Origin of the sequence: Streptomyces bicolor (assembly GCF_000719285.1) — a bacterium.
GTDB lineage: Bacteria > Actinomycetota > Actinomycetes > Streptomycetales > Streptomycetaceae > Streptomyces > Streptomyces bicolor.
In genome coordinates this window covers 1-57,026 of sequence record NZ_JOFS01000018.1, presented here as the reverse complement: position 1 = coordinate 57,026, position 57,026 = coordinate 1, and the positions used below count along the sequence as shown (strand labels likewise).

48 protein-coding genes, 2 tRNA genes and 3 pseudogenes (1 of these 53 running past the window's edge) are annotated in these 57,026 nt (G+C 69.6%); 22 read left to right on the top strand and 31 right to left on the bottom strand.

Annotated features, from left to right (window positions below; translation table 11 throughout):
- The 3 genes from IF78_RS0123675 to IF78_RS0123665 form a co-directional block, all read left to right on the top strand.
- Positions 1-801: the 3' portion of an RNA polymerase sigma factor SigF gene (locus IF78_RS0123675; RefSeq protein ID WP_199921421.1), read on the top strand. It extends 84 nt beyond the left edge of the window; 801 of the gene's 885 nt are visible here — the last part of the coding sequence; the start codon falls outside the window, past its left edge; the stop codon is at positions 799-801.
- Positions 802-1,069: 268 nt separating this feature from the next.
- A complete protein-coding gene (locus IF78_RS0123670) occupies positions 1,070-1,990 on the top strand; it encodes an RNA polymerase sigma factor SigF (protein ID WP_031484301.1) in 921 nt (306 codons plus the stop codon).
- 39 nt (positions 1,991-2,029) lie between these two features.
- On the top strand, positions 2,030-2,743 hold the full coding sequence (locus IF78_RS0123665; RefSeq protein ID WP_031484300.1) for a hypothetical protein: 714 nt from the start codon (positions 2,030-2,032) through the stop codon (positions 2,741-2,743).
- A 12-nt stretch (positions 2,744-2,755) separates the two neighbouring features.
- Here the strand turns inward: IF78_RS0123665 and IF78_RS0123660 are convergent, their stop codons facing one another.
- A complete protein-coding gene (locus tag IF78_RS0123660) occupies positions 2,756-2,956 on the bottom strand; it encodes a hypothetical protein (protein WP_031484297.1) in 201 nt (66 codons plus the stop codon).
- Positions 2,957-3,161: 205 nt separating this feature from the next.
- On the opposite strand from IF78_RS0123660, the gene IF78_RS0123655 reads away from it, so the two are divergent.
- The 6 genes from IF78_RS0123655 (at position 3,162) to IF78_RS0123630 (ending at position 9,341) form a co-directional block, all read left to right on the top strand.
- Positions 3,162-3,611, top strand: coding sequence for a MarR family winged helix-turn-helix transcriptional regulator (locus IF78_RS0123655; RefSeq protein ID WP_031484295.1), 450 nt, complete (start codon positions 3,162-3,164; stop codon positions 3,609-3,611).
- Positions 3,612-3,709: 98 nt separating this feature from the next.
- Positions 3,710-6,151, top strand: a complete 2,442-nt coding sequence (locus IF78_RS0123650; protein WP_031484292.1) for an MFS transporter — start codon at positions 3,710-3,712, stop codon at positions 6,149-6,151.
- A 92-nt stretch (positions 6,152-6,243) separates the two neighbouring features.
- On the top strand, positions 6,244-7,068 hold the full coding sequence (locus IF78_RS0123645) for a YceI family protein (protein ID WP_031484291.1): 825 nt from the start codon (positions 6,244-6,246) through the stop codon (positions 7,066-7,068).
- 94 nt (positions 7,069-7,162) lie between these two features.
- On the top strand, positions 7,163-7,774 hold the full coding sequence (locus IF78_RS0123640; RefSeq protein ID WP_031484289.1) for a class I SAM-dependent methyltransferase: 612 nt from the start codon (positions 7,163-7,165) through the stop codon (positions 7,772-7,774).
- Positions 7,771-8,790 (top strand): HNH endonuclease family protein, encoded by a 1,020-nt coding sequence (locus IF78_RS0123635; protein ID WP_031484287.1) that lies wholly within the window; start codon positions 7,771-7,773, stop codon positions 8,788-8,790. Before IF78_RS0123640 ends, IF78_RS0123635 begins: the two co-directional genes overlap by 4 nt.
- A gap of 80 nt (positions 8,791-8,870) precedes the next feature.
- On the top strand, positions 8,871-9,341 hold the full coding sequence (locus IF78_RS0123630; RefSeq protein ID WP_031484285.1) for a PPOX class F420-dependent oxidoreductase: 471 nt from the start codon (positions 8,871-8,873) through the stop codon (positions 9,339-9,341).
- 9 nt (positions 9,342-9,350) lie between these two features.
- On the opposite strand, the gene IF78_RS0123625 is transcribed toward IF78_RS0123630, so the two are convergent.
- The 9 genes from IF78_RS0123625 to IF78_RS0123585 all read right to left on the bottom strand — a co-directional run bounded on the left by IF78_RS0123625 (position 9,351) and on the right by IF78_RS0123585 (position 19,150).
- Positions 9,351-10,115, bottom strand: a complete 765-nt coding sequence (locus IF78_RS0123625; protein WP_031484283.1) for a TetR/AcrR family transcriptional regulator — start codon at positions 10,113-10,115, stop codon at positions 9,351-9,353.
- Between the two features lie 92 nt (positions 10,116-10,207).
- Positions 10,208-11,713: an MFS transporter gene (locus IF78_RS0123620; protein WP_031484281.1), complete on the bottom strand. Its 1,506-nt coding sequence runs from the start codon at positions 11,711-11,713 to the stop codon at positions 10,208-10,210.
- Positions 11,714-11,841: 128 nt separating this feature from the next.
- Entirely contained in the window at positions 11,842-13,983 is a 2,142-nt protein-coding gene (locus tag IF78_RS0123615; RefSeq protein ID WP_031484279.1) for an ArnT family glycosyltransferase, read from the bottom strand.
- Entirely contained in the window at positions 13,980-15,473 is a 1,494-nt protein-coding gene (locus IF78_RS0123610) for a bifunctional glycosyltransferase family 2/GtrA family protein (RefSeq protein WP_031484277.1), read from the bottom strand. Before IF78_RS0123610 ends, IF78_RS0123615 begins: the two co-directional genes overlap by 4 nt.
- A 14-nt stretch (positions 15,474-15,487) precedes the next feature.
- Entirely contained in the window at positions 15,488-17,107 is a 1,620-nt protein-coding gene (locus tag IF78_RS0123605; protein ID WP_031484274.1) for a sensor histidine kinase, read from the bottom strand.
- Complete coding sequence (locus IF78_RS0123600) at positions 17,104-17,844, bottom strand: response regulator transcription factor (protein WP_031484272.1); 741 nt, start codon at positions 17,842-17,844, stop codon at positions 17,104-17,106. The genes IF78_RS0123605 and IF78_RS0123600 overlap by 4 nt, the downstream gene beginning before the upstream one ends.
- 205 nt (positions 17,845-18,049) lie before the next feature.
- The gene (locus IF78_RS0123595) at positions 18,050-18,304 is read right to left on the bottom strand and encodes a type II toxin-antitoxin system RelE family toxin (protein WP_031484270.1); all 255 of its coding nucleotides are present in this window, start codon (positions 18,302-18,304) and stop codon (positions 18,050-18,052) included.
- On the bottom strand, positions 18,301-18,648 hold the full coding sequence (locus tag IF78_RS0123590) for a hypothetical protein (RefSeq protein ID WP_031484268.1): 348 nt from the start codon (positions 18,646-18,648) through the stop codon (positions 18,301-18,303). Before IF78_RS0123590 ends, IF78_RS0123595 begins: the two co-directional genes overlap by 4 nt.
- A gap of 64 nt (positions 18,649-18,712) precedes the next feature.
- Entirely contained in the window at positions 18,713-19,150 is a 438-nt protein-coding gene (locus tag IF78_RS0123585; RefSeq protein ID WP_031484266.1) for an ATP-binding protein, read from the bottom strand.
- A gap of 217 nt (positions 19,151-19,367) precedes the next feature.
- Here IF78_RS0123585 and IF78_RS0123580 point away from each other — a divergent pair, with 217 nt between their 5' ends.
- The 3 genes from IF78_RS0123580 to IF78_RS43840 all read left to right on the top strand — a co-directional run bounded on the left by IF78_RS0123580 (position 19,368) and on the right by IF78_RS43840 (position 20,917).
- Entirely contained in the window at positions 19,368-20,249 is an 882-nt protein-coding gene (locus IF78_RS0123580; RefSeq protein WP_031484264.1) for a helix-turn-helix domain-containing protein, read from the top strand.
- Between the two features lie 3 nt (positions 20,250-20,252).
- Positions 20,253-20,435, top strand: coding sequence for a DUF397 domain-containing protein (locus IF78_RS0123575; protein ID WP_031484262.1), 183 nt, complete (start codon positions 20,253-20,255; stop codon positions 20,433-20,435).
- Positions 20,436-20,560: 125 nt separating this feature from the next.
- A complete protein-coding gene (locus IF78_RS43840) occupies positions 20,561-20,917 on the top strand; it encodes an SMI1/KNR4 family protein (RefSeq protein WP_234439872.1) in 357 nt (118 codons plus the stop codon).
- A 128-nt stretch (positions 20,918-21,045) separates the two neighbouring features.
- Here IF78_RS43840 and IF78_RS0123565 read toward each other — a convergent pair whose 3' ends face one another.
- The 7 genes from IF78_RS0123565 to IF78_RS43825 form a co-directional block, all read right to left on the bottom strand.
- Positions 21,046-22,101, bottom strand: coding sequence for a DUF1266 domain-containing protein (locus tag IF78_RS0123565; protein WP_324617286.1), 1,056 nt, complete (start codon positions 22,099-22,101; stop codon positions 21,046-21,048).
- A gap of 1,308 nt (positions 22,102-23,409) precedes the next feature.
- Positions 23,410-27,192 carry a DUF6531 domain-containing protein gene (locus IF78_RS43835; RefSeq protein WP_234439871.1) on the bottom strand — a complete coding sequence of 1,261 codons (3,783 nt, stop codon included), beginning with the start codon at positions 27,190-27,192 and terminating at the stop codon, positions 23,410-23,412.
- 15 nt (positions 27,193-27,207) lie between these two features.
- A complete protein-coding gene (locus IF78_RS49775) occupies positions 27,208-28,167 on the bottom strand; it encodes a putative T7SS-secreted protein (protein ID WP_234439870.1) in 960 nt (319 codons plus the stop codon).
- The gene (locus tag IF78_RS43830) at positions 28,167-28,817 is read right to left on the bottom strand and encodes a hypothetical protein (RefSeq protein ID WP_051828128.1); all 651 of its coding nucleotides are present in this window, start codon (positions 28,815-28,817) and stop codon (positions 28,167-28,169) included. The genes IF78_RS49775 and IF78_RS43830 overlap by 1 nt, the downstream gene beginning before the upstream one ends.
- On the bottom strand, positions 28,814-29,296 hold the full coding sequence (locus IF78_RS0123545; protein ID WP_234439869.1) for an SseB family protein: 483 nt from the start codon (positions 29,294-29,296) through the stop codon (positions 28,814-28,816). The genes IF78_RS43830 and IF78_RS0123545 overlap by 4 nt, the downstream gene beginning before the upstream one ends.
- Positions 29,297-29,444: 148 nt before the next feature.
- Positions 29,445-30,317: a DUF2797 domain-containing protein gene (locus tag IF78_RS0123540; RefSeq protein ID WP_078662552.1), complete on the bottom strand. Its 873-nt coding sequence runs from the start codon at positions 30,315-30,317 to the stop codon at positions 29,445-29,447.
- Between the two features lie 70 nt (positions 30,318-30,387).
- A complete protein-coding gene (locus IF78_RS43825) occupies positions 30,388-30,783 on the bottom strand; it encodes an HGxxPAAW family protein (RefSeq protein ID WP_037641068.1) in 396 nt (131 codons plus the stop codon).
- A 177-nt stretch (positions 30,784-30,960) separates the two neighbouring features.
- Between IF78_RS43825 and IF78_RS0123530 the strand changes: the two genes are divergently transcribed.
- Positions 30,961-31,443 (top strand): MarR family winged helix-turn-helix transcriptional regulator, encoded by a 483-nt coding sequence (locus IF78_RS0123530; RefSeq protein WP_031484248.1) that lies wholly within the window; start codon positions 30,961-30,963, stop codon positions 31,441-31,443.
- A 12-nt stretch (positions 31,444-31,455) separates the two neighbouring features.
- Here IF78_RS0123530 and IF78_RS0123525 read toward each other — a convergent pair whose 3' ends face one another.
- Entirely contained in the window at positions 31,456-31,860 is a 405-nt protein-coding gene (locus IF78_RS0123525) for a winged helix-turn-helix transcriptional regulator (RefSeq protein ID WP_051828126.1), read from the bottom strand.
- Between the two features lie 109 nt (positions 31,861-31,969).
- On the opposite strand from IF78_RS0123525, the gene IF78_RS0123520 reads away from it, so the two are divergent.
- Entirely contained in the window at positions 31,970-32,797 is an 828-nt protein-coding gene (locus tag IF78_RS0123520) for an NAD(P)H-binding protein (RefSeq protein WP_031484244.1), read from the top strand.
- A 238-nt stretch (positions 32,798-33,035) separates the two neighbouring features.
- The gene (locus IF78_RS43820) at positions 33,036-33,605 is read left to right on the top strand and encodes a GtrA domain-containing protein (protein WP_051828120.1); all 570 of its coding nucleotides are present in this window, start codon (positions 33,036-33,038) and stop codon (positions 33,603-33,605) included.
- A 148-nt stretch (positions 33,606-33,753) separates the two neighbouring features.
- Here the strand turns inward: IF78_RS43820 and IF78_RS50910 are convergent.
- Positions 33,754-33,890: pseudogene (locus IF78_RS50910) on the bottom strand (pyrimidine utilization protein A); the annotation flags it as partial.
- A 118-nt stretch (positions 33,891-34,008) separates the two neighbouring features.
- Here IF78_RS50910 and IF78_RS0123505 point away from each other — a divergent pair.
- On the top strand, positions 34,009-37,005 hold the full coding sequence (locus tag IF78_RS0123505) for a SpoIIE family protein phosphatase (RefSeq protein ID WP_031484240.1): 2,997 nt from the start codon (positions 34,009-34,011) through the stop codon (positions 37,003-37,005).
- 66 nt (positions 37,006-37,071) lie between these two features.
- Here the strand turns inward: IF78_RS0123505 and IF78_RS0123500 are convergent, their stop codons facing one another.
- The 3 genes from IF78_RS0123500 to IF78_RS0123490 form a co-directional block, all read right to left on the bottom strand.
- Positions 37,072-37,623, bottom strand: a complete 552-nt coding sequence (locus IF78_RS0123500) for a YcxB family protein (RefSeq protein WP_051828117.1) — start codon at positions 37,621-37,623, stop codon at positions 37,072-37,074.
- Positions 37,624-37,719: 96 nt separating this feature from the next.
- A tRNA-Arg gene (locus IF78_RS0123495) sits at positions 37,720-37,792 on the bottom strand.
- Positions 37,793-37,993: 201 nt separating this feature from the next.
- Positions 37,994-38,084: transfer RNA gene (locus IF78_RS0123490), tRNA-Ser, on the bottom strand.
- 182 nt (positions 38,085-38,266) lie between these two features.
- On the opposite strand from IF78_RS0123490, the gene IF78_RS0123485 reads away from it, so the two are divergent.
- Positions 38,267-38,776, top strand: coding sequence for an SSI family serine proteinase inhibitor (locus IF78_RS0123485; protein ID WP_031484235.1), 510 nt, complete (start codon positions 38,267-38,269; stop codon positions 38,774-38,776).
- Between the two features lie 338 nt (positions 38,777-39,114).
- The gene (locus tag IF78_RS0123480; protein WP_078662551.1) at positions 39,115-43,581 is read left to right on the top strand and encodes a hybrid sensor histidine kinase/response regulator; all 4,467 of its coding nucleotides are present in this window, start codon (positions 39,115-39,117) and stop codon (positions 43,579-43,581) included.
- 105 nt (positions 43,582-43,686) lie between these two features.
- Here IF78_RS0123480 and IF78_RS0123475 read toward each other — a convergent pair whose 3' ends face one another.
- From IF78_RS0123475 to IF78_RS0123455, 5 genes and pseudogenes are all read right to left on the bottom strand, one after another.
- Entirely contained in the window at positions 43,687-45,363 is a 1,677-nt protein-coding gene (locus IF78_RS0123475; protein ID WP_031484232.1) for a long-chain fatty acid--CoA ligase, read from the bottom strand.
- Between the two features lie 286 nt (positions 45,364-45,649).
- Positions 45,650-46,210, bottom strand: a complete 561-nt coding sequence (locus tag IF78_RS0123470) for a SigE family RNA polymerase sigma factor (RefSeq protein ID WP_031484231.1) — start codon at positions 46,208-46,210, stop codon at positions 45,650-45,652.
- A gap of 170 nt (positions 46,211-46,380) precedes the next feature.
- Positions 46,381-47,547, bottom strand: coding sequence for a lipid-transfer protein (locus tag IF78_RS0123465; protein ID WP_031484228.1), 1,167 nt, complete (start codon positions 47,545-47,547; stop codon positions 46,381-46,383).
- 566 nt (positions 47,548-48,113) lie between these two features.
- A pseudogene (locus IF78_RS49765) lies at positions 48,114-49,004 on the bottom strand (bifunctional MaoC family dehydratase N-terminal/OB-fold nucleic acid binding domain-containing protein); the annotation flags it as partial.
- A gap of 370 nt (positions 49,005-49,374) precedes the next feature.
- Positions 49,375-49,701 carry a hypothetical protein gene (locus IF78_RS0123455; RefSeq protein WP_031484224.1) on the bottom strand — a complete coding sequence of 109 codons (327 nt, stop codon included), beginning with the start codon at positions 49,699-49,701 and terminating at the stop codon, positions 49,375-49,377.
- Between the two features lie 385 nt (positions 49,702-50,086).
- Here IF78_RS0123455 and IF78_RS0123450 point away from each other — a divergent pair, with 385 nt between their 5' ends.
- The 4 genes from IF78_RS0123450 to IF78_RS0123435 all read left to right on the top strand — a co-directional run bounded on the left by IF78_RS0123450 (position 50,087) and on the right by IF78_RS0123435 (position 52,558).
- Positions 50,087-50,953, top strand: a complete 867-nt coding sequence (locus IF78_RS0123450; RefSeq protein ID WP_031484222.1) for a bifunctional DNA primase/polymerase — start codon at positions 50,087-50,089, stop codon at positions 50,951-50,953.
- A gap of 87 nt (positions 50,954-51,040) precedes the next feature.
- Positions 51,041-51,475 carry a hypothetical protein gene (locus tag IF78_RS0123445; RefSeq protein WP_031484219.1) on the top strand — a complete coding sequence of 145 codons (435 nt, stop codon included), beginning with the start codon at positions 51,041-51,043 and terminating at the stop codon, positions 51,473-51,475.
- A 116-nt stretch (positions 51,476-51,591) separates the two neighbouring features.
- Positions 51,592-52,122 carry a DinB family protein gene (locus tag IF78_RS0123440; RefSeq protein WP_031484217.1) on the top strand — a complete coding sequence of 177 codons (531 nt, stop codon included), beginning with the start codon at positions 51,592-51,594 and terminating at the stop codon, positions 52,120-52,122.
- Positions 52,123-52,186: 64 nt separating this feature from the next.
- Positions 52,187-52,558, top strand: a complete 372-nt coding sequence (locus IF78_RS0123435) for an amphi-Trp domain-containing protein (protein WP_031484214.1) — start codon at positions 52,187-52,189, stop codon at positions 52,556-52,558.
- Between the two features lie 163 nt (positions 52,559-52,721).
- Here IF78_RS0123435 and IF78_RS50905 read toward each other — a convergent pair whose 3' ends face one another.
- The 4 genes and pseudogenes from IF78_RS50905 to IF78_RS43805 all read right to left on the bottom strand — a co-directional run.
- Positions 52,722-53,102: a CAP domain-containing protein gene (locus IF78_RS50905; protein WP_369122754.1), complete on the bottom strand. Its 381-nt coding sequence runs from the start codon at positions 53,100-53,102 to the stop codon at positions 52,722-52,724.
- A gap of 2,209 nt (positions 53,103-55,311) precedes the next feature.
- The gene (locus IF78_RS0123420) at positions 55,312-55,977 is read right to left on the bottom strand and encodes a YdcF family protein (RefSeq protein WP_031484210.1); all 666 of its coding nucleotides are present in this window, start codon (positions 55,975-55,977) and stop codon (positions 55,312-55,314) included.
- Positions 55,974-56,341 (bottom strand): annotated as a pseudogene (locus IF78_RS49760) (GntR family transcriptional regulator); the annotation flags it as partial. The pseudogene IF78_RS49760 and the gene IF78_RS0123420, both read right to left, overlap by 4 nt.
- A gap of 140 nt (positions 56,342-56,481) precedes the next feature.
- A partial coding sequence (locus tag IF78_RS43805) for a hypothetical protein (protein ID WP_209439679.1) occupies positions 56,482-57,026 on the bottom strand: 545 nt, incomplete at its 5' end.

Sequence of the window (57,026 nt, the reverse complement as noted above, 5' to 3'; positions counted from 1 at the left end):
AGTCAGGAGGACACCGCCACGGCCGCGCCACCCCGGTCCCGCGGAGCCGACACCCGGGCGCTCACCCAGGTGCTCTTCGGCGAGCTCAAGGAACTGAAACCGGGCACGCCGGAGCACAACCGCGTGCGCGGAGCGCTCATCGAGGCGAACCTCCCGCTCGTGCGCTACGCGGCCGCCCGTTTTCGCTCCCGCAACGAGCCCATGGAGGACGTGATCCAGGTCGGCACCATCGGGCTCATCAACGCCATCGACCGCTTCGACCCGGACCGGGGCGTGCAGTTCCCGACGTTCGCGATGCCCACCGTCGTCGGCGAGATCAAGCGCTACTTCCGCGACAACGTCCGCACGGTCCACGTGCCACGCCGGCTGCACGAGCTGTGGGTCCAGGTCAACAGCGCGACCGAGGATCTCACCACCACCTTCGGGCGCACCCCCACGACCGCCGAGATCGCCGAGCGGCTGCGCATCACCGAGGACGAGGTGCTGTCCTGCATCGAGGCGGGCCGGTCGTACCACGCCACCTCACTGGAGGCCGCGCAGGAGGGCGACGGGCTGCCCGGACTGCTGGACCGGCTCGGCTACGAGGACCCCGCCCTGGACGGCGTGGAGCACCGCGACCTCGTCCGGCACCTGCTGGTGCAACTCCCCGAACGCGAGCAGAGAATCCTTCTCCTGCGGTACTACAGCAACCTCACCCAGTCGCAAATCAGTGCGGAACTCGGGGTCTCACAGATGCACGTTTCGAGGCTACTCGCGCGTAGCTTCCAGCGGCTGCGTTCGGCGAACCGGATCGACGCGTAACCGCAAACAGGATCGAGCTATAACCGGCGCGAGCGAATCGCTCACCAGGGCGGATCCCGACAGTTCCGGCCCGAAACACCGTCAGACCCCCTTTATCCAGGGCGGATTCGAGTCTCACATGTCGACATGTCACTACAGCGTGTTGCCGACATGTGACATTCTTCGGGAAGCGCGTTTGCCGTGGCTTCGGCTCCGGTATTCAGGTGAAGGCTGGCGTTCCTCGATCGGAGCGTTCGCCACGACCGTCCCGCGACCCAAAGGGGGTGGCATGTCCGCAGACCAGGGCAGCTCGAAGGTGCTCACGCTCGCGAAGAGCGAGTCCGCGCCCGACGCCGCGCTCGGCCCCATCGACGATGTGACGGCCCTGGCGGCCGCCGAGGCGCCGGCCCTTCCGGCCACCGATGTCCCGGCCGTACCGGCCTCGGGGGACATCGACACCCGCACCCTGTCCCGCTCCCTGTTCCTGCGGCTCGCCGCCCTGGACGAGAACAGCCCCGAGCGTGCTTACGTCCGGGACACCCTGATCGAGCTCAACCTCCCGCTCGTGCGCTACGCGGCGGCCCGCTTCCGCTCGCGCAACGAGCCGATGGAGGACATCGTCCAGGTCGGCACCATCGGCCTGATCAAGGCGATCGACCGCTTCGACTGCGAACGGGGCGTGGAGTTCCCGACGTTCGCGATGCCGACCGTGGTCGGCGAGATCAAGCGGTTCTTCCGCGACACCTCCTGGTCGGTGCGCGTCCCGCGCCGCCTGCAGGAGCTGCGCCTGGCCCTCACCAAGGCCAGCGACGAGCTCTCCCAGAAGCTGGACCGCTCCCCGACGGTCACCGAACTCGCCACCGTACTGGGTGTCTCCGAGGAGGACGTCGTCGACGGCCTCGCGGTCGGCAACGCCTACACGGCCTCCTCGCTGGACTCCCCGGCCCCGGAGGACGACGGCGGCGAGGGCTCCCTGGCCGACCGGCTCGGCTACGAGGACACCGCCCTCGAGGGCGTCGAGTACCGCGAGTCCCTCAAGCCGCTGCTGGCCAAACTGCCGCCCCGCGAGCGGCGGATCATCATGCTGCGCTTCTTCGCCAACATGACCCAGTCGCAGATCGGCGAGGAGGTCGGCATCTCCCAGATGCATGTCTCCCGCCTGCTGACCCGGACCCTGGCGCAGCTGCGCGAAGGCCTGATCTCCGACTGACCCCTTCATATTTGACGGAGCGTCAGCCACCATGGCCCGATGCTTCGCTCATCCTGGACGACATGGACACATGGCCGTCGGTGCGCCCTGCTCGGCGCGTCGGCGGCCGTCGTCTGCCTGGGCGGGATGCCGGCCGCGTGCGGGGGCGGTGGGAGCGGTGACGGGTACGTCGCGACAGGCGCGGCGGGTGGTCCGCCGAGGGGTACGGCGGTCGTGCCCACTGGCGAGGTGACGATGGTGCCGCTGGACCGGCCGGTCAGCGACGAGGACAGCGGGGGCGGTACGAGCAACTACCCCGAGCGGGAGGGACTTCAAGAACCGTCCGCCGACCCGACGGCCGCGGAACGCCCTGTCGGCACACCGAGCGACGCCCCCGAAACCGCGGCCCCGCCAAGCAGTTCACCCGTCCCCTCGTCGCCCCCCGCGTCGCCGGCGACGTCCCCGTCCCCCGCGAAACTCACGGTCGGCGACCCCGAACGGGAGCCCACCGACAAGCGCTGGTGCGAGAGAGTGACCCTCGACTTCCACAACTCGGGCGGCACAGCCGTGCGTTCGGGCACCGTCACCTTCGGCACCCACATCATCGGCGCGCTCGGCATCGACTGGGCGACGATCGAGTCGACGGAGAAGCTCCCGGCACCGATCGGAGCCGGGGCGCGCAAGGAGAAGACCTGGACGGTGTGCGTCGACAGCTGGCGCGTGCCGCTGGGCATGCACATCGAGACGCGGGACGTCACCGTCCGGTGGGAGTAGAGGACGTACGCCCTACTTGCCGAACGCCAGCCAGGCCACCGCCGCGAGGGCGGCCACGGCGGCGACGACGCCGAGGATCAGGCCGATGCGCGGGCCGCCGGAGGGGGAGGCCTGCTGCCGGCCGCCCTGCGGGCCCTCGTCGACGAACGCGCGGAACATCTGGGTGCTGCCTGCGGGGTCGTGGTTGCCCTGGGGGTTCTGGGTGTTAGCCATGGCCTGAGACCCTAGCGAATCCGTCCGTTCGGCCCAAGTGGGGGCCGCGGGCCTGCACAGGGGGTCACAGGACCCACCCCACCTGCACATTTACGGTCGCAATACTTGCCTTTGCCAACTTTTTGCGGCGGTAACCCGGGATTTATTTGCCTGTAGCAACCAAACGCTTCTATGGTTGCCCTAAGCAACAAACACGGGAGGTGTGATGGCCGAGCAGGCGCAGTACGAGGAGCTGGTCCGCCAGTTCAGTGCCTTCGGCGCCGTGAAGCGGGAGATGGGACGGACGCTGCCGTCCGACTGCCCCTCCGGATCCGCCGCCGTACTGACGTTGCTGGCCCGCCACGGAGACATGCGCATGAGCAAGCTCGCCGAGCTGCTCGCCGTGGACATGTCGGTCACCAGCCGCCATGTCGCCCACGTCGCCGAGCACGGCTGGATCGAGCGCTCCCCCGACCCGGCGGACAAGCGCAGCCGCATCCTCCACCTCACCCCGGCAGGTGAGGACCGTGTCCGGGAGATGTCCCGGCGGACCACGCAGATGCTCGCCGAGCGGCTGAGCGACTGGACCGACGACGAGGTCGCCCAGCTCACCCGGCTCATGGCCCGGCTGAGAGCCAGCTTCGACGACTGCCGTACACCCGCGATCACCCAGTGAAAGCCAGCAAGAGAAGGAAGCCCATGGCAACGACCACACCAGCCGGTGTGCGGGCCGCCCACGCCAAGCACGGGAGCGGAGCCGCGGCCGGCACTCCCATGACGCACCGGCAGATCATGGAAGCGCTGACCGGGCTGCTGCTCGGCATGTTCGTCGCGATCCTGTCGTCGACGATCGTCTCCAACGCCCTGCCCGACATCATCAAGGACCTCGGCGGCGGCCAGAGCGCCTACACCTGGGTGGTCACCGCGTCGCTGCTGGCGATGACCGCGTCGACGCCGCTGTGGGGCAAGCTCGCCGACCTCTTCTCCAAGAAGCTGCTGATACAGATCGCGCTGGTCATCTTCGTGGCCGGGTCCGCGGCGGCCGGTCTGTCCCAGAACCCGGGCACGCTCATCACCTTCCGTGCCGTCCAGGGCATCGGCATGGGCGGTCTTTCCTCGCTGGCCCAGATCATCCTCGCGGCGATGATCTCCCCGCGTGAGCGCGGTCGCTACAACGGCTACCTCGGCGCCACCTTCGCCACCGCGATGGTCGGCGGCCCGCTGATCGGCGGCGTCATCACCGACACCGACTGGCTCGGCTGGCGCTGGTGCTTCTACGTCGGCGTGCCCTTCGCCGTGATCGCGCTCGTCGTGCTCCAGCGCACCCTGCACCTCCCGGTCGTCAGGCGGAAGGTCAAGGTCGACTGGGCGGGCGCCTTCTTCATCACCGCCGCGGTCTGCCTGCTGCTGATCTGGGTGACCTTCGCCGGTGACAAGTACGAGTGGCTGTCCTGGCAGACGTACGCCATGACGGGCGGCGCGCTCGCACTGCTCCTGCTCTTCGTCCTCGTCGATTCCAGGGCGAGCGAGCCGATCATCCCGCTGCGCCTGTTCCGCAACCGCACCATCACGCTCGCCTCGCTGGCGTCGCTCTTCGTCGGCATCGCGATGTTCGCGGGCACGATCTTCTTCAGCCAGTACTTCCAGCTGGCCCGGGGCGAGTCGCCGACCATGTCCGGCGTCCTGACCATCCCGATGATCGTCGGCCTGTTCGTCTCGTCGACCGTCTCCGGCCAGGTCATCACCCGCACCGGCCGCTGGAAGGCCTGGCTGCTCGCCGGCGGTGTGCTGGTGACCGCGGGCCTCGGGCTGCTGGGCACGATCCGCTACGACACCGAGTACTGGCACGTCGCGATCTTCATGGCCCTGCTCGGTCTCGGCGTCGGCATGATGATGCAGAACCTGGTCCTGGCCACGCAGAACCAGGTGGACCCGAGCGACCTGGGCGCCGCCAGCTCGGTGGTGAACTTCTTCCGCTCTCTCGGCGGTGCCATGGGCGTCTCGGCGCTCGGCGCGGTCCTCAGCCACCGCATCACCCACTACGCCGAGGAGGGCCTGACCAAGCTCGGCGTGCAGGGCTCGTCGGGCCACGGCGAGATCCCGGACCTCGACGCGCTGCCGGCCCCGGTGCGCACGGTCATCGAGAGCGCGTACGGCCACGGCGTCGCGGACGTCTTCCTGTACGCCGCGCCGATCGCCTTCCTCGCCCTGCTGTTCGCCCTGTTCATCAAGGAGGTTCCGCTGAGGACGAAGGGCGCGCTGGCGCAGGCCGCCGAGCGGGAGGCTCCCGAGGCCGCCGAGGTCACCAGGGTCGCCGAGGCCGCCGCGCCGGCCGCCGCGCGGGAGCGGGTCCCGAGCTGGGCGGTCACGTCGGAGACGGAGACCGCTCCCGACGGCACCCGGCAGCTCGGGGCCGTGGCCACGGTGGCACGGCCCGAGGAGTCCGCCAGTGGCGGTGTCCCGGTCCGCGGCTTCGTGCGCGGCGCCGAGAGCGCGCCGGTGCCGCAGGCGGCGGTCACGCTGATCTCGCTGGCCGGACGTCAGCTCGGCCGGTCGGTGGCGCAGGCCGACGGTTCGTACGCGGTGGACGCGCCGGGCGCGGGATCGTACGTCCTGATCGCCTCCGCCGACGGCTTCCAGCCGCAGGCGTCCACGATCGTCGTGAACGGCGACGAGCCGGTGGCGTACGACATCCTGCTCAGCGGCACGAGTGGCCTGAGCGGCGTCGTCCGGACCGCGGGCAGCGCGCTGCCGGTCAAGGACGCGATGGTCATCGTCACCGACGTCCGCGGCGACCTGCTGGCCACTGCCGCCACCGGTGAGCAGGGCGAGTTCGGCTTTGCCGAGCTGGTGCCGGGTGCCGTGACCGTCGCGGTGAACGCCGCCGGGTTCCGGCCGCGCGCCCTGCCCGTCGAGATCGGCGGCACCGGGGTCACCCGGATCGAGGTCGACCTGGAGGCAGGCGCCCAGCTCCAGGGCGTCGTACGGGCACCGCACGGTCCGCTGGCCGACGCGCGGGTCACCTTGGTCGACGCGGCGGGCAACGTCGTGGGCACGGCGACGACGGGTCCGGACGGGGCGTACGCCTTCACCGATCTGGACGGCGGCGAGTACACGGTCATCGCGACGGGCTACCCGCCGGTGGCGACGGCACTGACGGTCACCGGCCGCGGCGTCGACGACCACGACATCGAACTCGCCCATCCCGGCGAGTAGTTGGACCCCGGCCCGTGGTGGTCGGCGCGCTCTGAGCGGAGGTGCGCCGGTGCCGCGGGCCGGTTTCTTTGAGCTTGTGAGGAGTACGTGAGATGGGACTGACCGCGAGGATCCGTACCCGGGACGGATGGGCCGTGTCGCACGCGGTCGTCACGGTGACGGACATGACCGGAGCGCAGGTGCTGCGGGCGGAGGCGGACGCCGAGGGGACGGTACGGGACGCGAACCCCCTGCCCCCGGGGCCGTACACCGTCATCGTCACCGCCGTCGGCTACGCCCCCGCCGCCGCGACCGCGATCGTGACGGCGAGCGGCCGCGCGGAGGTGGGCACGGTGACGCTGGCCCGTCAGGGCGGCACCGAACTGCCACCGCCGGGCCCGTGGACCATCGACCCCGCGCACTCCACGGTCGCCGCCGTCGCCCAGCACCTGGGCATCTCCAGCGTGCACGGCCGGTTCACGGAGTTCTCGGGCTCGATCGAGATCGCGCCGGACGACGTGGCCAAGTCGCGGGTGGAGGCGGTGCTCCGGGCCGGCTCGATCGATACGGGGAACGGCATGCGCGACGGGCATCTGAAGTCGCCGGACTTCCTGGATGCGGAGAAGTACCCCGAGATCACATATCGGTCGACGGGGCTCACGGCGGCTGCGGGGAGCGACCGCTGGACGGTGCATGGGGAGTTGCGCATGCATGGCGTTGTACGGCCGGTGGACCTCGACCTCGCCTACCTCGGCACGGGGGCCGACCCGTGGGGTGGGACTCGGGCGGCGTTCCGGGCGACGACGGAACTGCACCGGGACGACTTCGCCATGAACTACAACCAGGTCGTGCAGGCGGGGATCGCGGCCATCGGGACGACGCTCAGGGTGGAGCTGGACATTCAGGCTGTGCAGGGGGAAGTGCTGCCGCAGGCGTGACGCGCGGTTCGTGCGAGTCTTGCGGGTCGTGCGTCGCCGCTGTTTCGACAGGCGAGCGGCAAGCGTTGTCAGTGCCGGGCCTTACGGTTCTGGCATGGAGCGAACCTCAGGTGCAGGGGTGCAGGCCTATTACGCCGAGTCGGCGGAGCGGCTCGGGCGCGTCTACGAGAGCATTTCGTTCGAGTCGGTGCATGAGGCGCTGCTGGATCTCCTTCCGGACGCGCCCGCACGGGCGCTGGACGTAGGCGCGGGGACCGGACGTGACGCGGCTGCGCTCGCGGAGCGCGGCTTCTCGGTCGATGCGGTGGAACCGGTGGCGGAGTTGCGTCGGGTGGCCGCACGGCTTCACGCGGACGCGGGGGTGACCTGGCGAGAGGGCGAGCTCCCGGACCTCCGTAGTGTCCGGGGACCGTACGACGTCGTCCTGTTGTCCGCCGTGTGGATGCACCTCCCGCCGGAGGAGCGTCCGGTCGCGATGCGGCGCCTGGCCGGGCTGCTCGCTCCGGGCGGCACGTTGCTGATCACGCTGCGCCGTGGCGAACCCCCCGCGGACCGGCGCATGTTCGACATCCCGCCGGAGGAGGTCGCCGGCCATGGGGCGGAGGCGGGGCTGACGCTCCTGCGGATCGTGGACGAGGGAGCCGATCGGCTCGGCCGGGAAGCCGTGCGCTGGAACTCCGTGGCACTGCGGAGGAAACAGGGATGAGCGCGAGCAGCGCCTTCTACGCGCAGGATGCCTCCGCGCGTACCTCCTGGCGGCTGGCCGTGCTCATGGGCGCGAACTCCCGGACGTACAAGTTCGCGCTCGGGGCGGCGGTGCTCGACGCGGCCGGACGCGGGCAACGGGAGATCCCGCTCGCCGAACTCGCGGCTCCGTACGCGCTGGAGCTGGCGCGTCGTCTCGGCGACGCACCCCAGGCTCCGGAGGGCGCGGCCCTGCGTGACTCGGACTTCCTGACCATCGCCAAGGAGGAGCGCGCCGGGACACTGGAGGCAGGGCAGCCGACCGAACGACTGCTCGAGGCCGCAACCCGGTCCATGCCGGCCATGGTCATGCAGAAGTTCCACAACCTGCGGGGCGGCATCCAGGTACCCCACCGCTTCTTCGAGCTGACGGGCGACTCACGGAAACGCGTGGTGCGTCTCACCGGCGACGCTCTGCGTATCGCGCGATCCGAACAGGCTGTCGGCCTGCAGGCGGAACTCGACGCTCGGTGGAGCATCGTCGAGAGCTCCTTCGCCGCGGGCGTGGGGCGCAGCCTCATCGAGGACGGCGTCGCCGTCGACTGGGACTCGCTCAGACTCACCGACAAGAAACGGCGCCGCTCCGTCACCAAGGTCGCGGACGCGCTCATCGGGTTCCAGCACGGCCGCTGCCTCATATGCGACGAGGTCGTCTCCCCGGAGCAGACGGTTGCGGTCGATCACGTCTTCCCCTTCGCCCTCATGCGGCGCCTGCACAGCGTGCGGGCCTGGGCCGGTCCCGACCTCGACGCGCTGTGGAACCTCGCCCCCGCCCACGCCGCCTGCAACGGCGGCAAGAGCGACCGCCTGCCCTTCCCTGTGGAGGTGCACCGGCTGGCCCTGCGCAACGAGGCGATCATGGACTCTCCACACCCGCTGAGGAAGACCCTGCAGCTGAGCCTCCGGCAGGCGCTCGGTGGCCGACGGAGCACGTCCTGGCCCGAGTTCCTCCAGGCCGTGCGGGATCTCGCCATCTGAACTCGGAAGTCACCGGCCCGGCCGTGGGTACGCCCGCCAGGGTCACGCTGAACGGGGTGGTCAGCCCCTACGCTGAGCCCATGGCACCGAACATCGCGACGAACACGCGCGTCTCGCTCGAAGAGTTGCTGGACTTCGTACGGCCCCGGCATCGGGCCATCCTGCTCACCCGGCGGGCCGACGGCAGCCCGCAGGCCTCGCCGCTGACCTGTGGGGTCGACGATTCGGGGCGGATCGTGGTGTCCACGTACCCCGAGCGGGCCAAGACGCGGAACGCGAAGCGGGATGCGCGGGTGAGTGTCCTGGTCATCAGTGATGACTGGAACGGGCCCTGGGTGCAGATCGACGGGACGGCCGAAGTCATCGACTCGCCGGAGTCCGTGGAACCGCTGGTCGAGTACTACCGCAACATCGCCGGGGAGCATCCGGACTGGGACGAGTACCGGGAGGCGATGGTGAAGCAGGGGAAGTCGATCATTCGGGTCACGCCGGAGAAGTGGGGGCCGGTGGCTACCGGTGGGTTCCCCGCGCGGCTGGTTGAGGGCGACTGAGCGCGCCGCTCAAGGGGCGCTCCGCGCCACCATCGCCTCGATGCCCGCCACCAGCAGGTCCAGGGCGAACTCGAAGTCCCGTTGCCACATCTCCTCTACTGTGTCGCCGCCTCGGGCCTCCATGAGCTCCGCCGACTCCTGGACGATGTCGGCGGCTTCGGGGGACTGCGTCACGGTGCTCATGGCGTGGCGGAAGTAGTCGTCGGGGGTCATACCGAAGGCCGCGCTGCGGGCGATGAAATGGCCCTCGATCGTGCCGAAGCCGTACACGAACTGGAAGACGGCGGAGATGGCGGCCACCAGGCCGTGCGCGGGCAGCCTGGTCTTGCGGATGATCTGCTGCACGAGGCGGGAGAAGGCGAGGCTGTTCGGGCCGATGTTGACGTAGGTGCCGATCAGCGGCGACAGCCACGGGTGGCGGACCAGCAGGTCGCGGTACATGCGGGCCAGCGCGCGGAGCTGGTCCCGCCAGTCCTCGTCCGCCTCCGCGTCGGGCAGCGTCAGCTCGCCGAACGCGGCGTCCAGGGCGAGTTCGAGGAGGTCGTCCTTGGTGTCGACGTACCAGTAGACGGACATCGCGGTCACGTTCAGCTCGGCCGCCAGCCGCCGCATGGAGAACTTGGCCAGCCCCTCGGCGTCCAGCAGCCGGACGGTGGCCGCGGTGATGCGGTCGCGGTCGAGGCCGGAGGGTTGCCCACCGCCGCGTCCACCTCGACGCTCCTTGCCCTCCAGCCAAACGCTGGTCCGCGCGGACTGCCGGGCTGCCCTGGCCATGGCGCACCTTCCTCGACTCCGTGAACTGATCAAGATGCTAGGCGGCAACGTCCCCAAAGGGGCGCGCACCGAACGACCCGAGCTCCTAGGTCCTAGGCGAACTCTGCCCGCTCAGCCCGCCGCAACAACGCCGCCGCGACCAACCCGCCGGCCAGCACAGCCACGGCACCGACCAACTGGCTGGTCTCCAGGCCGGAGGCAAACGCGTCCATGATCCGCCCCTTCTCGGCCTCGCCGTCCGCCGACGCCAGCGCCGCAGGCAACGAACTCGCCGCCACCGGAATCAGCGCCGCGAACCGGGAGTTGAGGACCGCCCCGAGCACGGCGACGCCGAGGCCGTTTCCGAACTCGGCCAGCGTCCCGTTGATCCCGGCGCCCACCCCCGCCTTCTCCGGAGGTATCGCACTCATGATCGCGTGCGCCATCGCCGGGTTGGCGATCGCACAGCCGACCCCGATCAGCACCAACCCGAGCAGCGTCCCGGCGTAACCGCCGGAGGCCAGCGTCGCGATGGACACCAGGCCCAGCGACATCATCACCATGCCCAGCGCGATGGACACGGGCATGCCCAGCTTCGCCGTCCACCTGGCCGACAGTCCCGAGAAGTTCAGCACGACCACCGTCAGGGCCAGCGGAGCCGTCCGCAGGCCGGCTTCCAGTGGGCCGTATCCGAGTACGAACTGCAGATGCTGGGTGAGCAGGAACAGCGCGCCGCCCATCCCGAAGACGATCAGTACGGCACCCGCGACCGCGCCCGTGAAGCGGCGGTCCTTGAAGAAGTGCATGTCGAGCATGGGGTACGGGACACGCGTCTCCCAGTACGCGAAGGCGGCCAGGACCGATACCGCCACCGCCGCGATGAGCAGCACCCGGCCCGACGTCCAGCCGTGCCCGGGGCCGGAGATGATCGCGTACACCAGCGAGCTCATGCCGATCGTGGAGAGCAGCGCGCCGAACAGGTCCGGGCGGTCGCCTCGCGGGTTCTTCGACTCGGGGACCAGGGCTACGACCGCCACCAGGCCCAGCCCCACCACCGGCAGGTTGATCAGGAAGATCGCGCCCCACCAGAAGTGGTCGAGCATGAAGCCGCCGACCAGCGGGCCGGCCGCGAAGCCGAGGGCGTTCACCGCGCTCCAGATGCCGATCGCTTTCGGCTGCTCCTCGGAGGAGAAGATCTGCATCGCCACGGCCAGGGTCGTGGTCAGCAGGAGCGCGCCGCCCACGCCCATGCCGGCCCGCGCGGCGATCAACTGGCCGGTCGTATCCGCCAGTCCGGCCACCAGCGAGCCCACGCCGAACAGGGCCAGGCCCGCCAGCAGCATCTTCTTGCGGCCGTAGCGGTCGGCGGCGCTGCCCGCCGTGAGGAGCAGGCCGGACTGGACGAGCGAGTACGCGTTGATCATCCACTGGATGTCGGAGGTGGCCGCGTCCAGCTCGCGGGTGAGCGAGGGGATGGCCACGTTCAGGACGGTGTTGTCGAGCAGCACGGTGAGCTGGGCGAGACAGATGACGCCGAGGATCAGCCAGCGTTGGGGGTGGCCGCCCGGCGACTGGGGCTGCGGCTGGGCCGGGGCCTGTTCCTGGGGGGACGTCGTCATGTTGTACACCGTAGAACACTTCCTATACGGCGTACAACGGAGTTTGCGGAGGCATGAGAGAAGGGGCGGTGGCTTCGAGCCACCGCCCCTTCGGAACAGACCTCAGCGGAGTCCCTCGACAGAGACCGTCAGCTGTCGCTCCTCGGCTGCGTCAGGTCGTAGAACGTGGTGCCGTCGACCGTCACCGACTCGAAGTTCTCTTGGACCCAGGAGCCGATCTGCGAGGACGTGCCGTTGCTGCTGCCGCCCATGCCGCCACCGCTGCCGCCGGCGATGAAGTAGTGGATCTTGCCGTCCTCCACGTACTTCTTGAACTCGGCCAGCGTCGGGGACGGGTCGGTGCCATTGAAGCCGCCGATCGCCATGACCGGGTCGCCGGTGGAGAGCTGGTAACTCGCGGCGTTCTGGGCGCCGATGGCCGCGGCGACCCAGGTGTAGTCACCCACGTTCTTCTCCAGCAGTTCCTTGGCCTCGTCGCTGACGCCGGCGCCGTTGAGCAGGCCGCCCATGCCGCCACCGCCACGCATGCCGCCGCCGTCGCCGGCCTGACCACCGCCGGGCATGCCGAACTGCTGGTTCTGGCCCTGACCCTGCTGGTTCTGCTGGTTCTGCCGGCCTTGCTGGTTCTGGCCGGGCATGCCGCCCCCACCGGGACCGCCGCCCATGCCGCCGCCACCGGGGCCGCCACGGCCGCCCGAGACCGCGGGGCCCGCGGTGACGATCGAGCCGGTGTGGCCCTCTTTCACCGTGGTGAGGGTGTACGCGGTCGGGCCGGCCAGCGCGGCCGCGAGGCCCAACCCGACGACGCCCATGGTCAGTTGGCGGCCGAGCTTCGAGGCGAAGATCAGGCCCAGTGCGGCCACCAGGCCGCCGACCAGCACGACCCACTTCAGCCAGGGCAGGTAGTCGGAGGAGCGGTTGAGCAGGACGTACCCCCAGACCGCGGTGGCCGTCATCGCGCCGGCCAGGGTGAGCGACGCCCACGCCTTGTCGCGCTTGTCCCAGAGCAGCGCCGCACCCATGCCGATCAGCGGGGCGATGTAGGGGGCGAGGGCCACCGTGTAGTACTCGTGGAAGATGCCCTGCATGTAGCTGAAGACCACCACGGTGATCAGCAGCGAGCCACCCCAGACCAGGAACGAACCGCGCGTCACCGAGGTGCGCTTCGCCTTGCGCGTGGCCACCAGGCCCCCGACCAGCAGGATCAGCGCGGCCGGGATCAGCCAGGAGATCTGGCCGCCGATGCTGGAGCTGAACAGCCGGTCCCAGCCGGTCTCGCCCCAGTTGCCGCCGCCGTTGCCGCCACCGCCGCCGACGCTGCCGGTCTCCTCGCCGTTGAGCCGGCCGAGGCCGTTGTAGCCGAAGGTCAGTTCAAGGAAGGAGTTGTTCTGCGAGCCGCCGATGTAGGGGCGGGAGGAGGCGGGCCACAGTTCGACGATCGCGACCCACCAGCCGCCGGAGACGACGATCGCGGCGAGGCCCGCGGCGAGCTGGCCGATCCGCTTCTTCACCGTCACCGGGGCGCAGACGCCGTAGACGAGTGCGAGCGCGGGGAGGATCAGGAAGGCCTGCAGTGTCTTGGCGAGGAACGCGAAGCCGATCGCGACACCGGCCCACACCAGCCACCTGGTACGGCCGTCCTCCAGACCCCGGATGACGAAGTAGCAGGCCATGGCCATCAGCAGGGCCAGCATCGCGTCCGGGTTGTTGAACCGGAACATCAGCGCCGCGACGGGGGTGAGCGCGAGCACGGCGCCCGCGATCAGACCGGCCGCGGGGCTGAAGCGACGGCGCACGGCCGCGTGGACCACGGCCACCGTGCCGACGCCCATGAGGACCTCGGGGAGCAGGATCGCCCACGAGCTGAGGCCGAAGAGACGGACCGACAGGGCCATCGGCCACAGGGAGGCCGGGGGCTTGTCGACGGTGATGGCGCCCGCCGCGTCCAGCGAGCCGAAGAAGAAGGCCTTCCAGGACTGGCTGCCGGCCTGGACGGCCGCCGAGTAGAAGGAGTTGGCGTAGCCGGAGGCGCTCAGGTTGTAGAGGTAGAGGAGGAGGGTGGCGAGCAGCAGGCCGAGAAAGGCCGGGCGGGCCCAGCGCGGGTCCTCGGGGCGGCCGCGCCACAGCCGTCGTACGAAGGGCTGCTTGGGTTCACCCGAGTCGGGCGCCGGTGCGGCCGGCGTGGGGGCCTGGGGTGGGCCCCAGGTGGCGGCACTCGTGCCTCTGTCGTCGGTCGCCGGGGTCGTCGTCTGGTCGTAGTGGATGGTCATCGGGAGTCCCTCGAGTCGATGTCGTGCGGGCGCACCGGCTGGAGTTGCACGGTGGTGTCCCGCCAGGTGCCGTCCGCGGCTTCACGGGCGCGGAACTGTGCGGTTTCGTACGGGTATCGGGGCGCGCCCTGCGCCACCGGGCGCTGCGGGAGCGGGCCGTAGTGGGCGTCGGGCTGCCCGGCCATGGAGTAGGTCGGCGAGGACGGGTTGTGGGCCGGCACGTGCGAGGCGACGACCGTCGAGTCGGCGTCGCGGCGGTCCGGGAACACCCACGCCCGGAAGAGCAGGAAGCGCAGCACGGTCGCGGCGAGGTTGGCGGCGATCAGGACCGCGAGTTCTGTGGAGTGCGCGGGGTCGCTGCTGGCCGTGTTCAGGGCGGCGAGCGAACCACTGGTGAGGGCGAGTCCGATACCGAAGACGACCAGGCCCTGCGCCTGGTGCCGTACGGCACCGCCGCAGCCGCGCACTCCGAAGGTGAGGCGCCGGTTGGCCGCCGTGTTGGCGATCGCGGAGACCAGCAGGGCGAGCGCGTTGGCGATCTGGGAGCCGGTGAAGACGCGGAAGCCGCTGTAGAGGAGCAGGTAGAAGAGGGTGGACAGGCCGCCGACGACACAGAAGCCGACGAGCTGGCGGGCCAGGCCCTTGGGTACGTCCTTGATCTCGCGGTCGCGCGGGTCGTCACCGAAGGGACGGGCGAGCCGGTCGAGTGGGAGCGAGCCTCCGGCCAGGGCCTTGCCGACCCGCCACACGCCCTTGAGGTCGTCGGTCGCCGTCTTCACGATGTGGACGGTCGAGTCGGGGTCGTCGACCCAGTCGACCGGGACCTCGTGGATACGGAGTCCCGCGCGCTCGGCGAGCACGAGCATCTCGGTGTCGAAGAACCAGCCGGTGTCCTCGACGAGGGGCAGGAGCACCTGCGCGACATCCCGCCGTATGGCCTTGAAACCGCACTGGGCGTCCGAGAAGCGGGCCTGGAGCGAGCCGCGGAGTATGAGGTTGTACGCGCGGCTGATGAACTCCCGCTTGGGTCCGCGGACGACACGGGAGCTCCGGGCGAGCCGGGAGCCGATCGCGAGGTCCGAATGACCGGAGATCAGCGGCGCCACCAGCGGGAGCAGGGCGTTGAGGTCGGTGGACAGGTCCACGTCCATGTAGGCGAGGACCGGGGCATCCGAGGCGGACCAGACGGTCCGCAGCGCCCGGCCGCGGCCCTTCTGCTCCAGCCGGAACGCCCTGACCTCCGGGAGCTCCGCCGCCAGCCGCCGCGACACCTGGGGAGTGGTGTCCGTCGACGCGTTGTCCGCGATCGTGATGCGGAACGCGTACGGGAACGTGCGCTTGAGGTGATCATGCAGTCTCAGCACACACGGCTGAAGGTCCTTCTCCTCGTTGTAGACGGGGATCACTACGTCCAGGACAGGCGTACCGGCGTCGCCGGCCGGGAGGTGCTCCCGCGCCGGCAGGGTGCCGGGAGAAGAGTCGGTTCGCATGACACCGACTTTCGTCAGGCGCCCTGTTCCGCCCATGTGGTGACGCTGTGCTGTGCCTGTGAGTGCTGTTGCCAGCTCATTTCGGGGCTCGGCGGGGCCGGGAGCGCAGGCAGCTGCACGGTGAAGACGGTGCGTCCGGGCACGCTGTCGACGGTCACGGCACCGCCGTGCGCGGTGGCCACGGCCTGAACGATAGCGAGGCCGAGGCCGGTCGAGCCGGAGGAACGGGAGCGCGAGGAGTCGCCGCGCGCGAACCGTTCGAAGACGTGCGGGAGCAGGTCTTGCGGGATGCCCTGCCCGTTGTCCTCCACGTCCACGCACAGCCAAGGGCCCCGCCGTTGAACACGGGCAGTGACCGTCGTACCGGGTGGTGTGTGGTTGCGTGCGTTGCCGAGCAGATTGACGAGGACCTGTTGGAGCCGGGCCGCGTCCGCAGAGACGAGCGCGGGCTCGTCGGGCAGGTCGAGGCGCCAGTTGTGGTCCATGCCGGCCGCGCGGGCGTCGCTGATGGTGTCCACGACGAGCGGGATGAGGTCGGTCTGCTCGAACTGGAGGGGCCGTCCGGCATCCAGCCGGGCGAGCAGCAGCAGATCCTCCACGAGGAGGGTCATACGCCCGGCCTCGGACTCGATACGGCCGAGGGCGTGCTTGGTGTCCGGCCCGACCTCTTCTCTCCCGCGCCGGGTCAGCTCGGCGTACCCGCGGATGGAGGCGAGCGGCGTACGCAGCTCATGGCTGGCGTCGGCCACGAACTGGCGTACCCGCATCTCGCTCTGCTGACGGGAGTGCAGGGCGCCGTGGACGTGGTCCAGCATGCGGTTGAGCGCGGCGCCGACCTGGCCGACCTCGGTGTGCGGGTCGGTTTCGCTCTCGGGGACGCGCTCGCTGAGGTTGACCTCGCCGGTGTGGAGGGGGAGTTCGGAGACCCGGGTGGCGGTGGCGGCGACTCGGCGTAGGGGGCGGGTGGCTACGCCGACGATCACCGTGCCGGCGATGCCGGCGGCTACGAGGGCGGCGGCGGTGACGCTGACCTCGATGAGCATGAGGGTGTTGAGTGTGCCGGTGACTTCCTCGGTGGGGATGGCGACGTAATAGCTGCCGTTGTCGCCCGTCTTGTACTCGACGCGGTACTCGCCGAGGGAACCGAGGTCGACGGTGTCCTTCTTGCCGTCCTGGGAGACACCGTTGAGCGCCTCGATCTCGGCCTCGGTGAGGTCGTTGGGCACTCTCCCGCTGTAGTCCGTGCTGTTCTCGGGGTCCTTCTCACCGATCTTGGCGTCGGTGATGCTGCCGTTCTGCACCTTGGCGATGATCGTGCCCGACGGCTGCGGACCGCGCGTGACGAAGTCCTCGAGGTTGAAGGTCGGACGCTGCTTGGTGACCGCGCCGCTCGAGTTGAGGTCGCCGCCGGGAGGCCCACCGAAGCCGACCGCCCGACCGACGGCCTCGGTCAGCTTGTCGTCCAACTGGTCGTACAGATGGGACCGCAGCGCAAGTGTCGTCACCGTACCGATCACCGCACACACCACGGCGATCAGCACCACGGACGCGACGACGAGCCGCGTCCGCAGGGTGCGCGGCTGCCCCGCCCGCCTCTGCCGCTTCTGCGCACGCGGTCGTCGCCGCCCGCTCATGACGCCGCGGGCTTGATCAGATAACCGGCACCACGCCGGGTGTGGATCATCGGCTCGCGACCGGCGTCGATCTTCCGGCGCAGATAGGAGATGTAGAGCTCGACGACATTGGCCTGCCCGCCGAAGTCGTACGACCACACCCGGTCAAGTATCTGGGCCTTGCTGAGCACGCGCCGCGGATTCCGCATCAGGAACCGCAGCAGCTCGAACTCGGTGGCGGTGAGGTGGATGTGCTCCCCGGCCCGAGAGACTTCGTGGCTGTCCTCGTCGAGGGTGAGGTCGCCGACGACGAGCACGGAGTCCGACCGCCGGTCGGCGGCACCGGAACGCCGAATGAGCCCGCGCAGCCGGGCGACGACCTCTTCCAGGCTGAACGGCTTGGTGACGTAGTCGTCGCCACCGGCCGTGAGCCCGGCGATACGGTCCTCGACCGCGTCCTTGGCGGTCAGGAACAGCACCGGCACGTCCGGCAGCTCACGCCGCAGCCGCCCGAGGACGGTCAGCCCGTCCATGTCCGGCAGCATCATGTCCAGCACGACGGCGTCGGGCCGAAAGTCCCGCGCGGTCTGGATGGCACCCGTGCCATCCCCCGCACTCCGGATCTGCCATCCCTCATAGCGCAGGGCCATGGACAGCAGTTCGGTGATCGACAGCTCGTCGTCCACCACAAGCACTCGGACGGGGCTCCCGTCCGGCCTCAGCAGTTCGGTGCGCCCCTGGGGCGAGGTCGTGGTCATGCTGGAAACACTGTCGGGGCCCTCTTAGAACACGCTTTCCGCAACCTGTGAATCTCCTGAGAAACGCACAGGAGACTCTTAGGGGGTGCCTGGGTGGTCGATACGGAAGAACCCACCGGTCCGCTAGGGGCGCATAGGCCCCTAGCACCGCAACGGCGACGATGAGAACACGCACAGCCACCGCGCCATCGCGCCCGTCCCCCTGTCAGGCAGCCGTACTGCCAACCATGAGGATCTTGATGGCGATGCTGCTCCCGTCGATCTCGTAGGTGGCCCTGTACACGCCGACGCGCAGCCGCCTCAGGTTGGTGGTGCCGAGCTTGCTGCTCGTGGTGGGTTCAGGGTCGTTAGCAAGGGTGTTGATCGCCTTGACGAGGGGTTTCACCGCGTCGCCGTCACGAGCCCGGAGTCGTTTGAGTCCTTCGGAGGCCGCCCGTTCCCAGATGATCGTGTAGCTCAACAGGCCTCGGCTCCGGTCACGATGGCGTCGATCTCGGACTGGGTGGACGTCGGACCGCCGGCGGCTCTTGCGAACAGAGACACGGCCACGTCGGCGAAGTCGATCGCCTGCTCGCGTGCGTCCGCATCAGGGGCGGCGTCGGCGAGTGCCTGGGTCCACCAGTGGTTGAGGAATGCCTCGAAGCCGCCGGAGTCCGCGAGGGCGCCCAGTTCGGTGTAGAAGTCGGCGCGGTGATCGAGGCGCAGGGCGGATCCGATGCCGTCGACCGTGCGCTCCACGACACTGCCCGCGAACCCGGTGGCTTCCCGAGCCGCGGCCACCGCGTTCTGCCAATCGCCTGCCATCCGCGTCTCCTTTCGCCGTGCGGCCAAGGTACCCGCCCGGCACCTTCTGAGACGGCTCAGCACGCTATGCATCAAGGCTCCCCGTGATGTCGAGTTCCGCCCAGACGATCTTGCCCACGGTGAGTTTCTCGACCGCCCACCGATCGGCGTACGCATGGACGAGGAGGAGCCCGCGGCCGAACTGGTCGTCGGGGTCGGCGTTGCGGGTGGCCGGAAGCCGTTCGCCTCTCGGGTCACTGACCGCGACACGGAGCGCCTTGCCGGTGAGGGACGTCTCGACACGGAAGAGACGGTCCCTGAGGCAGCCGTGCAGTAAGGCGTTGGTGCACAACTCGCTTGCCAGTAGGGAGGCGGCGTCGGCGAGGCCGGGGTGGCCCCAGTCGAGGGCGAGTTGGGCGACGTGTCTGCGGGCGACGGGGATGTTGCGGGGGTACGGGGTGTAGCTGGCGGTGTCGTAGCGGTCGTAGGCCTTGGGGAGTGGGGGAGGGCAGGAGTCGGTCACGGGGTCCTCCGGAGGGCGTTGGGTTGGGGTGGCTCCGCCGCGCGGGAAGCACGGTGCACTTCCGCTAACTGGTGCCGCTTAGTGGGCGATTGCGTACTGACCGTAGCGACGACTCAACTAGGATCGCAAGCAGTCCCAGGGAAATAAATCCCCACGGGTGCTTGCCGTGCCGCTACGGCGCCCTGCACACTGACCGCGAACCGGGAGGTAATCCGACGTGACCGCAGGCCAGTTCACTCGCGGCAACCGCGTATCTACCGTCCTCGCCCGCAAGCTCGGCGGCGAGCTGCTGCAGTTGCGCGACGCGGCCGGCCTCACGCAGCCGCAGGCCGCGGAGGCTCTGTCCGCGACCGCGGCCAAGGTCGCCAAGATGGAGCGCGGTTGGGTGCCCTTCCGTGACCCGGACATCCGGATTCTGTGCGATCGGTACGGCGTGACCGACTCGAAGGCCGTAGAACGGCTGCTGAGCCTCGCTAAGACCGACCGCGAGCGCCGCAAGGCCAAGGGGTGGTGGAACCAGTACCCCGAGCTGCGCTCACTCGTGGAGTACGTAGCGCTGGAGGACATCGCGACCGGCGTCCGCACGTGGCAGGGAGCCTTCGTACCAGGCCTGTTGCAGACGCCCGACTACGCCCGGGCCCTCGCGATCGGCAACGCCGACTGGGACGACCCGGACGAGATCGAGCGCTTTGTCGAGGCGAAGATCGCGCGACAGGCCCGGCTGACAGACGCGAGCCCCGTCAACCTCTGGGCTGTTGTGGGCGAGGGGGCACTGCGCCAGTTGGTAGGCGGTCGTGAGGTCATGCGTGGGCAACTTGCGCACCTTGTCGAGGCGTCCCGCCTGCCCAACATCAAGCTTCAGGTGGTCCCGTTCCTCGCGGGCTCCCACCCCGGGATGACCAGCGCCTTCAGCGTCGTATCTTTCGCGGAACCCGGCGCAATGGACGTGGTCTACATGGACACCACCTCGTCTACCCTGTGGCTGGAGAGCGAGGCCGACGCCGCACGTCACAACACGAAGTTCGAACGGATCGCCAGGGCCGGGCTCGCTCTTCGCGATTCCGTCGACCTGATCGAACGCATCCGCAAGGAGCTGTGAGCCGTGCCGAACTTCGAGTTCGTGAAGTCCAGTTACAGCAGCGGCAACGGCGAGTGCGTCGAAGTCGCCCGCAACATCCCCGGCACCGTCGCCGTCCGAGACTCCAAGGACACGGACGCACCGATACTCCAGCTCATACCCGGCACCTGGACGGCCTTCCTTCGCCTGGTCTCACAGCACCGCTGAAGCGCCATTGGACGCCGTTGCTTGCAGCCGGCCGACGTCTGGCAAGCTCACCCCATGTGGCGTGACCTGATCCTAGGGGGGCATCGGATGTCGAGCTCGGCCCTCCGGGAAGCGACGACATCCTGGTGGGAGTCGACCAGGCACTCGGTCAGGCGCTTCCCGACGATCTCGCGGAGTTGTTGCGCGAGTGCAACGGGGTGACCCATCGGGGCATGGACGTGATCTGGCCTGCTGAGCAGATCGCGGCGGACAACGCAGCATTCCGCACTTCAAGAGATTTCGCGGACCTGTACATGCCGTTCGAGCCGCTGATGTTCTTCGGCTGCAACGGGGGAGGCGATCAGTTCGCTTTCATCCGCACTCCCGCACGGGACGAGGTCTTCGTCTGGGACCACGAAACCGACAGCAGGTACCTGGCGACATACAGCTTGGAGCAGTACTTGCACCGAGCCTTGCGAGAGGCTAGCGACTGGTACAGGTAGGGGCGACGCCAAGGCGGTGGCATCCCCCTCCCCCCGGGGAGGGCGAAGGGCCGTCCAACAGCCTCCGACAGGAAGCAGGCCAACCGACCTGACGCACAACCCGCCGCGTTCTGGCCTGCGTGGCAGGCCTATCGAAAGGGGATGTTGAGCCAGGGGCTGCCGGGGTCCGACATCAGGATCCGGTGGACGGTGACCATGTCCTCGTACCAGCTGCCGAACTTCTCGTTGTCGAACTGCAGGCAGCGGCCGAGGATGAATGCGGCGGAGAAGTCCTGCCAGGACTCGTAGCAGCGGGCCGCGCTGTAGCCAGCTTCGACGACAGCGGCCTCGGTCTCCGGCAGGGCGCAGTAGCGAGTGCTCAGCCCCCACCGCGCCATACACGACGCCCGACCGAGGTCCCAGGCGTCGGCAGAAGTGACGTACTGGCCCTCGCCGAGAATTCCGTCGGCCCGCATGCGGGCCTCGTAGCGGGTGATCCGGCCGATGAGGTGCTGGACGCCCTTGACCCGCGCCTCGATCTCCGCCTCGGGAACGTGCGCGGTCTTGGTGACGCCGTCGGGGGTGAGGACCGTCTCGCCCTCCGTCCGCCTGCGCAGAACCCGGGCGGCAGCCTCGCGCCAGTAGCCGGTCTCGACATAGCCGCCGAAGTCACGGGCGATGGTGCGGCGCAGACCGAGGACGAACTCCCAGACCTGGTTGGCGCCGTCGGTGGCCAGCAGGGCACGTTGTTGTTCCTGCCACTCCCGATGGCTGGTGATGCCCCACGAATTGCGCAACATCTGGCGTTCGGCGGGATAGCCCTGGCCGTGGTAGGCCATGGCGTTCCAGGGCAGGCCCTGGTGGACAATGAGGTGGGCACCGCAGGCCAGCCCATGGGCCACGGATCCTTGCAGCGGGCCGCCCACGCGCAGGGTTCGCAGTTCCGCTCGGCCCGAGGGGCCGCCTGTCCGCTCGGTGTACTGGGCCCACGCGGCGGAGTGCGGCGGCGCAGAGGGCAGGAACGCCTCACACGGAGTACCGGGATTGACGACGATCATCGGTGGGTCAGCGGGTTGCCAGACCTCAGCGAACCAGGCTAGGACGTTCCAGTCGAACACTCGGTGCGGTTCTGGCACCGGAAGCATGCCCTCGGTGTACACCGCCCAGACCCTCTCACCGGCCACGCGCGGGTCGAAGTCGAACATAGGACAGAGCTCATTGCGCTTGGCATCCACCTTGGCCCGGTTTATTGCGAAGTACAGCCGATTCCGCGCAAGCGTCGCGAAGTAGGCCGGCCAGTCCTCACGGGACTTGGCTTCGTAAAGCGTCTGCTCGACTTCGCTCGGTGGAGTCCAGGAGGAAGGCGTGGGAGGCCCGAAGCCAGCGGGCGGTGGACCGAACGACACGAATATCTACCTCTTTATGCCCACTGGAAGTGGCTTCTTTTTGTTTACAGCTCAGGAGGCGAGCGACGCGACGACAAGCCGTTCCTCGTGATCGAGAACCATCACCCATTTATGCGTCTTGGTGTAACCAATGACATCAAGATCGTCCATGCCTGGATCCACAGGTCTTCAATTTGATCGAGCAATGCACTGTATGCGACTTTCGCAGCCATGCCGTCTGCGGTCCACGCGACGAGAACCTCTTGGCCAGCATCCTCGACTTTTGAACGCAAGGCGTTACTCAAGTCATCCGTATCAAGTTCCCAGACGTCTAGAGAGGATTCCACCTTCCTGCGGAGCTCGATTAGCCCCGCAAAGGACCACTCGGCAGCTGGAGGAATTCATTGAATCTTTCCGAGCTTGCGCCAGGACCCATTGATGCCAGTGTTTCCTTGAGATTTGGAGGCATTCAACACCCCTTTACGCGATCTCGCGGGAGAATTTCCCTAGTTCTCTTCGGCGATATTTCATGGCTGCCCTGCCATGACACCCAGCCGATATACCGTTGGCCGGGTGACGATGGCGTAGAAGCGGGAGTCGATCTCCTGCGAAGCGCCGGTGCTGGGGCCTGTGTAGTCTTGCGTTCGATCTGGTCAGGGCGTGCAGGTTGTGGTGGTCTCAGGTGAGGGTGACGACTGCATCCGCGAGGATCAGTCCTCCATGATCGGAGATTCTTGAAGGCGCCGGATGATCAACTCAAGATCCGTTTGCGCCCTGGCGCAGAATTCCTGATCATTGATGTTGATCGAGTGGACGACATTCGCGAATGCGGGATCTTCAAGCCCGTGAGCTTCCCTCACAATCCGGGATGGCAAGAGAAGCCAATTTCTTCGCGTCCTGTCGAGCGTCCATTCAACTTGGGTACTCAACCCGTTTACAGCGTCTTCTATGAGCTGAGCAACCTTTTCTTGGGGCGACTCATAACGCCACCCCATGTACGGCACCTGCGAGTATCCATATACAGGATGGGTCTCTGCGGACAAAGAAAACCATGCAAGCTCTCCGAATCTACTGAGCACACGCATAGCCTGCACACTTCGAGTAGACACATCAATACCTCTCCACGTATCACCAGAGAGGGCCCGAGTACCCTCCATTTTGAACTACGAGCTTCTTACCAGGATTCAACAGTCGAATGGCCCGCTCGTAGTCGCCATACGGAATCGGGTCCGATCTCATTGCCGGGTCATACACATATCGACCATCTGCGTAGACGTCATGGTAGCGGTACTCCGTCACTACCTGACCCGAATTTTCAGGAATGTTAATTACTGGGTCATCCTTGATGGTGAAATTGACAATCTTCCCTTGCCCTCCAGTCTCGCGGAGAATGTACTCGGCGATCTCTGAGCAGTCGATATTTCCGCCGATTGGTGCTGAACGCATAGCATCCGTCGCCGTTCCATCCGGAGGAAAGCTCGGATTCGGCTCCCTGAAATCGAAGATCCCACGAGCATTTTCACCAGGTGGACAATCTGGCGCAAGCCCGAGTGAATCGGATCGCGTGTGGGGGTTGCACACGTAGATGGCCGGGTTCGGGGCAGGTACCAGGCCCAACGGGTCCTGTGCGATATAGCGCGCGGTTTCCGGGTCGTAGTACCGAAAGTAGTTGTAGTGGAGGCCAGTTTCGGGGTCGTAGTACTGACCGGGGAAACGGAGAGGGGTGTAGGTGGTGCTGTTCGCGCCCCAGGCAGTAGTCCCCCACAGGGTGCTCCGCATGCTCCAGGCGAGATCGCCCTGTTCGTCGATCAGTTCGCTGGGTGTCCCGACGAGGTCCGTGATGATGGCGAAGAAGCGGGAGTCGATCTCGTCCTGTGAGGCGTCGGCTGCGGCTATGCGTTCCGTCTGGGAGATCGGGCTCAGGCCTCGGTGGTCCCAGGTGAGGGTGACCGGGTGGGGCAGGTCGGCAGACGACGTGGTCTGTTCGCAGAGAGTGGTGCCGTCCCAGGTGAACGTCACCCGCTCGATGACCGTTTCGCCGTCGTCGGCGAGGCGGAGTTTGGCCGTGCGGCGGCCCAAGGGGTCGTAGGTGTAGCGCCAGCGGGTGCCGTCGGGTGTGGTCACCGCGGTGAGGCGGTCCTCGGTGTCCCATTCGTAGCGCCAGGTGTCCGGCTTGCGGGACAGGCGGGTCTTCTGGCGGAGTGTGATGCGGCCGAGGGCGTCGTGTTCGTAGCGGATGTTGCCCGCGCGGGTGATGCGGGTGCCCACGTAGTCGCGTGTGCCTACCGCCTCCTGGCCAGGGTGGTTGGCCGGCCAGGAGGCCTGTGTCTGGTTGCCCGCCTCGTCGTAGGCGTACCGCTCCGTCCAGTTCACCGCGTGCACAGCCGTCACCCGGCCTGCCGCGTCCAGGTCGAAGCGGCGGGAGCCGGACAGGTGGTCGTCGATGCCGGTCAGGTTGCCGTCGGCTCGGTAGGTGTACGACCGGGACTGAACCGTGCGCTCGCCCGCGCCGGTCACCGTCTGGGACGTCAGGCGGCCGAGTTCGTCGAAGGCGTGCTGGAGGGTGACCGTCTCGCCGATGTGGCGGGTCAGTTCGCGGCCTGCCGCGTCGTAGGTGAAGTCGATGGCGCGGCCCGACGCCACCATGCCGGTGCGCCGGCCTGCCGCATCGTACGACCACGTCGTCGTCGCGCCGGTCGGAGTCGTACGGCCTGTTCGGCGGCTCATCTCGTCGTAGGCGTACGTCAGTTCACGGCCGTCTACCGTCTCCGATCGCACCCGTCCGACGCCGTCCCGCAGCACCGTCAGCGTCGTGCCGTCCGGGCTCGTGGCCTGGGCCAGCTGGTCGGTCGTGTCGTATGCGTACGTGGTGAGCCGGCCCGCCGCGTCCTTGCGGGTCACCCTGCCCAGTTCGTCACGTTCGAAGGTCACGGCCTCGCCGAGCGCGTTGGCACGGGCGGTCAAGCGACTTGCGGCGTCGTAGGTGTAGGTGAGCGTACGGTCGTCGAAGTCCGTCTCCGCCACCAGGCGGCCGGCCGCGTCGTACTCGTAACTCCAGGTTAGGCCCTGTGGGTTCGTGACCTTCGTCAGGTGGAGTTCGGTGTCGTGGGCGAACTCGTAGCGGACGCCGTCCGGGCCCGTGCGGGCCGACATCAGGTCGAAGTGGGTGTATTCGTAGCGGGAGACGGCGCCCATGGCGTCGGTGTGGCTGGTGCAGTTGCCTTCGCCGTCGTAGGTCCAGTATTCCGTGGTGCCGTCGGGTGCGGTGCGGCGGGACGGGCGGCCCTCCACCGTCCATTCCAGGCGAGTCACCGAGCCCATGGGATCCGTGATCGTCGTCGGGCGGCCGAAGGCGTCGCGTTCGTAGCGGGTCACTGCGCCCAGCGGGTCCGTGATCTCCAGGGGGAGGCCTGCCGAGTTGCAGCGGACCGTCGTCGTCGCGCCTGTCGCGTCCGTGACCGTCGCCAGGTGGCCGAGGTCGTCGTAGGTGAAGTGGGTCGTGGTTCCGGACGCGTCGGTTACGGCCGTGCGGTTGCCGAACTCGTCGAACTGCTGGGTGACATGCGTGCCGTCGGGGCCGGCTATGGAGACGGGGAGGCCCTGGTCGTTGTAGCCGATGCTGGTGTAGCGGCCGTCGGGGCGGACCGCCAGCACTGTGCGGCCTGCCTCGTCGTATGCGTAGCCGATCGTGCGGTCCAGGGGGTCGGTGATCGTCAGCGGGCGGTCGTAGTGGTCGTACGAGGTGTGGGTCGTGGCGCCGTCGGGGCCGGTCTCGGCGATCACCTGGAGGTCGCTGTTGACCTGGTAGTGGGTGCTGTGGCCCAGGGAGTTGGTCGCGGTGATCGTGCGGAGACCGGTGGCCGGGTCGATGTCGCCGTAGAGGAAGGTGTTGCGTAGGTGGCCCGCGTCGCCCGACTGGGAGGTGCAGCGGCCCTCGTCGTCGTAGACGTAGTGGTACGACGAGTTGTTCGTGTCGGTCCACGCGGTGATGCGGCCCAGACCGTCGTTGGTGAAGCGGGTCGGGATGCCGGAGGAGTTCGTCACCGCCGACAGGTGGCCCTGGTCGTCGTAGCCGAAGCGGACCAGGTCGATGTCGCGGCCGTCGGGAGCCCCGTCGGCAGCCGCCTCGGCCAGGCGCAGGGCGGTTATTCGGTCCCCGGTCGTCTCGATCTTGAGGTGGTAGCCCGCCGAGTGCACGATCGCCGTCGGGGCGCCGCCCTCGTGGTCGTACTCGAAGGTCAGCCACTGGCCGGAGCGGTCGGTGATCTGTTCCAGGAGGGCGATGCCGTTGCCGTCGCCGCCCGGGGCCGCGAAGTACCAGGTGCGGCCGGAGGCGGGGTCGGTGACGGTGTAGTCGCCGTAGGCGTCGATGGTCAGGGGGTAGGGGGCACCGGCCAGGGGCAGGGTGGGCACGCCGGGCGCGGGATGCGGGTAGGCCAGGAGCGAGCCGTCCTCGCGGATGCAGATGACACCCTCGGCGTCGATCTCCAGGCGCTGGTCGGCGGTGGAGGTCCACCTCGGCCCGAACCAGCGGCCGGCCTCGTACGACGACTCGAACTGGCGGGTGAAGACCAGCGGCAACTTCGCAGGCAGGGTCACATCCGTCTGCGGCAATGACATCCGGCCAGTGGCCATGTCGATGGGATCGCCGCCGAACAGCTTGCACCACAGTTGCCTGGCGGTGTTGCGGATCGATGAGGTCACGCCATCGCGGGCCCCTACCGTCGCCGCACCCTTCGCAGCCCCCCGCGCCGCGCCACGCGCCGCACCCGTGGCACCCTTGCCGCCGATCAGGTTCGAGGCGAGGTAGCCCATCGCGTCGGCCGGGTCGTCACCCCAGCCGCTGCCGATGATGGCCTTGGGCAGGCGTTCGGGATGCGCGGCGGTGCTCACCAGGCCGGCCAGCACCATGTTGGCGTTCTTCTCCTACTCACCGGGGTGGGTGAGGTTGTACGGGTCATACGGGTTGACCATGCGGACCAGCTGAACCGCGTCCGCGGCGCCCTTGAGAAGACCACCCACGACGTGGGCCTGGTTCAGCGTGGTGCTTACGACGCCGTCCACGACATCGGCCTTCAGCCGTTCGGTGAACTCCGGCTTCGGCGGGGCCGTTTCCAGGGCCTCGGCCACCTTGCGCTGCGCGTCGCGGGCGGCATCGGTGCGCTGGCGGCGCGCCTCGGCCAGGATCTCCTCGGCGTCCCGTCGGCCCGCCTCACCGGGGTCGGCGAAGGCGCCCGGCTCGGTCGGTTTCGGGCCCGGGTCGCGTCCCGCCGAAGTGGCCGCGTTGTACTGATCGGCGGCCTGGTTGTACGCCTTCACCCGGGCGTTGTGCGCGTCCGTCGCCTTCTGGGTGGTCTCCTGGGCGCGACGGTAGGTGTCGATCGCCAGCTGCGCCTGCTGCTGCGCCCAGCGGACAGTGTCCGCGTACGTGCCCAGCGCCCCGGCCGCTGCTTCGCAGGCGTCGGCCGCCGTCAGCCATTGCTTGGGGTGCATGTCGAACTTCTCGCGGAAGGCGTCCGCCGCTTTGCCCTGCCAGCCGTCGCCGCCCAGCGCGCGCATGCCCTGACCGACGTTCTCGAACGCCCGGGAGAAGTCGCGCAGATGCTTCGACCGCGCCTCCAGCGCCTCCACACTGCCGTGGACCAGTTCCCTCGGGTCCTCGCTCTCCCCCAGCCCGCGCTCGGCGACATCGCCGCCCAGCCGGTTGCTCACCCCCTCGCCGAAGTCGCGCACGCCCTCGGCCGCACTGTCCGCACCGACCGCCGACAAGCCGTCCGCCGTCTTGTCCGCGGTCCAGTTGACGGCCTCTCCGACGTTCTCCGTCACCCCGTCGACGGCACTGTCCAGGCCGTCACTGAGGCCGTCGACGATGTCCCCCAGGCCCATCAGCGCTCACCCTTCCCGGACTCACCGGACTCACCGGACTCACCGGGCGCCCCCGACTCACCGGACTCCGCGGCCTGCGAAGGGCCGATCTGCTGCCATTCCGCCCGCGGATCGGAGGCCGCGCCCGGTATCACCGTTGACGTCCGAACGTCCTCGGCCGTCTGCGCCCAGGCCTGCCGGGCCGCCTCTTCGCCCTCCCGCATGGACTCCTCGCTGTAGTCCGCGTTCATGACGTGGGATACCGGGTTGTCCTTCAATGTCTCGGACCACGAACGCCCTTCGACCTCCTCCGGCGCCAGGCCCGGGTTGCCCATGGCCGACGTCCACACCCTCTTGAAGGTGTTCGAGGCGTACTGCTCCTGCTCGTGGTACAGCCCCGCCGACAGGTTCAGCCGACCCGCGAACTCATTGGCGTCCTGCACCAGCGAGTACACCCCCCAGCCCCACCGCTCGCAGAAGTCGGCGAAGACCTGGCGCAGCGCCGCGTCTCCCACCTCCAGACCCGCCAGCTCCAAGTCGTCGAAGCCGCGGCCCTGGCTCGCCTCGATGTCGAAGCCCAACTCCTGCAGCTCACCGATCGCCTGGTTGATGCCCCGCGTGATCCGCTCCAGCGCTTCCGGGTCGACCTGGTAGCCGTCGCCGCCGCTCACGAGCCCGCCGTCCCTTCCCCGTCCGTTTCCACCGCGCCCGGCGCCGCCGTGTCCAGAGCCACCGCGTCCAGCGCCACCGCGTCCAGCGCCACCGCGTCCGGAACGATGCCCGGCACCGGAGGCAGCACCATGCCCGTCGCGCTCCCCGCGTCCACCGCGATCCCGACCGGCCCGCCCGACTTCGCCACCCTCGGGACCACCTGATCCAGCAACCGAGCCCCGAAGACCGGCACCCCTTCGGGCACGGCCTCACCACGCGCCTGGGCAAAGCGCTCCAGCGCCGCCTCATCCGTGAACGCGAAGAGCCAGCGGATGCCGCCCATCTCGACCGACAGCACAGAGCCGTCCACCACCGGCACCAGCACCTCGCTGCGCCGGAACTCCCCTACGGCCGCACGCAGATCGCCCTGCCCGGTCTCCGCCAGCTCCGCCAACCTCGTCCGCAGCCGCGTCCGCAGATGCAAGGCATCGGCGCTCACGTCATCCCCCTGTTGAAACACTTCACCAGTCATCGCACAAGCGAACGATCACGCTACTTGGTTCAGTCCGCGGACTGCCAGCATTCGCGTGTCGGCCAGACTTGGCTGAGCTGGGACATCGTGATCCGTGGCCCGACGAGGACGCCGGTCAGAACAAGCCTTCCTGGATGCGCGTCTGCGACCTGAACTCCCGCAAGGGAAGCGACAGTTCTGCGTCGGCAGCAGGCACCAGCCCCCACCCCCGCATCAGCCGCGTGTCGACCACGACCACCCCGCCACCCGTCTCCAGATGCAGATCCGGCCCGGCGGCCGCCACCAGCCTCCCGCTCACCGCCCCGCCCGCGACCAGCTCGGTCACCTCCCCGACGGCCGCCGGGAGATCCGTGAGACCGAACGCCCCGGCGTGATCCACCGGTTGGCAGGACTCACGGGTGAGTGACTCCGGCCAGCCCTCCAGCGCGGCAGCCTTGGCGTGCAGGTCCTCCACCTCGGCCGCCCGTTCGGCCGCCGACGCCGGCAGCGCGGACCGCACCGCGCGCTTGTCGGCGTACGGAATCCGGTCGGGTACCCGCAACGCCGCGCGGAGCAGTTCCTCCGTGCGCCGGGCCGCCATCAGGGGGCCGGCGCCCAGCCAGCTGAAGCAGACCGCGCCCTGCTCCAGCAGCCGTGCCGAGCCGCGTTCAAGAGCGGTGATGCCGACCTTGGTCATCCCTGGGCCGAACCACGCCAGATATACGTGGTACGGGCGCGGATCGTCCGCGATCGTGTCGGCGGCCACCGAGTGCGCCCGGTCCAGCCGCGCACACTCCTCGCACCGCGCCCCCGTACTCCTCCCCGGCACGACCGCCCGTACCGGACACGCATGCCCCCGTGCCCCCACGCATGTCCGCACTCCTCCTTCCGCGACCCCGAAGGCCACCCGTTTCCCCCAGGTCAGCGCCGAGCGCCGCCCACCGTCCCACGCCAGTTCGGGGCCGTCCGCCGACCAGCGCAGCCCGTTGCATCTCCATGCCTGTGCCATCGCTCTTCGAGCGTAGGGTCTGCCACTGACAACGCCCGTCGAGTGACCGGATCGGCCGACTTCGCCTGGTTCAGCGCCCCGCCTCAGCGGCAGCCGGCTCGGGCTCCACACCCGCAGTAACCGCCCCGGACGCCCCCGTCACCGCCATCGCACCCGCACCCGCACCCGCACGCCGACCACGCCCCGCCAACCGGCATCCCCAGCACTCCGCATGCCCGTCCCGCGCGGTCAGGTCGCGCGCCCCCATCCGCCACGCGCCCCGCGGCCGGACGCCCGGCGGCTTGCCCCACCCGGCGAGGTGCAGTGCCCAGGTGACGAGGGCGCTCGCCGCCAGGATCCCGAGCCCGCCCAGTATCAGCACGCCCGAAACCAGGCATATCCCCGCTCCGAGCACAGTGGCGCCGACCGTCGCGATCCCGGTCCCGGTCCAACCCGCGACCGTGTGCCCCTCGTCATACTGGCTCATGTGCCTGCCTCCCTCTCGTAGGGCAGCGGAACTCACCCGTAGAACCCGACGAGCCCGATCGAGCCCGATCGAACCCGTGCCGAACCCGCACCGAACCCGTGTCGAAGTGACCCGAATTCCCTCACCGCGTGAGAAGTTTAGGCGCTAAATCTCTCGCAAGCTAAGGTAATCAGGAAGATGCCAGCCAAGCCGCGTCCCACAGCCAGCCCGGCCCAGGCACTGGAGGCGATGGACTCCCTCATCGCCGCCCACCTCCTCGGCCAGCAGGAGATGGCCCAGCGGCTGGGCCTGAACATCACCGACCTGCTCTGTTTCGCCTGCGTACTGAAAGCCGGCGACAACCTGCTCACGGCGGGCGACCTCGCGGCACACGCCCACGTCACGACCGGCGCGATGACCGGCATCATCAACCGCCTGGAACGCGCGGGCTTCGTCACCCGACGCCCGGACCCCACCGACCGCCGCCGCGTGCGCGTGGCCGCCGTGCCGTCCGCGGTCACCCGGGTCCAGGCTCTCTACGGCCCCTACTACGCCCGCCTGAACGACCTCTTCGCGTCCTACTCCGCCGACGAGATCGCCGTCCTCACGGACTGGTTCACTCGCACGACCGGACTCGCACAGACCTACATCGACGAACTCCGCGTACAGGACAAGGAGTGACCGGCGGGCCGATCAGCGCCCGCGAACCCGCTCGCCCTCCCGCGCGTCGTACTCCACCCGCGCCCGTTCAACCTCTCCCAGCTTCACGGACCACTCCGACAGCGCGGCGAACAACGGCGCGAGGCTGCGCCCCAGTTCGCTGATCTCGTACTCCACGCGCGGGGGCACCTCGGGGTGGTAGGTGCGTACGACCAACCCGTCCCGCTCCAACTGGCGCAGCCGCTGCGTCAGTACCTTCGGCGTGATGGTGGCGATACGGCGCTCCAGTTCGACGAAGCGCTGACGGCCGTACTCGTGGAGCGCCCACAGGATCGGGGTGGTCCAGCGGCTGAAGACGATGTCGACGACGGGGGCGATCGGGCAGGCGTTCTCAGGAGCGACGCCGTGCGGAACCCGCACCCCTGTGTCCTCGGTCACAATTACCCCCGCCCGCCAATACTTTCCTCTAGGTACCTACTACCCCCACAACAGTAGCGTCGCCGTACGAGACGAGACACGAGATCCGCACTCGGAACGGAGACCGATGATGATCGTGGTGACCGGAGCAACGGGCAATGTGGGACGGCCACTTGTGCGGGCCCTCGTGGACGCCGACGAGCAGGTGACGGCGGTCTCGCGCCGCATCTCCGCGCGGGATGTTTCGGTGGGGACCCGCCACCACCAGGCCGACCTGACCGAACCCGAGCGCCTGGCGCCCGCCCTCGACGGGGCCAAGGCCCTGTTCCTGCTGACGTCCGGTGAGTTCGTCGCGTCCGGCGGTGACCTCGCCCCTGTCCTGGATGCCGTACGGGAATCAGGCGTACGGCGAGTAGTGCTGCTGTCGTCCCAAGGGGTCGGCACCGGGGACCATCCCCCGGTCCTGGAGGACGCCGTCAGGGCATCGGGGCTGCAGTGGACGATGCTGCGCCCGGGCGGCTTTCACTCCAACACCGTTCAGTGGGCCGACATGATCCGCGCGCGACGGGAAGTGGCCGCGCCCTTCGGCGACGTCGGCCTGCCGACCGTCGATCCGGCCGACATCGCGGAGGTCGCCGCGCACGCGCTGCGCGAGCCCGGGCATGACGGGGAGGTCTACGAGCTGACCGGGCCGGCACCCGTCTCCCCTCGGCAGCAGACTGCCGCGATCGAGGGGGCGCTCGGCGAGCCCGTGCGGTTCGTCGAACTGACCCGCGCCGAGGCCCGGGAGCGCATGCTCGGGTTCATGCCCGAGCCGGTCGTCGAGAGCACGCTCGACATGCTGGGGGCTCCGTCGGCCGCGTTGCGGCGGGTGAGCCCGGACGTGGAGCGGCTGCTCGGGCGGCCTGCGCGGTCGTTCGCGGAGTGGGCGGGGCGCAGTGTGGGGGCGTTCAAGTAACGGGCGTTCAAGGAGCGGCGGTCGGCTCTGCCCGACCCCTCAGGGTGGAGCCTGCCCTACCTTCGATCCGGTAGACCACTCCATCGTTTCCACGGGCGGGCAACGGAATCGTTGGCCTCGGTTGATCCCGGCTGAAGCCGACTGAGGCACCGCTGAAGCCCGACCGAGGCCCAGCTGAAGCCGGGCCGGGATGAGCTGAATCCGTCAGAGGTTCAGCTCCGCCCGGAAGGAAGCCGCCATGGATGCCGCCATGGAGTGTTCGCAGCGCCTGTCGAAGCCGGGCGCCCTCTCCTCCTTCGTACGGTTCGTGGTGTGCGGCGGCGGTGTCGGGCTGCTCTCCGGCGCCGCCGTACCGCTGGTGGCCACGGCGTTGCCCTGGGCGCTGGCGAACGCCCTGATCACCGTCGCCTCCACCCTCCTGTGCACCGAGTTGCACGCCCTGTTCACGTTCGGCACCGGACGCCGCGCCGGGCTGCGCCGGCACCTGCAGTCGGCGGGCTCGGCCACCGCGGCGTACCTCGTGACGACGGCCGCGATGCTGATACTCCACGCGGTCCAGCCGTCCCCCACGCTGCTCTGTGAGCAGGCCGTCTACCTCACCGCCTCCGGGCTGGCCGGCATCGGCCGGTTCCTGGTCCTGCGGCTGTTCGTGTTCGCCGAGCGGAAGCAGGAGACGGCCCCGGCGCAGAAGCAGACCGCCCCGATCCAGTCCGTCGGCATCCAGTCCGTCGGCGCCCCGTCCGCCGGCGCCCTCACCACCGCCCCCGACCGCCTTACGTACCTCCCGCTGCTCCCGTCCGCCGCGTAGCCGTCCCTCAGATACAGCCCGGCTTCGGCGCCGAAGTGATCGCGCGTCGCCGCGTCGAGGGTCGCCCGTGGCAGGCTTCGGGTTTCCCGCGACCACCGCCGTCCTCAAGACACTCCAACCGCTCACGCCCGTCGGCACTTCATCAGCGGAGGAAGAGCGCCCCGACGTCCCGGCCGGTCTCGCGCGCCGCCTCCACGAGCGTCGCCGTGATGTCGAGAAGGCGAGCGGGGTGTTGACGCCGCTGCCCAGGATGAAGTTGTAGTCGGCGTGCTCGGCGGCGAACCGCTGCGTCAACTCCATGTGATGCCTTGGCTGTTGACGGCTTGTCGAGCCAAGGCGTGCGGGGCGTAAGGATCTTGCGAAGCACCGAACCGGTTGAGCCCGGAACGGTAAAGTCCGCAGCATGAACGCTCGGCTGGCACTGCTCGCCACGGTGGCCCCCGGTGTCGCGGGAAGCGAGGTCTTCCGGCTGGCCCTGCAGCACGCGGTGGGCGAGCTGGGCGCGCTCGGCGGCATGATCCACCTCCGCGGCCCGATGTCCGCGCTGCGCCTGGTGTCGACGGCCGGGCTGCCGCCCGCCCTGACCCGCCACTGGGAGATCATCGACCAGGAGGGCCCGCTGGCCCCCGCCCGCGCGCTGCACGAGGGGAGCGGCGTCTGGGTCCCGCTGAGCCCGGCCGGCGCGGTCGACACCCCGGACGCCAACTGGCCCGGCACAGGCCTGGCCGCGTTGCCGATGTACAGCGGCCACCGCAGCACCGGCGCCCTCAGCGTCCTGATGGGCGACGAGGGCGAACCGACCCGCGAGCACTGGAAGTTCCTGCGTGCCCTCGTCGCCTGGGCCGAGGACCGTATGGTCCAGGCACCGCCGCCCATCGGGCCCGCCCTGCCGGGGCAGCACGGCGGGCGCCTGCGCCAGGCCCTGAAGGAGGTCAGCGTCGGCTCCTGGGACTGGAACATCCGCACCGGCGAACTGCTCTGGGACCAGGCCGCCCTGGAGCTCTACGGCACCCGCCCGCAGGACTTCACCGGCAAGGTCGACAGCTGGATGCGCTGCGTCCACCCCGACGACCTGGCGCCGACGCTGGCGGCGGCGGACCGGGCGATCCTCGACGGCGGCGTCTTCGAGGCCGAGTACCGCGTACGCAAACTCGACGGCACCTGGGGCTGGACGCAGGCCCGCGCCAGGGTGACGTACGACGAACAAGGCGACCCGCACCGGATGATCGGCGTGGGCTGGGACAGCGACGAGCCCCGCTCCGCCCGTGACGCGCTCGGCCGGGCCCTGCGCCACATGAGCGACGGCTTCCTGGCGATGGACGACGACTGGCGGATCACCTTCGCCAACGTGGAGGCCGAACGCACCCTGGGCTACTCCGAGGAGGAGCTGTTCGGCTGCTTGCTGTGGGACCTGCCCGCCGCCGAGCAGGTGCCCGGCCTGGAGATCCGCTGCCGGCAGGCCGCCGCCGCGGAGAAGTCGGTCAGTTTCGACGTACGGCTGCCCAACGGCCGCCTGTGCCACCTCCGGCTGGTCCCGGGCCCCGACGGCCGCACGATCTACTTCACCGACGTCACCGAGAGGCGCCGGCTGGAGGAGGAGCGCCGGTGCGCCGAGCGTGCCGCGTCCGAACGTGCCACGCGGGTAGCGGAGTTGACGGCCGCGCTGGCCAAGGCGACGACCTCGAAGGACGTGGTGGACGCGGTCGCCCGCGGGGTGCTGCCGCCGTTCGAGGCCACCGGTCTGGTGGTGCAGGCCGCGGAGGGCGACCGGCTGCACACCGTCGGATCCGTCGGCTACCCGGACGACGTCCTCGCCGTGCTCGACGGCCGTGAGCGTACGGAGTCCAGCCCGCTGTGGGACGCGATAGTGGCCGGCGCCCCGCTGTTCATGTCCTCCCCGCAGGAGTTCGCCGCCCGCTACCCCGATCTGGCGGACCTGCCCGCCCGCGCCGGCAAGCAGGCCTGGGCGCTGCTCCCCCTCACGGCCTCGGGCCACACCTTCGGCATCTGCGCGATCAGCTTCGACCACCCGCGCCGCCTCACCGACGAGGAGCGCACCCTGCTGACCGCGACCAGCGCCCTGGTCGCCCAGGCCCTGGAACGCGCCCGCCTCTTCGACGCCGAGCACACCCGGTCCCGCGAACTCCAGCGCAGCCTGCTCCCCCGCGACCTGCCGGCCCTCCCCGCCTGCACGGCCGCGGCCCGCTACCTCCCGGCGGGCCAGGGCATGGACGTCGGCGGCGACTGGTACGACATCATCCCGCTCTCGGGCGGCCAGGTGGCCCTGGTCGTCGGCGACGTCATGGGCCACGGCCTTCCGGAGGCGGCCACCATGGGCCGCCTGCGCACGGCCGTCCACACCCTGGCCGACCTCGAACTGCCGCCCGACGAGATCATGAGCCACCTCAACGACATCGTCGGGGCGATGGGCGAGGAGTCGTACGTGACGTGCTTGTACGCGCTGTACGACTCCACGACCCGGGTCTGCTCCATAGCCAGGGCGGGCCACCCGCCACCCGCCCTGCTCCACCCGGACGGCACGGTCGTGTACCCGCCCCTGTCGGCCGACCCGCCCCTGGGCGCGGCGGAACCCCCCTTCGAGACGACCGAGATCCAGGTTCCGGAGGGCAGCGTGCTCGTCCTCTACACCGACGGCCTCGTGGAGTCGTCGAAGCGCGAGATGGACGAGGGCATGGCGGCACTGGCCGATGTCCTCGGCACCTCCCACAAGGACGGCACGGCCAACAACCTGGACCGCCTCTGCGAGCGGATCACGACCGCCCTCCTCCCCACCGACCAGCAGGCGGCCGACGACGCGGCCTTCCTCCTCGCCCGCCTCCACGCACTGCCCACCTCCCGCATGGCCTCCTGGCCCCTCCCCGAGGACCCCAGAGCGGCGGGCCAGGCCCGCGCCCTGATCCGCACCCAGCTGGCGGCCTGGGGCCTCGACGCCCTCACCCCCACGACCGAACTCCTGGCCAGCGAACTGGTCGGCAACGTCATCCGCCACGCCAGGGGCCCCCTGCGCCTCCGCCTCCTCCACGGCGCCGACCTGATCTGCGAGGTCTTCGACGGCAGCCTGACGATGCCGCGCATCCGCCGGGCGACGGAGACGGACGAGGGCGGCCGAGGGCTGCAACTGGTCACGGCGCTGTCGCAGCGGTGGGGGACGCGTTACACCCCGACCGGGAAGTGCATCTGGACCGAACAGGCTCTGCAGACGTCGCCGGACACGGCCCGGGAGGGATCGGGGGCCGATCCGTTGGCGGCGATGTTCCTGGGGATGGCGGGGTTGGGGGAGGACTCCGCAGGGGGCCTGGAAGGGGATTGGGACGGGGTCGCCGGCTGGGACTGGGACGGGGATGGGGACTTGGACGGATTGAGGTTCGGGGAGCGGTAGTTGCAGGTGGGGCGTGGCGGCCGAGTCCCCACAGCCGTCTGGAGCTCTCTCCCCCCCCCCGGCCGTCTAGAGCCGCTTCAGGTTCCGGTCCAGGATCGCCCGGAGCCGGTCGATGTCCGCAGCATCCTGAGCACCCCGCTTGGGCAGCACGGCGACACCGGCCGCGCGGTCACCGCCGAGGAGCACGAAAAGGCCGGGCGTCTCCAGGTACTCCCGGAACACCACCCAGTGCATGCTGAAGGACGCCCGCTCGCCGGTGGTGACCGAACCGCGTTCGTCGGCCACCATTCGGGCCTCCCCGTACGGCTCCACCATGCTGTGCATCCGTCGGGCCATGGTGCGCAGCCCGCGCAGAGTGCCCCAGAACGCGATCGGCACGGCGAGCACCAGCGAGATGATCCACACGACCGGCGGGGCATCCCTGGCAACCGAGAAGACGCTCACGGCGACCGCCGCCATGACCGGCGCCATGAGTGCCTGGGCGCGTCCCGCCGATGACCGCCGCGCTCGTGCCCGCAACGCCTCTTCGAAGTCCGCTGCCGTCGGCCGGTAGACGAACTCCACCGGCTTACCGAGATCCGTGTTCTGCGGTGTGGATTCCCCGCCCCTGGTGTCCATGGGCAGGGATCGTAGCGAGCAAGTCCCGGGAGGATCCGACCGGCATGCAAAAGCCAGAGGCCCTGCGGATCACTCCGCAGGGCCTCTGGGTTGTTGTGCACTCGGCAGGATTCGAACCTGCAACCTTCTGATCCGTAGTCAGATGCTCTATCCGTTAAGCTACGAGTGCTTGTTTTGTTTTCCCGCCGATCCCGGCCCTTCCGGCCCGCTCGCGGCGACAGGAAGAACATTACATGACCGGCGCCGCCATGTGAAATCCGTTTGGCCTACCCCTTGTGACCTGCGGAAATGCCTCTGAGGGCGGTCTGCGGGAGTGAGCCTGTGAACGACGAAGCCCCGGTCCTGTGGACCGGGGCTTCGTGATCGAGCGCGGAGGCGGAGGGATTTGAACCCTCGATGGGCTTTAAGGCCCAAACCGCATTAGCAGTGCGGCGCCATAGACCGGACTAGGCGACGCCTCCAGCACAGCCGCTCGCGCGAGCGCGATTGGATGCGTGCAGATGATGACACAGTCGAGCGTGGTGTCACCAATCGACGTCCACGGTACTAGGCCGGGAGGCCACAGGGCAAAGCCCTTCCCGGCGCGCTTCGCGGCCTGCTTCGCGGGGCGCAACGTCGGGGGGCGCGGGGCGTTGGTCAGGTCATGTTGCAGGTCAATCGTTCCGCCGCGGCCGGACGCGTCGGGCGGCTCCTTTTCGTCGCCGCCGGATCCCTCGTCGCCGTGGGCACCGCCACCGTCGGGCCCGCCTCGGCGTACGCCCAGGCCGCGCCTCTCCCCCTCACGCTCCCGTCACTCCTCGACCCCGGCCGCTCCGGCGACCACCTCACCATCACCGTCCGCAACGCCGGCGGCGGCCATGACGGGACCTACGAGCTGTACTGCCACCCCGGCGGCGGCGACCACCCCGACGTCGCCGGCGCCTGCGCCGCGCTCGGTCGCGGCACCCGGTGGGGCACGGACGCCTTCGCTCCCGTACCGAAGGACACCCTCTGCACCATGCAGTACGGCGGTCCCGCCACCGCCCATGTCACCGGGACCTGGGCCGGGCGGCCCGTCGACGCGCGCTACGACCGCGGGGACGGGTGTCAGATCGGGCGGTGGGACCGGCTGGTGCCCGTGCTCCCCGATCTGCGGCAGGAGGGGTGGGCGTGAGCGCGGGCCATCACCGCCGTTCGCCCGGCCGAGCGGGGAAGCGGGGGCTCCGGTACGCGGCCGTACAGCCTTCGTACAGGCTTTCCCAGGGGGACGCATCGGGTCCGTAAATGTCCCGCGAAGGTCTCGCGAAGCCGGAAGGCCGCTGGAAGGAGGGCGAGCTGGACATCTGCACAGGCGGTCATACGTTCTGGGTCACTTCGTCGTGCGACCTCCCTCTCATCCGGCGTCGCGAGCGCAACCCCAGCCCTTAGACTCCCTCGCGTGACACGCTGCGGGACGGTTGGCAAGATGGCCCGAGCGGTCGGCAAGGTGCGGTAACAGGGAGGAAGCGTCTCGTGAGCAGCAGGCCATCCCGAGGCGCTGCTCGCCTCGCAGCCATACTCGACGCGCTTCCCGATGCGTTGCTGCTGGTCAACGCCAATGGGACCGTCGTCAACGCCAACACCATCGCCCTGGAGGCCTTCGAGACGCCCGGGACCGCGTTGGTCGGGCGCGGGCTGCTCGATCTGCTCCCGCACTTCGACTCCAAGCTCATTCCGGGGTCCATGCGGCGACCCGATCACATGGATCCGCAGGGGCGGACCAAGCCGACCCGGATGATGGCCCGGCGGACGGACGGCAGCGAGTTCCCGGTCGAGGTCACGTCCGCGAATCTCGAGAACGGGCAGCAGGCCTACGACGGGTACGGGTACAGCGGTGACGAGCTGCTCATGCTCGTCGTCCGGGACCTGACCGGGACCGTCGACACCGAGGCCGAGCTGGCGCGTTCGCAGCGGCAGACCGAGATGATCCTGCGGGCCGCGTCCGAGGGTGTGGTCGGGACCGACACCGACGGGCGGATCGTGCTCGTCAATCCGGCCGCCGCTCAGATCCTGGGTTATCGGGCCAGTGATCTGGGCGGGCGGGAGCTGCACACGCTCGTACTGCACTCGCGTGCGGACGGGTCCCCCTTCCCGTACGAGGAGTCCCCGCTCGCCGACACCCTGCGCTCCGGGCGCAAGCACCGGGTGCGCGGTCAGGTGCTGTGGTCCAAGGGCGGGGACAAGGTCTCCGTCGATCTGACGACCGCGCCCGTGCGCGACGGCGACCAGCTCGTCGGCGCCGTGATGACCTTCACCGACCGCCGGGCGTACGACACCCTCGCCGAGGAGAAGACCGCCGCGGAGAAGCGGCACGAGGAGGAGCTGGAGCGGCTCGCCGAGGAGCACGCCTCCGAGCTGACCGCCCTGCGGCAGCAGCACGTGACCGAGGTCGAGGAGCTGCAGGAGCGGCACCAGGAGGAGCTCGCCGCCGGCGAGGAGCGGTACGCCTCGCTCGGAGAGCGGGAGAAGGACCGGTACGAGGCGCTGGCGGGCCGGCACGAGCAGTTGCTGACGCTGCTCGGGCGCTCGCTGCGCGGGCCGCTCGACGAGCTGCGCCGTGAGCTGGCCGCGCTCGCCGCGGACGACGCGGGCCAGTTGTGGCCCGAGGCCAACCAGGTGCTGCATCACCTGTCGGCCGGCTACTCGCGGATCACGACCCTGATCGACAACGTCCTCGGGTACCAGCGGCTCGACTCGGGTGGCGACCAGGTCTCCCGTACGAAGGTGATGCTCGACGCCGTCGTCGCCGCGGGCGTCGACGGCGCTGTGGAGCTCATCGGGCCGGGGCGCGTGCAGTTCGCCGTGCACGCGCCGCCCATTGAGGCCGAGGTCGACCCGCAGCGCCTCGCCACCGCGCTCGCGCATCTCGTCGCGGATGTCGCCGGGGTCGACGCGACCGGCAACTCGCCCGTGTCGGCGGGCGGTTATCTGGACAACACCGTGGTCGTCGCGGCGGCGCAGCGCGGTGAGGTCGTACGGATCGAGGTGCGTGGGCCGTATGCCGGGGGAGACCCGGTGCACGAGCCGATCGTGCGCGGGATCGTGCGGGCTCATGGCGGTGTGCTGCAGACGCACGAGGTGCCGGGGATGAGCGGCAGTGCGTTCGTCCTCGAGGTACCGATCGGCGGTGGGGCCGGGGCCGTTTCGGCCGCCCCGGTCGAGGCCGCCGGGGCCGAGGCCGTTGACGGGACCGAGGGTGTCGCCCTCGAGGCCGAGCAGGGTGCCGGCGGCGGGCGGCGGCGGGCCCGGCGGTCCTCCGTCGACGCCTTCCTGGAGAGCGACCATCCCGAGGCCGAGGGCGAGGGCGCCGAGGCCGAGGGTGCGGCGCCCACCGGGCGGCGGCGCAGGCGCGCGGCCACCGCGCCCGAGCTCCCCCAGGGAGACGGTGGCGGCGAGGGCTCCGGCGGTACGGGACGGCGCCGTGGGCGACCGGCCGAGGACGGCGGGGACGGGGTCGCCGAGGGCGCCGTCGTGACGGCCGCCGAGCATGCGGCGGGCACAGCGGCCGCCGGGAACGGCCTGGGCGGGACCGTACCGCCGCAGGGTGTGCCCGCACCCGGTGGGCGACGTGCCCGGCGTGACGGCGGTGAGCAGCACGCGCTGCCGGCCGCGCTGCCCGCGGGCGGTAACGGCGGACAGTCGCCCTCGGGGGCCGGTGCGGCCGACTCGGGTGACGGGTCTCAGCCGACCGGACGGCGCCGGCGTGCGCTGGCCGCGGCGCCCGCGCGTGCGGCTGGGCAGGCGCAGGCGGCGGGGACCCGGCAGGTGTTCGCGCTGCCGCCCGCCGAGGCGGACCGGGGTGGCGCGGCCGGTGCGGAGGCGGCGGGTGGCGCCGAGCCGACTCCGGGTGCGGCCGCGGCTCCTGCGGGTACGGCTGTGGCTCCTACGGGTGCGGCCGCAGCGCCTGCGGGTGCGGCTCCGGCTTCGCCGATGGCTCCGGGCGCGGTTCCGGGACAGGGTCAGGCTCCCGTGCAAGGGCAGCAGGCTCAGGCCCAGGTTCAGCGGCAGGTTCCCGGGCAGAGCGCTCCCGGTGACGTACTCGTCGACGAGGGTCAGCACGACGCCGTGCCCCACGACCAGGCCGGTGACCACACCCCGCCGCAGCCGCATCCGACCAGCGCGCCGACCGGGCGTCGCCGGCGGGCCGTGGGCCGGCAGGCGGAGACGGCGGACGGGACGTCCGCGCAGGGTGTCGCGGCGCAGAACGTGCAGCAGAACGTGCAGGGGCAGGGTGTTCCCGCGGCGGCCGCTCCGGCGCAGGCCGGCGCTGCTCAGGGTGCGCCCGTGCAGGGCACCGCCGGGCAGGGGCTTCAGGTGGCCGTGCCCGGGGAGGTGGCCCAGCGTGGGGCGGGACAGGCGGTTCCCGTGATTCCGGGGCAGTCGGTCCCTGGTCAGCAGGGGCAGCCTCAGCCGGTGCCCGGTCAGCCTCTCCCCGCCGAAACCCCCAGTCAGGGCGTACCCGCGCAGGGCACGCCGGCCCAGGGCGTTCCGGCCCCGCAGCCGTGGCCCGTCGCCGACGACACCTCCGGCGCCGGGACGGCCGTACCGGCGAACGGCGCCGCCACACCCGTACCGCCGAATCCGAACACTCCTCAGCAGGCCCAGCCCCAACCCGCCCCCGGCACCCCGGCTCCGGGCACGGCACTGCCTCCCGAGGCCGCGGCGGTGGCCCAGCAGCAGCGTGCGGCGCAGCCCCTTCCGGCCGAAGCCGCAGCTCCGGGTACGCCTGTCGACCCGAACTCCACGCAGGGTCGGGCGATCAGCGTGCGGACGTTGGGGCAGGGGGTGCCGTTCACGCGGCAGGCGGCGCAGGTGCAGCAGCCCGCGCCGGCCCTGCCCCCGTCGCAGCCGTCCCAGTCGTCGGCCACGCCTCCCCCGCATCAGACCAACGGTGGCGGACGGCGCCGCAAGCTGGGTACGCCGCCCGATCCCGCCGCGCGGGCCTCCGCCCCGGCGGAGCAGACGGCGCGGCCGCATCCGCCGGCCGAGAAGCCGGTGCCCGCACAACCGGTGCCGGCGCAGCCGTCGCTCGGCGGGCAGGCGCAGCCTTCGCCGACCGGGCAGGCGCGGCTGGCGCCGATGACCGAGGGTGCCGGACGGTCGTACGCCATAGGCGCGCCGGACGAGAACGCCGCCGAGGGGCCGGAGCCGTTGGACGGGCCGGGCGGCGCCGTCGAGGTCGCCGACACTCCGCGCCCGCAGCCGATGGACGACGAGCTGCCGCCGGAGCCGCTCGACAACCCGCGGCGGCTGCTGGTGTGGCCGGCACCGGACGTGACGACCCAGCAGGCGCTGAGCGATCGCGGCTACCGGCCGGTCATCGTGCACTCGCGCGAGGAGGTCGACGCGCAGATCGCGGCGTTCCCGGCCGCGCTGTTCGTCGACCCGCTGACCGGGCCGATCACCCGGACCGCACTGCAGTCGCTGCGGCAGGCCGCCGTCGCGGCCGAGGTGCCGGTGATGGTGACGGCCGGGCTCGGACAGGCCTCACGGGAGGCGGCGTACGGCGCCGACCCGGCCGTACTGCTGAAGGCGCTGGCGCCCCGGGACACCGAGCAGCACCCGCCGCGCGTGCTGCTCATCGAGGAGCACGCGGAGATCGCGCTGGCGCTGACGGCGACGCTGGAGCGGCGCGGGATGCAGGTGGCGCGGGCCGCGAGCGACGCCGACGCGGTGGCGCTGGCGGGCGACTTCCGGCCGAACCTGGTGGTGATGGACCTGATGCAGGTACACCGCCGCCGGGCCGGGATCGTGGACTGGCTGCGTGCGAACGGGCAGCTCAACCGCACCCCGCTCGTCGTCTACACGGCCGCCGTCGACCAGGCCGACCTGCCACGGCTGGCCTCCGGCGAGACGGTGCTGTTCCTGGCGGAGCGCTCGACGAGCGGCGAGGTGCAGAGCCGGATCGTGGACCTGCTGGCGAGGATCGGCACCAACTGACCAAGGCCCGCTGAAGCGCCCCGAACGGGGCGCGGGGAACCGTTGTCGTGCGGCCACGGACAACCCGCGGCCGCACGACAACAGTTCCCCGCTCCGCGAGTCGCGTCAGAGCTGGGTGACGTCCAGGCCGCCCTCGGCGTACTGCCTGCGCAGCACCTTCTTGTCGAACTTGCCCACGCTCGTCTTCGGAACCGCCTCGATGACAGTCCACCGCTCCGGGAGCTGCCACTTGGCGATCTTGCCCTCCTCGGCGAGGAAGGTGCGCAGGGTCTCGAAGTCGGTGGTGGCGCCCTCCTTGAGGACGACCGTGGCCAGCGGGCGCTCGCCCCACTTGTCGTCCGGCACGGCCACCACGGCGGCCTCGGCGACATCCGGGTGGGACATCAGCGCGTTCTCCAGCTCGACCGAGGAGATCCACTCGCCGCCGGACTTGATGACGTCCTTGGCGCGGTCGGTGAGGGTGAGGAAGCCGTCGGGGGAGATGATGCCGACGTCGCCGGTCTTCAGCCAGCCGTCCTCGCTGAACTTGTCGGCGGGGCGCAGCGGTTCGGCGTCGGGGCCGTTGTAGTAGGCGCCCGCGATCCAGGGGCCGCGGACCTCCAGCTCGCCGGCCGACTCGCCGTCCCAGGGGAGACGCTCGCCGCCGGGGCCGGTGAGGCGTGCCTCGACCGAGGCCGGGAAGCGGCCCTGGGTCAGTCGGTACGCGAACTCCTCCTCCGTCCCGACCGCGTGGGCCGGCGGACGGGCGACCGTGCCGAGCGGGGAGGTCTCCGTCATGCCCCAGGCGTGGCAGACCCGCATGCCCAGCTTGTCGAACGCCTGCATGAGCGAGGGCGGACAGGCCGAGCCGCCGATCGTGACCTGGCCGAGGGTGGAGACGTCCCGCGGCTTGGCGGTGAGCTCGGCGAGCAGGCCCTGCCAGATGGTGGGCACGGCGGCCGCATGGGTCGGTTTCTCGCTCTCGATCATCTCGGCGAGGGGCGCGGGCTGCAGGAAGCGGTCCGGCATCAGCATGTTGACGCCGGTCATGAAGGTGGCGTGCGGCAGGCCCCAGGCGTTGACGTGGAACTGCGGGACCACGATCAGCGACGTGTCCTGGTCGGTCAGGCCCATCGACTGGGTCATGTTGACCTGCATGGAGTGCAGGTAGACGGAGCGGTGCGAGTAGACGACGCCCTTGGGGTCGCCGGTGGTGCCGGAGGTGTAGCACATGGCGGCGGCCTGCCGCTCGTCCAGCTCCGGCCAGTCGTACGTCGTCGGCTTACCGGCGATCAGTTCCTCGTACTCGTGCACCTGTACGTCGGCGGCCGCGAGGCCGGAACGGTCACCCGGCCCCGCCACGACCACGTGCTCCACCGTCTTGAGGTGCGGGAGCAGGGGGGCGAGCAGGGGGAGGAGCGAGCCGTTGGCGATGACCACCCGGTCGGCGGCGTGGTTGACGATCCAGGCCAGCTGCTCGGCCGGGAGACGCAGGTTGAGGGTGTGCAGCACCGCGCCCATGGAGGGGATCGCGAAGTATGCCTCGACATGCTCGGAGTTGTTCCACATCAAGGTCGCGACACGCTCGTCGTCGGCCACGCCCAGGTCCTCGCGCAGGGCATGCGCCAGCTGCGCCGCACGCGCACCGATCTCGGCGAAGGAACGGCGGTGCGGCTCTGCCTCTCCGGTCCACGTGGTGACCTGCGATGTGCCGTGGATCGTCGACCCGTGGGTCAGGATCCTCGAGATCAGCAGCGGTACGTCCTGCATCGTGCTCAGCACGGCGTCCTCCCGGGGCGACATTGCCTACGCGGTAGTAAGGGTTGCGGAGATTCTGCGCGCATACCGCGCGGTATGTCACTAGGGGCGGGCGATCGATCATGTCACGTTGCGTTCATGGGGACGTGACGATAACGGGCGCTAACGGGGTGTGGGGCGGTTGAGGCAGCCATGGACGGGGGGCATGGGCGCGCGGCGGGCTGCTCGGGGCGGTTGTGCCGACTGCTGACATGTGGGGTGGTGTGCCGCGGGTCGTCACCTGGGGAGGGGGCGTCGCCTGTGCAGGGGTGACGGATGCGCCGGGCCGGCCCTAGCGGACGAGCCCCAGCTCAGGGTCCTCGCGCAGCTTGCCCAGCGCTCGTGACACCGCTGACTTCACCGTGCCCACGGACACTCCGAGGACCTCTGCCGTCTGCACCTCGCTCAGGTCCTCGTAGTAGCGCAGGACGACCATGGCCCGCTGCCGCGCCGGCAGCCGCATGATCGCGCGCCACATGGCGTCGTGCAGCGCCTGCTGCTCGGCGGGATCGTCGTCGTGGCCCGGCATGGGCTCCGGCTCGGGCAGCTCGTCGCAGGCGAACTCGTCGACCTTGCGCTTGCGCCACTGCGACGTCCGCGTGTTCAGCAACGCCCGGCGCACATAGCCGTCGAGCGCGCGATGGTCCTCGATGCGCTCCCAGGCGACGTACGTCTTGGTGAGCGCGGTCTGCAGCAGGTCCTCCGCGTCACTCGGATTCGCGGTCAGCGACCGGGCGGTACGCAGCAGCACCGGCTGGCGGGCCCGCACATACGACGTGAAGGAGGGGTACGTCGCGTTCGGAAAGGACCGCGTCGCGGCGTCGGAAGCGCTGGTGCAGACGGGTGTGGTCATGGCTCCACGCTATGAGCGTCCCCTGCTTCAGCGGATCGGCCGCAGGTGCCGAAGCAACGTCCGCCTCAGGTTGTAGGGGTGGGTCTGACTCCACCTCCTGAAGGTGGACGAGCGGGGGACACATACTGCGGGATTACCCCTGGGGGTCACCCGTCGGCGACCCGGCCGGTTCAGACGTCCGTGGCCAGGACCAGCCCCGACGTCGGCACGCCCGTGCCCGCTGTCACCAGTACCCGCTCCGCCCCCGGTATCTGGTTCACAGACGTCCCCCGCACCTGCCTCACCCCCTCCGCGATGCCGTTCATCCCGTGCAGATACGCCTCCCCGAGCTGCCCTCCGTGGGTGTTGAGCGGCAGCCGCTCCTCGGCCACGAAGTCCCCCGCCTCCCCCTTTGCGCAGAACCCGAACTCCTCCAGTTGCATCAGCACGAAAGGCGTGAAGTGGTCGTACAGGATGCCCAGGTCGATCTCCCCCGGCCCCAGCCCCGCCGTCCGCCACAGCTGCCGCGCCACCACGGCCGTCTCCGGCAGGCCGGCGAGGTCGTCCCGGTAGAAACTCGTCATCTGCTCCTGCCCCCGGCCGGCACCCTGCGCCGCCGCCGCTATGACGGCCGGTGGGTGGGGCAGATCACGGGCCCGCTCGACGGACGTGACGACGAGCGCCTGGCCGCCGTCCGTCTCCTGGCAGCAGTCCAGCAGCCGCAGCGGCTCGACGATCCAGCGCGAGGCCGCGTGGTCGGCGAGGGTGATGGGTCTGCCGTGGAAGTACGCGGCCGGGTTGGTCGCCGCGTACTTGCGGTCCATGACCGCCACATGCCCGAACGCTTCCGGCGTCAGCCCATAGGTGTGCAGATACCGCTGGGCCGCCATCGCCACCCAGGAGGCCGGCGTGAGCAACCCGAACGGCAGCGACCAGCCGAGCGCCACACCCTCCGCCGACGGCTCCCGATGCTGTACGCCCGAGCCGAAGCGCCGACCCGACCGCTCGTTGAACGCCCGGTAGCAGACCACCACATCGGCCACGCCGGTGGCGATGGCGAGCGCCGCCTGCTGGATCGTCGCGCAGGCCGCACCGCCGCCGTAGTGGACGCGGGAGAAGAAGGACAGCTCACCCATCCCGCAGGCCTGGGCCACGGTGATCTCCGGGCTGGTGTCCATCGTGAACGTCACCATCCCGTCCACGTCCCCGGGCGTCAGCCCCGCGTCGTCCAGCGCGGCCCGCACCGCCTCCACGGCCAGCCGAAGCTCGCTGCGCCCCGAGTCCTTGGAGAACTCGGTGGCCCCGACACCGACAATCGCCGCCCGGCCGGAGAGGGCGTCCCTCGTACGCGCGCTCATGCGACGCCTCCCGCGGGAGCGGTGGCCGTCGGCACGGTCACCGTCACCGTGCCGGTCACGTGTCTGCCGATGCCGTTGGCCCCGACGACCCGCACCGTCGCGGTGTCGTCGGTGACCTCCTCGACCGTGCCCGTCAACACCATCGTGTCGCCCGGGTAGTTGGGCGCGCCGAGTCGTATGGCCACCCTGCGCAGTACGGTCGTCGGTCCCAAGTGATCGGTGAGGTAGCGGCCGACCAGGCCGTTCGTCGTCAGGATGTTCATGAAGACGTCCGGGGAACCCTTCTCGCGAGCCAGCTCCGGGTCGTGGTGGACGTCCTGGTAGTCGCGCGAGGCGATGGCCCCGGCGACGATCAGCGTGCGGGTGATCGGGATCTTCAGCGGCGGCAGTTCGTCCCCGGGTTTCATGCGCTTCGCCGTCCCGGACGTGACGCGCCTCGCCGTCGCCTCCGCGCCGCTCGTCATGCCCCGGGGCGGTTGCGGCTTCTGGGTTTGCTGTATCTTCCGGGCTTCCTGTGCTTCTTGAGTTTGTGGCGCCTCCTGAATCCCCTGCGCTTCCTGAATCCCCTGCGCTTCCTGAGCCCGCCAGACCGGCAACACCAACTCCTCGTCGCAGTCCTGGAACTCGAGGCGCACCGGCAGCCCGATACGCACCTTGTCGTACGGCACACCCACCACGTTGCCGATCATCCGCACGCCCTCGGCCAGTTCGATCAGGCCGACCGCGTAAGGAGGGTCGAAGGCCGGGAACGGCGGATGGTGCATCACGACGTACGAATAGACCGTCCCCTCGCCGCTCGCCTCGACCGTGTCCCATTCCAGGCCGCCGCAGGCGTTGCAGCCGGGCAGCCAGGGATGACGCAGGGCGCCGCAGCCGATGCAGCGCTGGATCAGCAATGCGCGCCTGCGGACGCCCTCCCAGAAGCCGGCGTTGTCACCGTTGACCACCGGGCGAGGGCGAGGCGGCTTGGTCCGCCGGGGTGCCGGGGCGTACTTGAGGATCCGGAAGCGGTGGGTGCCCGCGAGGTCGGTGCCGATGCGGACGTCCATGCGGGTAGTCACGAAGTAACCGGCCCCCAGCTTCGTCGCCTTCCGCTCCGACACCGCCTCGATCACCGCGTCGAAGGTGATCTCGTCCCCGGGTCGAAGGGGGCGTAGATACTCCTGCTCACAGTCGGTGGCGACCACCGAGGTGTAGCCCGCCTCGTCGAGGAGTCCGAGCAGCTCGTCGTACGCACCCGTGCGTGCCGTATGGCCGGAGAGGCCGCCCATCGTCCACGCCTGGAGCATGGTGGGCGGGGCGATGGCGTCCGGGCCCGAATACGCCGGATTGGTGTCACCCATCGCCTCGCACCAGTGCCTGATCATGGGCGCGTTGACAGGGTCCTTGCCTCTGCTCGCCACGGCTGCCGGCCGCCCCTCGTAGACCTTCAGCCGCCCATCCAGCTCGTCGCTCACCGTCGCCCCCTCGCCCTCATCAGCCCTGTGGTCCGAAGCTCGAACTCGCACTCCCTCACCAGGGCCAGGAAGGTTTCTGACTGTCCGTCAGATACGACTCACTGTCAAGGCCGCCGATGAGCTCCCACTCGGCTGCTCCAACCTCCGTACAACAGCAGCGAAAAGGCCCGCAGGACGGCGCGGGGACCGCAGCCGGAAAGCCGCAGGACAGCCGCACGGCATAAGCAGGCCGGCCCCCGACAGCGGCACCAAAAACGTCTGCGCGGCGGCACCGAAGTACCGCCGCGCAGACGCGTTACACCCCACAGAGCACACCCGACACAATCAGAGAGGGCCGATGCCTGAGCACCGGGGCACCGGCCCCCTCAGCTCACCACCAGAGCGGCGTGAAGTTGACGGCCGCGTTGTCGTTGCCCTGGTTGATGGCCGTGAACGCGGAGCCGTTGACCTGGGCGGTGTTGCTCTGGTTCGAGGCGCCGGAGCCGGTCGCCTGCTGCTGGGTGGTGGACGAGGTGCCGTAGTTGTCGCCGCCGACCCCGCTGCCGATGAGGCCCTGGGCGGCGTTCGTGACAGCCGCACTGGATCCGTCGTCCGCGATGGCACCGTTGTCCGCCGTCGCGACGCCGGAGAAGAGGGCGGCTGCGAGCGGAAGGGCGGAGACGGCTGCGATGACGCGGGCGGTACGGATGCTTGCCATGTTGTTCCTCCAGAACAGGTGCGCCCAGGCTCCCCAGCCGGACGCATAGGTAGTGCATGAAGTACTGCTCGTTCCAAGGCAGTTGGCCGACCGCCCCGGAGTTCTGCGTTCTGCACGACGTCGCGAGATCAGAGTTGCCCACCGAATCCCCGGCGAACCACCCCGGAAGCCGCTATTCGCCCTCAAGCGTGATGACAAGTCGATAAACCCCTTTCGCCGCTCCTAGCTCGCGAGTCAGGGCAGTACGGACACCTCCACCCCAAGCGGCACAAGAGGTGAAGCGTTCCTGCACACTTCCAGCCGATCCCCGCCGTCCGGCGCGCCACCCGGCGGCCCACCCCTAATCCCCCTTTCTTTTTTCGAACACTCGTACGAACATAGAGGCATGGCCACCACCGACCGGCAGGCCACGACGCTGGCCCTCGCACACGCCCTGTCAGCCGCCGAGCGCGGACTGGCCGTCATCCCCCTGTCCCGGACGAAGCTCCCGGCCCTGCGCTCCCCACACCGCGACGACCCCGACCACGCCCCCTGCCACGGCGAGTGCGGCCGCTTCGGGCACGGGGTCTACGACGCCTCCACCGACCCCGCCCGTATCCGCGAGCTCTTCGCCGCCGCCCCCTGGGCGACCGGCTACGGCATCGCCTGCGGCCTGCCGCCGCACCATCTGATCGGCATCGACCTCGACACCAAATCCGGTACGGACTCCTCCACCGCCCTGCGCGAACTGGCACTGCGCCACCTGTTCACGATCCCGCCCACGGTGGTCGTCCTGACCCCCAGCGGCGGCCGCCACCTCTGGCTGACCGGCCCGGCGGACGTCGTCGTCCCCAACTCGGCGGGCCGCCTCGCTCCCGGCATCGACATCCGGGGCGCCGGCGGCTACCTCGTCGGCCCCGGCTCCCGTACCGACCACGGCGTCTACAGCACCGCGCCCGGTACGTCCCACATCGCTCCCGCGCCCTGTCCGCGCGCCCTACTGCGCCTGCTGCTCCCGCCACCTCGCACGCACCACCCCGCGCCCTCGTCGACCGGCGGCCACGGTCAGGGGCTGGTCCAGTTCGTACTCGCCGCGCACGAGGGCCAGCGCAACACGCGCCTGTTCTGGGCGGCCTGCCGCGCCTACGAGGACGGCATCGGCCCCGCCCTGGTCGACCCTCTCGTCGAGGCGGCGCTCAACACCGGCCTGACCGAACGCGAGGCCCGCGCGACGATCGCCTCGGCGGCCCGCATGACAGGGCACCGGCCCTGACCGGCGACGGCGCCGGCGCCTGACGGGCCCTTGACCGGCCTTGAAATTCACGGGAGCTCGATGCACCACCGCCCTAGAGTGCCGACCATGTCACTGACCCGCCTCGTCCTCACGTCCGGCCGCTCGCTCGACCTCTCCGAGCTGCGGTTCTCCTCGACGTACGGCGGAATGCTGGAGGGGTACCCGTGCAAGCTGGTCAACGACATGAAGATCAAGGGCCTCGTCCGCACGGCCGAGCAGGCCGCCGCCCCTTCCATCCCGGTGCACCTCGTGCCGCCGCCGCGCGAGTATCCCGACCAGTACGCGGGTGCCTTCGGCCCGGTCGAGGTGCTGCCGGCGGTGGCCTGCGTCGGCGACTTCCACTCCACGGCCCTCGATCGCGACCACGACCCGGTTCTCTACCGCTCGGCCCTCACGATCATCTGGTTCCAGCCCACCCCGTACGTGCCGTCCGGCTGCGACGCGGAGGAGGCGTTGCGGGAGGTGCCGTGGGAGGAGTTGGCTCGGGACTACGAGCTCTAGGCCCTGTCGGGGTACGGGGCTGGGGTGGCCCCGGGACTCTGGGGATTCGGGATGGCTTTGGTTTGAGGGCTCAAATGGCTTGTCCCGGCGGGGAGGCCCTGTGCCAGGGTCGGCCGATGAGCGTTTCCCGACGTGACCTGATCCGCTGGCAGTTCGATCTGACCTGGGCGTTGTTCGAGTACCACCTCGACCGGCTCCGGCCCGACGACTTCCTGTGGGAACCGGTCCCCCACTGCTGGACGGTGCACCGCGCCGCCGACGGCACCTGGGTTCCGGACTGGGCGGAGACCGAGCCCGACCCCGTCCCCGTGCCGACGATCGCCTGGGTGAGCTGGCACATCGGCTGGTGGTGGAGCGTGGCCACCGACCATCTGCGGGGCCGCCCGCCCCGGGACCGGACCGACATCACCTGGCCCGGCGACGGGACGGCGACCGTCGCCTGGCTGCGCGGCCTGCGCACCGACTGGCTGGCGGCACTGGACCGCCTCGACGACGTGGACCTGGACACCACGGCACCGTTCCCCTGGCCGAACGACCCCCAGTACACCGTCGCCCACATGATCGGCTGGGTGAACGCCGAGCTGATGAAGAACGCGGCGGAGATCGGGCAGTTGCGCATGCTGAAGGCCCAGGAGACAGGGGACTGATCCGGCGCCCGCACGGGAGGGAAAATGGGCGTTATCTTCTGTTTGCTCCGGATCGGAGAATGCCATGAAGGACCTCAAGCTTGAGCAGAAGCGCTCCCTGTCCCGCCTTGAGGCGGCTGACCAGCTCGAGGCGCTCGCGGCCGCGCTGAGGCAGGGCGGGGAGGCCGAACTGGAACTCGACCCCTGGAAGCTGAGTCTGCGGATCCCCGCCGAGCTGCGCGGCGAGATCGAGGTCGAGGTCAGCGACGGGGAGATCGAGCTGGAGATCGAGTTCAAGTGGCCGACCGCGCCCACCGCCCGGACAGCGTCATCGCAGGCGACGACGGGCGGGGCGAAGGCCGGGGGCGGCCAGCGGAAGAGCGCGGCTGCCGGTCCAAGGCGAAGCGGTGCCGCCGGAGCCAGAACATCGAAGCGGGCCACAGCGAAGAGCTCCTGAACCCGGGAACTCACGGCCGGCACCAGGCGACAGCGGTGGCCGCGCAGGCTGACGGCCCCGGACCGATTCGCCTGGTCAGGGGCCGTTCTCACTGCTCACCACGCGGTGGGTGTGGGATTTGAACCCACGGTGACATCGCTGCCACGACGGTTGGGTTGCGGCATCACTGTGAACACCCATTCTCACCTGCACCGATGCCGCGAACGGCCCGCCACTCCAGCGCGCTGGCCCACAGATGGCCCATGGGTCCTGCGGTTGGGTCTAGTCGCCTGAGAGTTTTCCGAAGGTAGGCGACCTCGCCGATGGCTGCGGCCGGAGCGAACCCGGCAGCAGCGATGCGTGAAGGTGCGTTGCTGCCATCTGAACCAGGGTGGGGCCATGACTTGCCACGCACTTCCGGATGATCGCGGAGGTCTACCGCGTACCGTTCCGCGGCGACGCGCAGCTTTTCATCACCCTTCACCTTGGGGCAATTGACGCTGGCTCGCTTTTCGTTGACAGCGTCGAGAACTGACTGGGAGGAGCCCGGAGTTCTGGGTCGCACGAGCCAGCTGAAATGAGGAAAGTCCAGTCCGTGTCCGGCGTTGACGGCGGCCGTCCCACGGATCCGTTATGGACCACCCTGAGCTGGCCAATGGACCACCCTGGGCTGGCAATAGGCAGCGGGCCAGGGGCCCTGACGCAGCCAGGCTCAGTGGTGGGTCCGCATACGCCAGGTTCCGCCACCCCCTCGAGCCCCCAAGCTGCGTCTTTGTATTCGCTACCCCCGTAACGCCATCGATCGCTGTGATCATTCGCCAGGGAAATGTCGACAATTTGGTGGCGCTGTGGCTCTTGATCTCTTGTCGGACGCTGATGACTTGCGGTTATCTCGTGTAGTACGAGGCCGGGGAAGCAACTTCCCGGCTTTGAGCTCCCGCGTATGCACAAGGCCTGGCTTGGGATGCAGCCCCAAACCAGGCCTGTGCGCGGGACAGGGTGGTCCGGCCGAGTAAACGTCGGCCGGGCTCACTCACCCAGCCAGCCGTCCGGCTCACCCTTCAGTGCGTCACAAGAAGTGTTGGACGCACCCCGCGATGGCAGTGACCGCGCCAAAAGCCACTACCGCCAACTCCACCCACTCCCGCTTCCGGTGTTGGCGGCGCTTCCTCTGTTTGGGTCGCACCATTTTCTCGGCTCCTGTCTGTTGTCGCTCCCGACCAGGTCGAGGCACTAACCAGGCCGGACCCCGCCCGAGACGAGCGAGGCGTCCAGGCACGACAGAGCCGATTCCCCGGCAACCTATCGCGCGCTCCGGCGCTAACGGGCTTGAGTGATTAATCGCCACGGTTCGCCAGGACCAGCCAGACGGAGAGCCATATAGGCAGGCGGACGGGCTGCGCGTTGACGTTCGAGCTACCGCAAGACTTTCGGGATGGACGGGGCCTGTTGTGAAGCCCCGGGAGACGAACCGCCCACCCCACCCGCAACAGACCGCCGGACACGGCTCGCTAGGACCCACGTAGGAGTCCGGGACGGCACTGACCCCCAGAGTCAGCAACCACCTCAGCTCGTGCGCCTTGGCTTCAATCTTGGTTCAGTCCAGTAGTCCCAGCGCCGTTGTCCGGTCGGCAGACCGGGCACGGCGCCGCACCCACGGCTTCCTGCGTCAGCGCGATCAGCGCTTTGTGCGCGTCGGGCTGCAGCGAGAGCGCGCTGTACGGCGTCGCGCTGGATCCGCAGATAGATGGGCACGCAGGCTCCGGAGCAATTCGTTCACGCATTCGATTCAAATATCACATCGCCATTGGTCGAGGCGGAACGTCAGCCGCTGAGATCGCAGGCGATCACGCATGCCTCAGTCCACGAAGCCGTGGACCTGCGCCTACGGCAGCCTGCCCGGCACCCGCGCTGCCACCATGCGCGCCTCAGCATTGTCGAGTCCCGAGATTCCGTGCCGTGACCTGAAGCCACCGACGGGGTGCAATGGAGTCATGCACGAGAGCGCCGGCACGCCGCCCCCGCTCTCACCCCACCACCGGCACCTATCCGACTCAAGGAACGACCACATGGTTCTCAGCAATCAGCATCGCTACGCCTTCTTCACGGCCATGAACGACTTTGCGCCCAGTCGCTCCCCTCCCCGGCCCTCATGCTGCCCCGGGCGCCTCGAAAAGGCAGCTTGGCGAGCGATCGATGAACCCTATGTTGGAACTCCTCGGCAGCGGCACCAGCGCCGCACTCATCCTTGCCTCCACCGTGGCAGGGTCTCGCGTACTACTCGTCTTGATCGTGCTGATCAGCCCTAGCAGCACCAGGGGCAAGGCAGCCAGAGATCTACTGGGCCTGCTCCTCTCCAAAAGCAGCCAGGGCAGCGAGGAGAGCGAGCCCCCTTCGCCGTGAGACCCGTCCGTCATACCCCACACCAACACCGCCGACCCGCGAGCAGAATCGAGACCGCGACAGTCCAACGCGCCCTGGAGCCCAGACCGCACGTGTCCGGCGCCCCGGGGCGTATTCGTTGCGGTGCTCTTGCAGACGCGTCCACCAGGTCTACGCGTTGGTTCTTGGTCCAAGCACGTCCACCTGGACGCTGGCGGGCGCCGACAGATCGGGCGCGGCGGGGTACGACCACCTTCTGATCCGTAGGCGCGTATGGACGCGCCGCCGGCCGCTCCCGCCGGCGCCGCCAGGAACCAATCCATGGCCCGAGGCTAGAAGGAATTGCGCGGCAGGGAAGCGGTTCTGGCTAACAATGTGCTGTGACACCGCAATTAGCTGTCGCTCGCGCCTTCTGGCACGAGTCGGCTCGTGAACCCTTCGCCGTGCAAGCGCTCGTACGCCGCTGCGACGTCCTCGGGAATCTCCTGCTCAATCATGAATCCCTGGCGGGGGTAAACCATGAGCCGCTGCTGGGCACCGACCAGCATGTCAATGACGAGGCGTGTGTCCTGGATCGAGTCGACGTACTCGGGGAACGTCATGGGCGTGGATGCACTCACCCACTCCACGTCCGGCCAGAGCTTGCGCGCCGTTGCGTATGCGCGTCGTTCCTCGTACGGCTTGCTGACCAGAAGGACGGACGAGACGGGGACGCGCCGCTCTTCGAGCAGGGTGCGCGAGAAGCGGATGTTTTCGCCTGTGTTCCGCGCCGTCGGCTCGACAAGGATGGCGTCCGCGGGAACACCCAGTTCCACGGCGCGGTCACGGTAGTGCTCAGCCTCGCCGCGAGGCATCCGCTCGCGCGTCGTACGGCTGGTCGCTCCCGTGAAGACGATGAGCCGCGCCATGCCTCGGTGGTACAGCTCTGCGGTGGTGTCAGCCACTCCCAGGTCGTGGCTGCCGAGTCCGATCGCGACGGAGCAGGGGCGGGGCTCATGCCCCATCTGCTGGAAGTCCCAGAGCCGCTGTGCGTCCGCCCACGCCTGAGTGGAGATCACTTGCTCTCGTCCTCCGTGTTCGCCGAGTCGGGCACCTTGAACTCATAGGCCCACGCCAAGCGCGTAGCCGCGTGAACCCCAATGGCGAACTCCACCACAGTCCCGTCGGCGGTGTACGCACTCGCGCGAACAGCTCCTCCTTCATGTGGTCGATCTCGTATCCGGCGTCGTACAAGACGCGGAAGCCACCGCCACGGCCAGCCGGCCCCGGAGTCGGGTCAACGATGCGCGTCCCCTCCACATGCTCGGGACGGTAGTAGCTGGTCAGCGTGTGAGTCGGCTGGGCGCCTTCCTTGATCAGGCGCGCACCTGCGTACAGCTCGGCGCCTTCCGGCAGCCCGTGAGCCTGAGCGGAAGACCAGGGCCAAGGCCGGCCCACACACTGATCAATGCCGGTACACCGGCGGGTCAGGGTGAGACAGAGTGAACACGGGAGGGGTGCCCCTCACGAGGGGCACCCCTTCTGACCTGGTCTTATTGCCCCAGGCGCTCGATCGTGCCCGCTCAGCCGCCAGTCACAGCGGGAACGATCACTGCGGCGACAGCCGACAGCAGCCCTCCTACGGCGAGAGCGCCATTGAACTTCTCTTTGGCCGTTGGAAACACGGAGCGACTCACGTTCCCGACCTTGGTGCGCAGAACGATCATCTTGAGCTTCTGCCACCTGTGCTGACGCTTCGAACACCCCATCAACACGCCATAAGCGTTGTTGCGGCAGTAGGTCTGCCCATCTCGGTTGACCGCTCCACACCAGACCGGCACCTGGAAGGCGGCATAGGCCGAGACGCCGAGCGACAGGGACACGATCACCGGCAACGCCCATTGCTGGCTCCAGGCAACGACCAAGGCAGCAGCCACCATGTACCCCCAGTACAGACGCACTACTTTCCCCATAGGCACGCACAGTATCGGCGCATATGCACAGCGCATAGACGTGAATTGGACACTGCTGTCGGTGGCCTCTGAAAAGTGGACCAGTAGTGGCCTTTGAGAGTTGACCCCCTTCAGAGGTCTGGCTCGTTGAGTCAGGCCGGGAGGAAGGGTGATCG

What these genes read in the sequence shown, in the direction of transcription:
- IF78_RS0123440 (WP_031484217.1), top strand. Translation starts at nt 51,592, where the DNA reads ATGAGCGTTTCCCGACGTGACCTGATCCGCTGGCAGTTCGATCTGACC.
- IF78_RS0123645 (WP_031484291.1), top strand. Translation starts at nt 6,244, where the DNA reads ATGGGACTGACCGCGAGGATCCGTACCCGGGACGGATGGGCCGTGTCG.
- IF78_RS0123435 (WP_031484214.1), top strand. Translation starts at nt 52,187, where the DNA reads ATGAAGGACCTCAAGCTTGAGCAGAAGCGCTCCCTGTCCCGCCTTGAG.
- IF78_RS0123450 (WP_031484222.1), top strand. Translation starts at nt 50,087, where the DNA reads ATGGCCACCACCGACCGGCAGGCCACGACGCTGGCCCTCGCACACGCC.
- IF78_RS0123655 (WP_031484295.1), top strand. Translation starts at nt 3,162, where the DNA reads ATGGCCGAGCAGGCGCAGTACGAGGAGCTGGTCCGCCAGTTCAGTGCC.
- IF78_RS0123630 (WP_031484285.1), top strand. Translation starts at nt 8,871, where the DNA reads ATGGCACCGAACATCGCGACGAACACGCGCGTCTCGCTCGAAGAGTTG.
- IF78_RS0123465 (WP_031484228.1), bottom strand. Translation starts at nt 47,547, where the DNA reads ATGAGCGCGCGTACGAGGGACGCCCTCTCCGGCCGGGCGGCGATTGTC.
- IF78_RS49775 (WP_234439870.1), bottom strand. Translation starts at nt 28,167, where the DNA reads ATGGGCCTGGGGGACATCGTCGACGGCCTCAGTGACGGCCTGGACAGT.
- IF78_RS0123475 (WP_031484232.1), bottom strand. Translation starts at nt 45,363, where the DNA reads ATGTCGCCCCGGGAGGACGCCGTGCTGAGCACGATGCAGGACGTACCG.
- IF78_RS0123640 (WP_031484289.1), top strand. Translation starts at nt 7,163, where the DNA reads ATGGAGCGAACCTCAGGTGCAGGGGTGCAGGCCTATTACGCCGAGTCG.
- IF78_RS0123445 (WP_031484219.1), top strand. Translation starts at nt 51,041, where the DNA reads ATGTCACTGACCCGCCTCGTCCTCACGTCCGGCCGCTCGCTCGACCTC.
- IF78_RS0123620 (WP_031484281.1), bottom strand. Translation starts at nt 11,713, where the DNA reads ATGACGACGTCCCCCCAGGAACAGGCCCCGGCCCAGCCGCAGCCCCAG.
- IF78_RS0123660 (WP_031484297.1), bottom strand. Translation starts at nt 2,956, where the DNA reads ATGGCTAACACCCAGAACCCCCAGGGCAACCACGACCCCGCAGGCAGC.
- IF78_RS0123455 (WP_031484224.1), bottom strand. Translation starts at nt 49,701, where the DNA reads ATGGCAAGCATCCGTACCGCCCGCGTCATCGCAGCCGTCTCCGCCCTT.
- IF78_RS0123470 (WP_031484231.1), bottom strand. Translation starts at nt 46,210, where the DNA reads ATGACCACACCCGTCTGCACCAGCGCTTCCGACGCCGCGACGCGGTCC.
- IF78_RS0123665 (WP_031484300.1), top strand. Translation starts at nt 2,030, where the DNA reads ATGCTTCGCTCATCCTGGACGACATGGACACATGGCCGTCGGTGCGCC.
- IF78_RS0123590 (WP_031484268.1), bottom strand. Translation starts at nt 18,648, where the DNA reads ATGGCAGGCGATTGGCAGAACGCGGTGGCCGCGGCTCGGGAAGCCACC.
- IF78_RS0123635 (WP_031484287.1), top strand. Translation starts at nt 7,771, where the DNA reads ATGAGCGCGAGCAGCGCCTTCTACGCGCAGGATGCCTCCGCGCGTACC.
- IF78_RS0123600 (WP_031484272.1), bottom strand. Translation starts at nt 17,844, where the DNA reads ATGACCACGACCTCGCCCCAGGGGCGCACCGAACTGCTGAGGCCGGAC.
- IF78_RS0123670 (WP_031484301.1), top strand. Translation starts at nt 1,070, where the DNA reads ATGTCCGCAGACCAGGGCAGCTCGAAGGTGCTCACGCTCGCGAAGAGC.
- IF78_RS0123625 (WP_031484283.1), bottom strand. Translation starts at nt 10,115, where the DNA reads ATGGCCAGGGCAGCCCGGCAGTCCGCGCGGACCAGCGTTTGGCTGGAG.
- IF78_RS0123530 (WP_031484248.1), top strand. Translation starts at nt 30,961, where the DNA reads ATGCCAGCCAAGCCGCGTCCCACAGCCAGCCCGGCCCAGGCACTGGAG.
- IF78_RS0123610 (WP_031484277.1), bottom strand. Translation starts at nt 15,473, where the DNA reads ATGCGAACCGACTCTTCTCCCGGCACCCTGCCGGCGCGGGAGCACCTC.
- IF78_RS0123485 (WP_031484235.1), top strand. Translation starts at nt 38,267, where the DNA reads ATGTTGCAGGTCAATCGTTCCGCCGCGGCCGGACGCGTCGGGCGGCTC.
- IF78_RS0123500 (WP_051828117.1), bottom strand. Translation starts at nt 37,623, where the DNA reads ATGGACACCAGGGGCGGGGAATCCACACCGCAGAACACGGATCTCGGT.
- IF78_RS43825 (WP_037641068.1), bottom strand. Translation starts at nt 30,783, where the DNA reads ATGAGCCAGTATGACGAGGGGCACACGGTCGCGGGTTGGACCGGGACC.
- IF78_RS43820 (WP_051828120.1), top strand. Translation starts at nt 33,036, where the DNA reads ATGGATGCCGCCATGGAGTGTTCGCAGCGCCTGTCGAAGCCGGGCGCC.
- IF78_RS0123650 (WP_031484292.1), top strand. Translation starts at nt 3,710, where the DNA reads ATGACGCACCGGCAGATCATGGAAGCGCTGACCGGGCTGCTGCTCGGC.
- IF78_RS0123505 (WP_031484240.1), top strand. Translation starts at nt 34,009, where the DNA reads ATGAACGCTCGGCTGGCACTGCTCGCCACGGTGGCCCCCGGTGTCGCG.
- IF78_RS0123615 (WP_031484279.1), bottom strand. Translation starts at nt 13,983, where the DNA reads ATGACCATCCACTACGACCAGACGACGACCCCGGCGACCGACGACAGA.
- IF78_RS0123605 (WP_031484274.1), bottom strand. Translation starts at nt 17,107, where the DNA reads ATGAGCGGGCGGCGACGACCGCGTGCGCAGAAGCGGCAGAGGCGGGCG.
- IF78_RS0123540 (WP_078662552.1), bottom strand. Translation starts at nt 30,317, where the DNA reads ATGGCACAGGCATGGAGATGCAACGGGCTGCGCTGGTCGGCGGACGGC.
- IF78_RS43835 (WP_234439871.1), bottom strand. Translation starts at nt 27,192, where the DNA reads ATGGTGCTGGCCGGCCTGGTGAGCACCGCCGCGCATCCCGAACGCCTG.
- IF78_RS0123520 (WP_031484244.1), top strand. Translation starts at nt 31,970, where the DNA reads ATGATCGTGGTGACCGGAGCAACGGGCAATGTGGGACGGCCACTTGTG.
- IF78_RS0123565 (WP_324617286.1), bottom strand. Translation starts at nt 22,101, where the DNA reads ATGTTCGACTTCGACCCGCGCGTGGCCGGTGAGAGGGTCTGGGCGGTG.